This is a genomic window from Niallia sp. FSL K6-0212 (assembly GCF_038007605.1).
In the GTDB taxonomy this organism is placed as follows: domain Bacteria; phylum Bacillota; class Bacilli; order Bacillales; family Cytobacillaceae; genus Niallia; species Niallia circulans.
On the sequence record NZ_JBBOXL010000001.1, the window covers coordinates 2,059,901 to 2,117,571 of the forward strand.

Below are 57,671 nucleotides of genomic sequence, written 5' to 3' on the forward strand. Positions count from 1 at the left end.
CGATTGTGATGTTCGCAGTATTTGCTATTTATATTTTTCCATCCTTTAAATTAGGGAAGACCATGCGGAAGATGAGTGCCGTACAAAGAGACATGAGTGCAGATATGTATCAGCATCTCCAGGAAAGCATTGAGAGTGTTCGACTAGTAAGAACCTATCAAACACAAAAAGACGAAATAGCAACTCAAGAGCAGAAACTAACAAATTGGAAAAATTATTCTATCCGGGCAGCTTTAATCGGAAAAGTCAATTGGCGTCTTGGAAATTTATTTAATATTGCTACACCTGGTGTGGTGATGCTTATTGGCGGATTGGCAATTTGGCAAGGGAATATTACGGTTGGAACACTTATTTCCTGCTTGAATTTTATTCCGATTATGTTTCAGCCAGTTCGTTCCTTAGCGGAAAATGCTTTAACGATTCAGCAGGCGATTCCTGCTTTACAACGAATCTACGAATATTTTGATCTGCCAGAAGAGCATGAACAAAATCTTCCGAATTTTGGTTCAGTCCAAGGGGAAATTGATTTACATAATATTTGGTTCTCCTATCCAGGAAGTGAGAAGCAAGTATTAAAAGGTGTGTCGGTATCGGTAGAGAAAGGAAAGCATATCGGTATTGTTGGAACGAGTGGGGGCGGAAAGAGTACACTTATTCAAATACTGCTGGGATTATATGAACCGGAGAAAGGTTCTGTCACCATCGATGGAAAAGATCTCTTTGCTTATAATCGCAATAGTTTTCGCAGACAGGTAGGTGTGGTCTCACAAGAAACCTTTCTATTAAATAGTACGCTTCGCAACAATCTTTTATATGGTAAACCAGATGCAACGATGGAAGAGCTGGAACAGGCTGTGGAAGCGGCAGGGTTAAAAGAGCTGATTGATTCTTTAGAGGATAAATATGAAACGATTGTCGGAGAACGCGGTTTAAAACTATCTGGAGGTCAAAGACAGAGGGTTGCCCTTGCACGAGCGATATTGCGCCAGCCGCCAGTATTGATTTTTGACGAAGCGACGTCATCCCTAGATGGGGAAACAGAAGAGAAGGTTCAAGAATCGCTGGAACAGTTAATTCCAGGGAGAACAACCATTACGATTGCCCATCGCTTGATAACCGTTAGAAAGGCAGATACTATCCTTTTGCTTGATCAAGGAATGGTTGCCGAACAAGGAACTCATGAAGAGCTGCTAGCGTTAAAAGGGCAGTATTACCAATTATATCGAGCACAATATAGCGAGCTAGAAAAGGAGATGATTGGATGAGTAAGCAGAAAATCTCCAACCAAAAGCAAATGGGCGACGGCAAACGTGTTATTCGATTTTTAATGCCTTATAAGAAATGGGTAATTGGCGATTCTATCGTTATTGCGATTAGCCAAGTTTTTTCTGCATTAATACCAACTTTAGCATTGAGCTGGCTCATTGATACCATCCTGCCAAGTGAGAATCATACATGGTTATGGGGATTAATGTGGTTATTGGTATTATCTGCTGTATTAGATTTAGGAATGATGATAATTGATGAGTATTTTTGCCATATTACAGCAAAGTCTGTTACAAATAGGCAAAAACTACGATTATTTGGACATCTGCAAGTACTGCCTTTTTCGTTTTATCAAAACAATTCATCTGGAGAATTGCTAGCACGAACTTCGGATGATCCAGATACCCTTCATAATTTTTTAGCATGGGAAGGGTCAACTTTTATGGCGAGTGCACAAGGGGTAGTGATTTATAGTATCGTTCTACTTTTCATTCACCCGTATTTAATGATCACAAGTGTTGTGCTTGGAATCCTTTTTTATTGGGCATCGAACTATGTTGGCGCAAGAACGAGAGCAGCATCAGCGGACGCTCGGGCAGAAGCCTCTAGATATTTAGAGAGATTAAGAGAATCTGTAACAGGTATTCATCTTTCCCGAGTAATGGGTGTTTCCGATAGTGAAGTGGAAAGTGTTATTTCCATTAGGGATTCTTTTGTGAAACATTCTCTAAAAGAATTAAAAGCAAGAATGCAATCGGTTGTAGTGATTGCAAGTTATAATGGTTTTGCATTAGGTCTAGTATATTTTATTAGTACATTACTTATTTGGAATAACGATTTAACAAGTGGTCAAATGCTTACGGCAGGTGGCTTAGTAACTATTGCAGCAAATGAAATGCAGCGACTTCTTCGGAATTGGCTTTCGGTCAGAAGAACAGGACCAGCGTTGGATCGCTCGGATATTTTGCTGTCACAACCAGTATCGGAAGCAGAAACGAAGCAAGGGTTGAAGGGAACAAGAGCAAAGGGTGACGTTCGTTTGAAAGATGTTTCCTTTGTTTACCCTGATAAAGAGGAGAATGTCTTAAAGGGTGTTTCATTTACCATTAAGGCAGGAGAAAAAATAGCGTTAGTTGGACCAAGTGGTTCAGGGAAATCAACGATTATTGACTTGCTGTTTCGATTATATGATACGACAGAAGGATCGATTGAAGTAGATGGTCGAGAAATTAAAGAATGGGATACAGATTGGCTTCGCTCCCAAATGGCCATTGTCACCCAAGATGTATTAATGCGAAGTGGGACATTAGCAGATAATTTACGAATCGGCAAAAAAGAGGCAACAGAGGAAGAATTGGATGAGGTTCTCCGTGCGAGCGGTTTAGGTGAATTAGTAGACTCCCTTCCAGATGGACTAAATACAAAAGTTGGCGAAAGAGGAAGCCTTCTCTCTGGCGGTCAAAAACAGCGTCTGTCCTTAGCAAGGGCCATTCTAAAGGATGCGCCGATTCTTGTTTTGGATGAAGCAAGTTCGGCACTAGATCCAATTACAGAGGCGAAAATTAATGAAGCGGTTTTGAAAACAACGAAGAAACAAACGATATTCATTATTTCTCACCGGTTATCAACCGTATTAGCCGCAGATCGTATTATCGTATTAGATAATGGAGTAATTGTCGAAGAAGGCACCCATACAGAACTGTTACAGAATAATAATGGAGTATACACGCGTTTATTCAAGCGGGAAACAGATATAGGAGAAGCAACCGTCAATCATACAAATGCACAGTTGCTATAATTAAAGGCAAGGAACAGTAATTTCTTATGAGAGAGATTACTGTTCTTTTTGTGGTTGGAGGAGGAGAAAAGGGAACAGAGAAATGTCGAAATACTCATTTATGAAATAGAAGTGGGCTCGTTCGCTTTTTGTAGGGAAACAAAAGAATAAACGGATAAAAAATACATCGCAGAATATAAAAGTGCTATAGTTATTCTATAGTCGAAATATTCTGAGTGGGAGTAGGGGAAAGAATGACAAATATAATAAGGGAATCCTATAACAAAACAACCTATAAACTAGGCAATCATGGCAAAAGAAATGTCCAAGTATTAAAAGAAGCGTTACAAGAAATAGATGAAAATGCAGAAAGTGATATTTACGGACAAGGAAAAATAATAGAAGACTTTCAGCAAAAAATGGCTGATCTATTAGGAAAAGAAACGGCTGTATTTTTTCCCAGTGGGACAATGGCACAGCAAATCGCACTCCGTATATGGTGTGATGAAAAAGACTTAGGAAAAGTCGCTTATCACCCATTAAGTCATTTAGAAATACATGAACAAGATGGATTAAAGAAGCTTCATAAAATAGAAACGATTCTTTTGGCCGATGAGACTAGAGTAATAGGGTTAGATGATATTAAAGAGATGGAGCGCGGAGTTGCCTGTGTGCTGTTAGAATTGCCGCAGCGAGAAATTGGGGGACAACTACCAAGCTTTGAAACATTAGAACAAATTTCATTCTATTGTAAAGAACAAGGCATTAAACTCCATCTTGATGGTGCAAGATTATTAGAGGTGCTCCCTTACTATCAAAAAACTGCTGCAGAAGTATGTGCATTGTTTGATAGTGTCTATCTGTCTTTTTATAAAGGAATTGGGGGAATTGCTGGGGCCATACTTGCGGGGAATGCTGATTTTACTAGTCAATCCAAGGTTTGGAAGCGAAGATATGGCGGTGATTTAATCAGTTTGTATCCGTATATTTTGTCTGCTGACTATTATTATGAAAAACGCGCTTCGAAAATGGCTGAATACTATGAATCTGCTAAAGAGCTGGCCGCACTATTTAATGGGTGCGAAGGAGTTCGCACTCTTCCGGTTGTACCAGTGTCTAATATGTTCCACGTTCATTTTGAGTTGGGAAAAGAAGAAGTAGAACAAATTTTAACTGTTGTTCATGAGATAGCAGGAATTGGAATAAGCGGCTATGTGAAGGAGATTGACGAGAAAAACTCATCCTTTGAAATCAGCTTAGGGGATGCTTATCAAGAAGTTCCGAAAGAGGCTGTCAGGGAAATGTTTAGTTTATTTGCTGAAAAAATAAAGAAGAGAAGAGGATGACATAATGGAAATTATCCAGCAATGGGTTCAGGAAGATAGTGATTATATTCGAAGAAAACTGGTTGCTTATAATATGGAGCAACTACCAGAAAAATTAAAAAGCCCCTATGAAAATATTAGTTTTGTTGTAAAAGATGATGAGGGCATAATCAAGGCAGGTATTACTGGTCATATGTTTTGGCAGCATATGCATATTGATTTCTTATGGGTGGACACGAGTGTCAGAAAAAAAGGATATGGAAGCGAACTGCTGGCAAAAATGGAACAAGCTGCATTAGAAAAAGGATGTACATTTATTTACCTTGATACGTTCAGCTTTCAAGCTCCGGCCTTTTATGAGAAGCATGGCTATGAAGTATTTGGGACATTAGATAACTTTTCGGAAGGTGTTAAACAATATTTCTTGCAGAAAAGGCTGGTTGATGAGAAGAAGTAGAAGATCTGTTTGGCTGAAAAGAGCAAAGATAGGATTGAAATTCCCTCGGTTATCCAAATAAATATATAGACTTCACTTCTATTAATTAAATTAGAAGCCCCATTTTTTTATCCTATGGTTTGGAAAAAATAGGTTGATAATTGATTAATATATCCATATAATTTGAATAGTATAAATATTTAGATAGGAGAAAAGGGGATCAATGAGAAAATTCGCGAAAATTATTATCTATTATTTACTAGGAACTATTGCGATACTAGCATTAAGTGTTTTTCCAAAATACTTTCAAATGAGAGATTTTCCTGAGGGAGAGGGATATTTCTCCACTCTATTCTCCTTTTTGTCGAAGGAATTTTTTCAAAAAGAAGGCTGGGTATACACATTAAATGGTGTAGATCAAAAACCAATATTAGATGTACTCTGGCCAGCTTTTATTTATTCGATGGAAATTTTGCTTTGCGCTATTCTCCTCGGATGCTTCGTTGCTTTTATTTTATCCTTATCATTCTTTTTTCTGCCGAAGTTTCTGTTACAGCCATTAAAAAGATTTCTGGATTTAATAGAATCAATTCCAGATATTATTATTGCTACACTTTTGCAAACAATAGTAGTTGTTATCTATATGAAAACGGGTGTAGAGATATTTGCGGTGGCAAGCTACTCCAATGAAGCCTACTTAGCCCCAATTATTACGTTAGCTATTATACCTGCTGTTTCGCTATTTAAAATATTGCTTTTAATGATGGAAGAAGAATATTTAAAGGTCTACGTTACTTTTGCCAGAAGCAAAGGGATTGCCAATATTGCCATTTTACTTAAGCATATACTGCGTAATATTATTCCGATTTCCTATCACCATTTAAAGATTATTATCTGGGGGATGCTTTCTAGTCAATTTATAATGGAACGTTTGTTTAATGTTCATGGAATTACCTATTTTCTTGTAGAGAATTTTACTCCTATCACCATCGCTGTTTCGCTCTTATTAATCTTTACTCCTTTCTTTGTATTCTTTCAATTAATGGAGGAGGTTGTAAGGGAAGAAAAAGAAACAGTGAAAGATGTGAAGAAAAACGCTTGGAAGTATCATTGGAGAATAAATAATCTGGTTGCATCAGTGAAAATTTATTTTAAAAATATTAGGGATTCAATAAGCCTTATAAAATGGCATACATTTTCCGTGGGTAGGCCCTTTATAAAGTTTCTTCAAGTATTTGGTTCATACATGAAAAATTGGAAGTTTGCTTTAGGTAGTTTATTTTTTATTGGTGTAATCGGCTATAGTGTAGCGTATTCTCTTATAACAGATAATCATATTGACCAAATCAGATTGTATTATGCGGATGATGGATCTACGCTAATTTCTGCTATGCCGCATGCACCAACTGAACCTTTCTTTTTTGGATCGGATAAATTAGGATACAGCTTATTTGATCAACTTGTGGTGGGTGCAAAGTATACATTGTTTTTTGCTCTCTTGATTGCTTTTTTACGCGTGATAGGAGGATTAATATTGGCTATATTTTATTCCTTCTATTTTACTAAGGGCTTGCAAAGTATTTTCGCAAAATTATCTGATTCTATACACTTTATGCCGTTGAGTCTTGTTGCTTATATACTATTAAGGCCTATACTTGTACCAACTATAGAAGGATACACAAACACTTTTACAGAGCGTATTTTATTAGAAACACTGATATTAACAATACTGGTGCTCCCGCTAACTACAGTTCTTATCGGAAAAGAAATGAACCATGTCTTGGAAAATGAATTTATAATCAGTGCAAAAGTATTAGGCGGAAATAAGCTTAAGCTTTTTACAAGACATGTTTTACCACATATAAGCGCTCGTTTGACGATTCTATTTGGGCAGCAGTTTATTCAAGTGTTGCTAATATTTATGCATCTAGGTCTTTTTAATTACTTCTTTGGCGGTACTAAAGTATCTTTTGATCCATTGTTTCCTGATCCGCCAATGTCTAGTACCTATGAGTGGTCTGGATTAATTGGACAAGTAGGAAGAAGTACAATATCCTCAGGACGCTTTTGGTATTTCTATATTTTAGTTGCTTTTATGTTATCGATTTTTGCGATGCAACTAATTATTCAAGGAGTAAAAGAAATGCAGCAGGTTAAAGTGGGAGTAACATATAAACTTCCAAAACTTCGAGGTGAGAAAAAAGCGAATGCTAGCAAATTAGAAACTTATCCGATTTCAAAATCCAGCTTTAATCAAATCAGATAGGGAGAGATCCAAATGGAAATCAGGCAATTACGCCCCGATGATGCAGAGGCTTATTTCGCCCTCAGATTAGAAGCATTGCAAATTAATCCCGAAGCATTTGGTTCTAGCTATGAGGAAGAAAAGGATTATCCGCTAAGTCGAACACAAAGCAGGCTAAGTGATCCATCGTCTTATGTATATGGGGCATTTGTGGAAAAGGATTTAGTAGGCGTTGTAACATTAATGAGAGAAACCAAGATAAAAATGAGCCATCGTGCGAATATTTACGCTGTCTATGTGACCCCTAAACGTAGAGGGAAAGGTGTGGCGAAGCAATTGCTCAAAGCCACAATAGAAAAATCACGTGATTTACAGGGAATAGAACAAGTATACTTAGCAGTTGTTGCAGAAAATACAGCTGCAAAAAAAGTATATCGAGCATTTGGATTTGAAACGTATGGAATCGATCGAAAGGCGATAAAAATAAACGGAAAATATTATGACGAAGAGTTAATGGTTCTCTATTTATAAAAAATGTAAAACAGTGATAGCTTTATGAGATAAAGCTATCACTGTTTTTATTTTGGACAGAATCACTAATTAAAGAGTTGAAAATAAAGGGAAATAATATAATAAAAAATTATTTAAATATAAACAAAAGGGTAAAAAGTCCGATAAATTATTTGTAAATAAAATTGAATTATTCTGTAAATTACATTAGTATTATACATACAAAGTAATAAAGTACCTTGCTTTATAAAGGGTCTGATTCTATTTTACTAATTACAATCATACATAGCCACAATAAAAATAGAGGCAGATAAGCAGAAAGATCGATATTTAATGAGAAGGAGGAATAAACAAAAAAACAAAAATTGCTATTTTGGAATAGAAGAGAAAAATCTCTTTAGTAGTGGAGGTTTGAAATCATCAAAGGGGAGAACTTGTGATGGCGAAAATGAAATTTAAAAAACAAAAAATAACCAGTTTAAAGAAAGAAAAAAAATCGCAGAAATCTATTTTTAGCAAACTAAATATCAGAAAGATATCAGGGAATAGAACTTTAAGAGGAGTTAATAGCCGGTTCACTAAATTTAATAATATTACAATTGGCTGGAAATATGGAATAACATTATTATTTGTTTTTGCTCTTTTAACCATTACTACAGTATTAGTAACGACGCGTTTAATCCATATTAATAATAGTATTGAGCAATTAAATAAAACAGATGAAAAAGCACTTATTATTACGGAAATGGGATCACTTACCCGAGAGAAAAGTCTTAGTATTTTAAATTATCTGGACTATCAAAACCCTACATATGTGGATGAATTTCAGGTGATTAATACTAAATTTAATGAATATGAGGAACAAATAAAAAAAGATCTTCGAAATAAAGATGAAAAAGCGTTATTCGATGAAGTGGTAGATCGCAATAAACAAATGAATGACTTATTCTTAGAGCAGATTATTCCTGCGATTGAAGCAAACGATCGATCGGCGGTTAATTCCTTAAGTTTAACCAATACAACTATTCGCAATAGAACAATTACTGCTTTAAATAAAATGCAAGAACAGGTACAAGTTAGTCGGACAGAGGCAGCGGTAGACGCAATCGCTAGTGGAAGTGTTGCAACCAAGACTTTAATTATCTCTATGATTACAGCATTGCTAATTGGTACGGTGCTAATTATTATTATCAGCAGCAGAATTACACGTAACTTAAAGAAAGTAGTAGAGGTTAGTGATACGATTGCACAAGGAGATTTAACGGTAGAAGAGGTTAACTACAAAGGTAAAGATGAAATTGGCCAATTAGCTCAGTCCATGAATAAAATGAGCAATAATTTACGAATGGTCATTCAAAAAATATCAGAAGTATCGATTACAGTAAACAAGCAGAGTGAGAACCTATCCCAATCTACTAATGAAGTAACTGCTGGAAGTCAGCAAGTTGCAACGACCATGCAAGAGCTATCGTCAGGAGCAGAAAGTCAAGCAAATACAGCTACTGATTTAGCATCATCAATGGAATCTTTTTCTGGCACAATCGGTGATGCCTATAATCAAGGGGAACTAATTTATCAATCATCAAATAAGGTATTAGGCATGACAAATGATGGCAGTCGCTTAATGGGATCTTCTATTGAACAAATGAATGTAATTAATCAAATTATGAAGGAAGCTGTGGATAAAGTGCGTGGCTTGGATACCCAATCGCACGAAATTTCTAAGTTAGTTTCTGTTATTAAGGGGATTGCAGATCAAACAAACTTACTTGCTTTAAATGCAGCTATTGAAGCAGCACGTGCTGGAGAGCATGGAAAAGGATTTGCGGTAGTTGCAGATGAAGTGAGGAAGCTGGCAGAGCAAGTTGCTTTCTCCGTCACAGATATTACCGATATTGTCGGAAGCATTCAAAAAGAATCAAGTGTGGTAACAGAATCCTTGCAAGGTGGTTATGAAGAAGTAATGAAGGGGGCGGAACAGATTAAGATGACTGGGGAAACATTCGAAGGTATTAAAGATGCTGTTAATGATATGGTAAATAGCATTGAAGTTGTTTCCGAAAATCTAGCATCTATCTTAGAAACAAGTAAAGAGATGAATCGTTCGATTGAAGATATCGCTGCAATTTCCGAAGAAGCAGCTGCAGGGATTGAACAAACATCCGCTTCCGTTCAACAAACAAGCAGCTCTATGCAAGAGCTCTCAGATAGCTCACATGAATTATCTAACTTAGCAGTAGAGTTAAATGGATTAGTAAAAGAATTTAAAATCAATTAAGCATTAAAAAGGTTGGGACATAAGTATTCCAATTAAATTTAATCCCGAACAATTATACGTACACACTAAAAAAATTCGTATAATTGTTTGGGTTTTTTATTTATTTTAAGAAAGAAGGTTTGTGGTAATCGCCCGCAGCCTAAATTGATATGCTCCCCTATAGGTAGACAGATTAAAAAATAAAAATCTGGTTACTTGTAGGGGAGTATTTTTATGCCTAGAAAATCTTATTCTGTAGAAGAGAAATATCAAATAGTGAAAGCTTTAGGGGAAGTAAATTCGTCACTCCAAGTTTCATCGATTTATAAGGTGCACTTTTCTACCGTTTTGGAATGGAAATATAAATTTGATACATTCGGTTTAGAAGGACTAAAAGAGACTTCTTCCTGGAAAAAGTATTCTAAAGAACTAAAGTTATCCGCTATTCAAGATTATGCCTCTGGAAATTACTCGATTCGTGAAATTACGAGAATGTATGAAATATCAGATCCATCTGTCCTTAGAAGGTGGATTAAGAAGTATAATAGTCATAGTGAAATAAAAGATACGTCACAAGGAAGGACGAGCTCTATGACTAAGGGAAGAAAAACGACTTGGGAAGAACGAATACAAATTGTGCTAGATTGTTTAGGGAACAAAAAAGACTATCAAGAAGCAGCTAATACTCATCAGGTTTCTTATCAACAAATCTATCAATGGGTTAAGAAGTATGAAGATGGCGGAGTAGATGCATTGAAAGATAGGCGTGGTTCTACGAAAGAGGAATCCGAGCTAACTCAAGAGGAGAAAATAACTCTTCAAATGAAGAAGTTAGAAAGAGAAAATGAGCGATTACGTGCAGAAAACTTATTTTTAAAAAAGTTAGAGGAGATCGAAAGGAGGCAAAAATAAGTCAAATCCAATCGGAGGATAAGTATATCGCTATTCAAGAGATCCATCAGGAAGAGAATATAAGCATTCAATTACTGAGTGAAATAGCGGGAATTGCACGATCCGCCTATTATAAGTGGCTTCATCGCGTTCCTTCTTCTCAAGAGCTATTGAATGAGAAAATCATGAAAGAGATGAAAATTCTCCATGAAAAAGTGGAGGGCATCTTCGGTTATCGCCAAATGACCCTTCACATGAATAGACAGTTTAAAGAAAGATTGAATCATAAAAGAATTTATCGACTAATGAAAGTGGTTGGCTTACGCTCGATCATTCGTATCAAGAAAAAACGTTATAAACGCTCCGTTCCCCAACAAGTGGCAGAGAATATCTTAAATCGGGAATTTACCGCAACAAAACCAAATGAAAAGTGGGTGACGGATGTGACAGAATTTAAGTATGGTTCATCAAAGAAGGCATATTTAAGTGCCATTCGGGATCTTTATGATGGATCCATTGTTAGCTATGTTTTAGGACATTCGAATAATAATGAACTTGTATTCCAAACGCTTGATCAAGCAACCGTACTTTTATTGGAGGAAGAACATCCAATTATCCATAGTGATCGAGGGTATCAGTATACTTCAAAAGGTTTTAAGCTTAAAGTAGACGAGGCAGAGATAACACACAGTATGTCACGAGTTGGAAAGTGTATTGATAATGGTCCAATGGAGTCTTTTTGGGGGACACTGAAATGCGAAAAGTATTATTTACACAAATATAAGACCTTTGAGGAACTTTCTCTTGCGATAGATGACTATATCCAATTTTATAATAACAATAGATATCAAAAACGATTAAACGGCCTTAGCCCTATGGAATATAGAGTTAAAGCCGCTTAGATCTTTTTTATTATTTCCACTGTCTACTTGACAGGGGGCAGTTCAAATTATTCGGGAAATGGAAATTTCGGGTATAAAAATAAATGGTTGTATGCTATGATGGAGGAAATAAATCTCATTGGCTTAGTTGTTGATTGCTGATGTTTTAGGAGAGCGATACTAAATGGAAATTTGGAAGCGGAATTTGCTTGTTTTATGGATAGGGGTTTTCTTTACCTCTGCATCCTTTAACATGGTAATTCCCTTTTTACCAATTTTTCTTATTGAATTAAATGTTCATGAAAACACAGAGATTTGGGCTGGAGTACTATTTAGTGCAGCGTTTTTTGCCGGTGCGTTTGCTTCACCGTTTTGGGGAAGGCTTGCCGATAAATATGGAAGAAAACCGATGATTATTCGCGCGGGGTTTGTGCTATTTGTTGTTTATACGTTAGCTGCATTTGTTACCAATCCCTATCAGCTATTAGTACTTCGTATTCTGCAAGGATTGTTGTCTGGATTTATTCCTGGGGCGATAGCTTTAATTGGGACGAATACTCCTTCAGATAAAACTGGTTATGCATTATCAATGATTTCTACGGCATCCGCATCGGGTGGGATTATGGGTCCGTTGATTGGAGGCGTAATCTCCCAATTAGTTGGAAACCGACTTTCCTTTGCGAGTGCTGGGCTCCTTGTTTTTATTGCAACGTTTTTAATTATTTTCTGGGTAAAAGAGGATAATTTTTCGCCAAGTAAAGAAAAAGGATCTGTCAGAAATGACTTGCGGATTGCTTTTTCCAATAAACCGTTGATGCTTGTACTCTTGTTAACAATTGTTACCTCATGCTCGATCATGACGATTGAGCCAATATTGCCTCTCTATATATTAGAGGTCGGAGGTTCCATGGACAAAGCCTCCTTATTAGCAGGTATAATCTTTTCACTCCCTGGTATTGCTAGTGTCATAATGGCACCATATTGGGGTAAGTGGGCGGATAAGGTTGGATTTAACCGCGTCTTATTTATCGGATTACTGGGCGGCGGGCTTGGTACTTTTGCCCAAATCATTTTCAGTAATATTTGGGGCTTTTCAATTACTCGTTTCATTTTTGGACTCTTCTTCTGTGCAGTATTCCCAGCATTAAATGGGTTAGTTGTGAAATCAACAGCAGAGGATTTCCGTGGCAGAGCCTTTAGTTTAAATCAAACAGCCAATCAATTAGGAGGAATGTTTGGACCGATGATTGGTGGTTTCCTTGGAGGAGTTCTCCCTGCTCAGTCTGTGTTTATTGTAACAGGTATTCTGCTGATCGTAGCTACAGGGATTGCTTATAAAAAAGGGAATATATTTAGTCCAACCATGAAACAAAAAGTTAAAATAGTTACACATGGGAAATAAATTTTAAGAGACTTCCAATGCCAAATGGGGGTCTCTGTTTTATTATAAAATACACCTAAGTTCTTACATATTTCAAAAAGGAGCAAGAGAGAATAATGGGTGGAGGTGATAATCATGACAAAAAATAAAAATAAAAATGCGAAGCAAGCAGTACAAAATGATACAGCTCGTCAATATGATCATGAATTTGCCAATGAACCATTAACAGCAGCGGAGAAATTAAATAATAAAAAGACGAAAAAAAGACAATAAAGTGTTCCGAAAAGTATCCTTCAAATGAGGATACTTTTTTTCGAGCAGGAAAAAGTCAAAAGAATAAATAGAAGGAGTACGTAACAAAAAATATCAAGCTGTTGGTATCATAGAAGAAATTTTTAGAGAGTGTGAAGAGAAGTGGAATATTTACTGAATAGCGAAGAAATGAAAAGATGTGATTTAGCGAACATAGGATGCCCAAGGGTTAAAGGAAGAAGAAGATGTTCACCTAAGGGGCTATATTCATGGATTGGCAGGTGATACTGCAATAGCCAAAAAGGCTGGATGGATATTGCTGGAAGATGATATATGGGATGTGATAGATTAGAAAGTGATATAAAGGAGGAGTTAAGAATGGATACAAGAATGGAAAAATTAATTAATTTAACAAGGAGACAATGGGGGTTAGAAGATTATTATTTAGGCAGACATCATTTATTTAGACAGCTTACATTGGATGGCGAGACAGTGTATTTCTTAAATATGGAATGGTTTCCGAATAAATACGCCGATTGGACAGATGAGGAGGAGAATCCGGAAGGGACTGCTTCGATTGATATAAATATACATACGGAGGAATTCGAATCTGTTATTTTTGTCCAAGGAGTAACCTATGCGAAAAATGGGGTAGTATTTCCACATAAAGATGTAAAAGAGGTAAAAAAATGGCTTGCCGAATTCACAGGCTTAAATATAGAGAAGGATTTTATTTGCAAGCAAAGAGACGAAAGAGAGTATTACTTTGAGGAACAGTGGAATGGTATTCGATTATCTCCATCCTCTTCAATAACTGTAGAGTTTAACGAAGACGGAGAGCTAACATTTTATTCGAAACATATAAGTGTGTTAATGAATAAGAAAGAGTTAGAAGAAAAATATACTTTATCGCTAGCAGATATCGAGGATATAGCGAGAGATCAAGTAGTTTTAGCTGAATTTCCTAATGAGGACGGCAAGTTAATCGTATATGGAGTGGAAGAAACGTATATAAGAAATGATCGGAAAGGAAGCCTTCCATTTATGGAGGAGAAGTTTGGTTTTCGAAAAAACATCAACAAAGAGATAAAATGGCAGGAAGGAAAAGAGGATGATTTTGATAGGAAGCCCTTAGATTGGGCGAATGAAGTAAGTGTGGAAGATGCATATTTAAAGATTCCACATCCAGATTCGCTGCCAATCACGGATGAAGACACAGAAAAATGTATCCAAGAAGTAACCGATTTTTTGCGCATGAAGTATCCGAATGATTCAGGTAAATGGATGCTTAAATATTTATATAGAGAAAATTTTAATTTGCTTGCACGGATTGAGGAAAGTGTCCCTAAAAGTATATTTGCAGGAAGAATCCTTACTTTTCATGATCAAGAGGGAAAGATAGTGAATTATATGGATAAAAAAGAACTTTGGGATGAAATTCTCGATGCAAAGGAAAAGGAAGTAATTAAGAAAGGGAAGGAGATAAAAATTACTAAAGACGAAGCTTACAAAAAGCTGAAGCCATATTTCACCTTAACCCCTTATTATGTGTTTGATCCCGCTGATAAGAAATGGGTGCTATGCGGGAAGTTGGACTGTAACTACTGCGTCGATGTCGAAAGTGGAGAAATCAGTAATCTCGAGGATTCTTTTTCTTAAATTAATGATACATTACTAGTATTAAAATACACCAAAGACTGCTGAACACAAGGAGGAAGAAAAATGAACTCTTCCCTAGAATTGCAAATGCTCATTCAATTATTTGAACGAGCTGCCCTTTTACTCATTACTTTATTTTTTATGACAAGAGTACCGAAGTTTAAAGAGACCTTGCAAAAGGATCATCACTCGCCAACAGAGCTGACGTTAATTACACTAATATTTTGTGCCTTCGCTCTATTTGGAACCTATTCGGGAATTCAAGTAGAAGGTTCGATTGTCAACATCCGCACAATTGCCATTATGTCAGGTGGTATCTTGTTTGGCCCATGGGTTGGAATTGTGACCGGAATTGTTTCCGGCGTACATCGTTATTTAATTGACATTGGTGGCGTAACCTCTATTCCTTGTTTAATTACAAGTATTTTAGCAGGGATTGTATCTGGTTATATTCACCTTCGTGTGAAAAAGAGTAGTCGCTGGATTTATGGAATAGTTGCTGGAATGCTATGTGAAATGCTAACAATGATTTTGATATTATTTATGGCAGATCCTTTCGACTTAGGAATAGATATTGTTTCGATTATTGCTTTACCGATGATTTTAGGACAAGGGAGCATTGGGCTAATTGTCTTGATGATTGCCAGCGTAGAAGGAGAAAAGGAAAGAATCGCGGCACAGCAGGCACAGCTGGCCCTTAATATTGCGAATAAGACCTTGCCTTATTTTCGTTCTATTAATGGGAATTCTTTGCGAACTATTTGTACCATTATAAAAGAAGATATTCAAGCAGACGCAGTAGCTATTACGGATACTAAAGATGTTCTTGCATATGTAGGGTTTGGGGAGGAAAAATATAAGATCGGCCAAGAGATTATCAGTGATTTAACGAAAGAGACCATTCGAAGTGGCAAGATTACGATTCGGAATAATATTGCCGATCATCATACTCCGCAAATTCATTGTTTATTAATTATTCCGTTAGAGGAAAGAGGGATTGTAACCGGTACTCTAAAAATTTACTACCGAAAAGCTTATACAATTACCAATACATTGCAAACAATGGCAATTGGATTGGCGCAAATTATCTCAACCCTTATGGAAGTATCGCGAGTGGAGCAAATGAAAGAGGAAGCAAATAAGGCCGAACTGAAAGCACTACAAACAAAAATTAATCCCCATTTCTTATTTAATGCGCTAAACGCAATTGCATCCACAACCCGTCGCGATCCTGAAAAAGCACGAGAATTAATTATTAATTTATCGGGGTATATGCGCTATAACTTAGAGGTTGGAGAAGAACTTATTGATATCCAGCTCGCACTTAAGCAAGTAAGAGACTATATTCAAATTGAAAAGGCTCGTTTCGGGAACCGCCTGCAAGTGAACTATGAGATAGATGATATACATATTAAACTTCCGAGTCTTCTCATCCAGCCATTGGTCGAAAATGCGGTTGTACATGGAATTTTAAAGCGAAAAGGTCCTGGAGTTGTAACGATATCAGTCAAAGATTTAGGAGAGACAGTAAGGGTTAGTGTGCGAGATACTGGAGAAGGGATTGCTCAGGAGGTAATTGATCGTTTAGCGAAAGAAGAGGTATCCTCCAAACAAATCGGTTTAACAAATGTCCATCAACGAGTAAAATTAATGTATGGAACCGGTTTAAACATTCGTAGATTAGAGCCAGGTACGGAAGTTTATTTTGACATAACGAAGGAGATAGCATGAAGGCAATAATAGTAGAGGATGAAATTCCAGCAAAAGAAGAGTTAGAATATTTAATACAAACCCATAGCAAAATTGATATTGTCGCCACTTTTGAAGATGGCTTAGATGTGCTTAAATTTTTGCAAGCAGAAGAAGTGGATGCCATTTTCCTGGATATTAATATACCTTCTTTAGATGGGATGCTTTTGGCAAGCAATATTAGTAAATTTGCGAAAAAGCCTTATATCATTTTTACAACTGCTTATAAAGAGCATGCAGCACAAGCATTTGAATTAGAGGCATTTGATTATATTCTTAAGCCGTATGAAGAAAAGCGGATTGCCGCAATGCTGGCAAAATTAGAAGCAGCTTTCCAAAAAGCAAGCGGTGGAGAAGAAGAAATTACGACAGAAATAAATCGTCGGATAAACTTGCGTAAAAATGAAAATATCATTGTGACAGATGTCAATGATATTTATTATGCAGAAGCGAGCGAAAAAGTAACATTAGTTTATACGAAGACAGATGAATATATGATGCCAATGAGTATCTCTGATTTTCATGATAAATTGCCGCAGGATACCTTTTTCCGCTGTCATCGCTCCTACACCGTGAATCTTTCAAAAATCCATGAAATTGTCCCATGGTTTAACCATACGTATCTGGTGAGATTAAAGGATATTAAGGCGGAAATTCCTGTTAGCAGAAGCAAAGCCAAAGCATTTCGACAAATTATGCATCTATAAATACCATTCATTCCGAATAAAGGGCATTTCATTCTGATACCGGTTTCAAAAATGTTTCAGGCGGTATAATTTAACTATCAAAAGAAAGCATAAACAACCTTTTATAGTAAAAAATACTGTTTATAAACCGAGTAGAAAGAGGAGATCGGAATGAAAGAACGAAATGGCAATCGCTTGCTGATAGTTATTGGTACCATTATTGTGCAAATGGGATTAGGAACAATATACACATGGAGCTTGTTCAATCAACCTCTTGTTGATAAATTTGGATGGGATTTGAGCGCAACGGCTATCACTTTTTCCATTACTAGTTTTGCGCTTGCCTTCGCAACCCTTTTTGCCGGGAAAATTCAAGATAAATGGGGACTCCGCCGCTTAATTGCCTGTGCTGGAATCATGCTAGGTGGAGGATTAATGGTTACTTCACAAGTATCTTCTTTATGGATGCTTTATCTTGTAGCAGGTGTTTTTGTAGGTTTTGCAGACGGAACTGCGTACATCACGTCTTTATCTAATTTAATTAAATGGTTCCCTGAGAAAAAAGGATTAATTTCTGGTATCTCTGTAGGAGCATATGGAACCGGCAGCTTAGTTTTTAAATATATTAATACAAGCTTAATCGCAGCTTATGGTGTTTCAACAGCCTTCTTAATTTGGGGAATTATTGCTTTAGCAATGGTTGTCGGCGGATCATTCCTTTTAAAAGAAGCACAGGAAGTAGAAACAACTACAACTTCTTTAGCACCAGAGCAAAAGAATTATACAGTGAAAGAAATGCTAAAAACAAAGCAAGCATATTTACTCTTTGTTATTTTCTTTACCGCATGTATGAGTGGATTATACTTAATCGGTATTGTAAAAGATATTGGTGTCAGTCTAGCGAATCTAGATGTGGCGACAGCTGCCAATGCCGTTGCTTTAGTAGCGATATTCAATACAATCGGTCGTATTATTCTTGGAGCATTGTCTGACAAAGTAGGTCGTATAAAAGTAGTATCTGGAACATTAGTCGTAACAGCGGCAGCGGTCACTGTATTAAATGTAGTTCCATTAAGCTATCCATTATTCTTTACTTGTGTAGCCGCAATTGCATTTTGTTTCGGAGGCGTTATCACCGTATATCCGGCTATTATCGCTGATTTCTTTGGACTGAAAAATCAAAGTAAAAACTATGGTGTAATCTATCAAGGCTTTGGATTTGGAGCTTTGGCTGGATCGATGATTGCAGCAGTACTCGGAGGATTCCATGCGACCTTTACAGTCATATCTGTTTTATGTGTCGTTTCCTTTATCATTACTTTAATCATAAAGCCGCCACATATGAAGCTGCAGCCAAAAGAACCAAAACAGCCGCAGCCTAGACTTGCAAATCGCCTTGGATAAGATAGCAAGAAAAGGACCCCGTAAATGGTAAATTCCATTTACGGGTTTTTTGCTGTAAAATAGTTGTTTCCACATCTATCCAATAAAAGAGAAAACATGAAACATGAGCCTAGATTTGATAGAATAAAAGCATCAAATCATTTTTTTATGCTTTTCCACATACACATAATGTAAGGACACATAACAAAATACGTCTTTAGTCGTAGAAAAGATTCCATTTAAGGTCTATAGCAAGAAAGAACTTGGTTACGTTAAAATAGAAGTAAATAAATCATCGATTTTTGAAACAAAAGCTGAAATGAAACGTATAAAAAATAAAGGAATACGAAGGCAGGAGTCGATTATAGTGAACTCATTTTTAATGTTTTTAGTACGAACAGGCATTTCTTTTCCTGTAGGTGCTTTAACATGGCTAATCAGTTATGTGGCATTTGACCAATATTTTATCCTATCTGTTCTATATGGAGCTGCGGCAACGGGAGTTTCTTATTTCATCACAGATGGAGTAATTAAACATCAATTAATGGTAAGGCAAGGTTTATCAAGAAAAGAATATAAATTTATTCAAACACAGCTAAAGGAAGCGAATGAGAAAATTAGTCGATTAAATCGACATGTTTTTGCTATCCGTCACTTTCCTTCTTTTAAGCAAAGAATCGATTTAATGAGAGTAACAAAGAAAATCTACCGATTAACGAAGGAAGAGCCACGCCGTTTCTATAAAGCAGAGAAATTCTATTATTCGCATTTAGATTCATTAGTGGAAATCGCAGAAAAGTATGCACTTTTATCTGCCCAGCCGAAGAAAAACAGAGCACTGCAGGCAACTTTAAATGATACAAGAAGAACATTAGAGCAGCTTTCTAGAACGCTGGAAGACGATCTTCATGGCATCCTATCAGATGATATTGATGATCTGCATTTTGAATTAGATGTAGTAAAGCATATTTCTAATAAGGAGAAGGACACTGATTTGTTAGATGAAAGCAGGCGGACTAAATGACAGATGAACGACAAATGAAAAACATTACAGATGATTATTTCTCCGATCCTTTAGGAGAAAGCAATAATTTGTTCATGCAAAAAGGCGAAACAGCTGAAACTGTTCGCCTTATTGATGTTTTATCTCCAGAAAATCAAAAACGAGCATATGAACTAGCCAATAAACTAGATCCAACCAATCACCGTACGATGATTGCTTACGGGGCAGCAGCGCAGAAAAAATTACTTTCTTTTTCCCATACAATGATTGAGCATGTGCAGCGCAAAGATGTTGGGGAAGTCGGGGATATCGTTAGTGATTTAATGGAAAAATTAAATGAAATCAATCCTGATGAATTACGAGTAGAAAAGAAGGGCTTTTTCCGTCGATTATTTAGCAAGCCTTCCAAAAGTGTCCATGAAGTTCTATCAAATTATCAAAAGGCAAGTGCCCAAATAGATCGGATGAGTGTGCGTCTCGAACGCAGTAAAAACGTATTGACTGCAGATATTCATTTATTAGAACAGCTTTATGAACATAATAAAACTTATTTTGAAGATTTAAATGTATATATTGCTGCAGCGGAAATGAAATACGAAGAAATGACGAAAAAGCTTATTCCGGAGCAAAAAAAACTTGCAGAAGAGTCCGGTGATCGAATGAAACTGCAAGAGGTAAATGATTTAATTCATTTTGCGGAATTACTAGAAAAACGTATTTATGATTTAAAAGTCAGTAGAGAAATTACCATACAAACAGCTCCACAAATCCGTTTGATTCAACATACGAACCGTACAGTTATTGATAAAATCCAGTCGTCGATCATGACATCAATCCCATTATGGAGAAACCAAGTTTCCATTGCTTTAACGCTTTTAAGGCAGCGTCATGCGATTGAAACACAAGCAAAACTGAATACAAGCAGAATGGATGCCAACGTAAAAGAGATGGCACAAATTGCCCAGGAAAACCGTCCCGCAATGGTCGAAATCGATTCGCTAAAAGAAACACAGCATAAACTGATGAGCTCATTAGAAGAGACACTACATATCCAAGAAGAAGGAAAACAGAAACGTAATCAAGCAGAACAAGAGATTACGGAAAGAGAAGGTAATTTAAAACAAGTGTTAGATACGGTTGACAGTAGGTATTAAAAAAAGGCTGAAAGAATTCAGCCTTTTTTTAATACCATTTTTTAATCCATTAACTTCCCAAAGGAAATACGTTTATTTAAGAAATGCATAATAGGTATACCGATTGCCATGACAACAAATTCACCAATAGCTGTTGTTCCCCAAGTGATTAAGAAAGGGAACCCAAGTGCAAGATGCAATTGATAGGCAATAATAAACATATTAAAGGTAAATACAAGAGTATTAATAATCATTCGTAGAAGATGACTTTTAACAAACTTGCTTATACCAATTGTGATTAACAAGCAAATAATAGAATGAGCAACTCCGAAAGTTAAATCATATAACTTAATAGTTGAAAGGAATAAGTTTGCTAAAAATACTCCTACTACAATTCCATAAATATATTTTTTGTTAAATACAACAAGATGATTAAATAATTCCGAAACACGATATTGAATGCTGCCAAAAGCAATCGGCGCAATCGCAATCGTAACAGCGACATACAATGCAGCCACTAAACCGTTCATCGCAAGTGTTTTTGTTTTCATTTTTTCTCTCCCTTAGTTTTTTTACGTGGGATGGTCTCGAACCACGTTATCCAATAACTTTCACACAATAAGTTATCATATAATAGGAGGTCTATGTTCGTCAATGGAATTTTATCCCGTGATGAGATAAGGTCAGGTGTTAAAGAAGAAGTAAAGAAGAAATTGTAAGTTATTGTATAATTAAGATTAAGTTACCTTTTATTAGACTGATATAGTTATATAAATGGTACGTAAGAATAGCGGATGGTAGCCCGCTAAATGTAGCAATTTTAATTTTGGAGATAAGATGCGATATGCTCTTTTTTAATGACCAAAGGTGGGATAAAGATTGCATAACAAACAGTGGAGTAAAGTAAAGAAGAAATTAGAAAGTTATATTTGCCATTGTCTAAAAAATAGAGTTGATTTTTATTTAACAAATTACCGTCGAACTCATGATCAAACAGGAAGAGCTTTTATAATTGTCGATAATAAAGAGGTTTTAAACATGTGCAGTATCATAGCAGAAAAGGCAGTTGTTAAAAAAGAAGATGAAATTAGAAATACCCAAAATATTAGATATGATGTTGATAACTATGAGCAAAATAGAGATATTCAAAGACAAGCAGCGGAACTAGTTATGGCGGAAGGGATTTTTGCTCAATATGATTTCTTCGATGCTGTTGAGGAATTTCTCCGATTGCCAATAGAACTAGCTTTAAAGTCAGATAATATGGTAATTAAAATTCTTTCCTTAATAGATAGAAGAGTCGGAAAAAGAACACTGCAAAAAATAAAAGATTCGATACATGAGGAAAAAGACATTGTACAATATTTCTTTCAACTAAGATATGAAGCAGAGGGGCTGAAGAAAAAATATTTATATGCAAGAGACTAATAGGAACAGAGAATCCGCCTCTATTCCCACAAACAAGCAGAAAAGCAACAGAGCCGAATCCCCTGCCCCCCAAAAACAAAATTGTAAAATCTATAAAAAAATTTCTCCCTGACTTCTTCCTGACACATAACTCTTTTATTCTATTACTTGTAAACAGCAAGACAATGAATCAAGTAAATTCATTAAAATAGAATAGAAAGAGGTTGAAGCAAAAAATGAAGAAAAGTATAAAGAAGTGGATTATTAGTGGAGTAACAGTTTTGGTAATAGGGACGGGGATTGGCTCTTATTATTATTTTAGCAATGATAATCAAACCGAAGTAAGAGCACAGGCTAGAACGCAGACAGCAACAGCAGAAGCTGGTGATGTTGAAATAGAGGTCAGTGGTACTGGAAGCATTGCAGCTATCAATAAAGAGACTTTCACTGCTGAAGGGAATGCAACGGTAGACGAGGTATTAGTCGAAGCAGGGGATAAGGTGGAAAAAGGCGATGAGCTAGTAACGTTCGAGAATGATACACTCGACCCAATTGTTGCAACTTTTTCTGGTGAAATCACAGCCCTAAATGTAGAGGAAGATGGCAATGTATCAATGGGAACAGAAATCGTTACCGTTACAGATTATGACAATCTAGAAATGGTAGTAAACGTAGATGAATTAGATATTTCGAAAGTAAAGGCTGGACAAGCTGTTAATGTAAAAGTGAGTGCACTGGAAGATAAAGAGTTTACTGGAAAAGTTACGAGTGTAGCAAAAGAAGCAAACAGTGACAGTACTAGTGTCGCAAAATATGCGGTTGCGGTGAAAATAACTAAGCCAAGTGGATTGCTGGTTGGGATGACAGCAGAAGCTACTATCACAACGGATAAAGCGGAAGATGTCGTGACGGTTCCTGTAGAAGCTGTACAAAAGGAAAATGATGAATATTATGTTCTAGTAGCAAATGGCACAAACACGAATGAGGATGACACAAAGGAAACTGCCTCAACAAAACAAACGGTGGAAGTAGGATTACAAAATACTGAAGTTGCGGAGATTAAAAGTGGTTTAGAGGAAGGCACAACGGTAGTACTGCCAACATTTGAGTCATCAAGTGATAGTGAAGCACAAGGAATGTTCCCAGGTGGAGGCCAAATGCCAAATGGCGAAGGTAGAGGGCAAATGCCTGGAGGAGGCCAAGGCGGAGGAATGCCTGCCGGTGGGTTTGGAGGTAGAAATGAATGATAGAACAGCATGCAATTGTCGAAATAAAGAATGTCAAAAAGGAATATACACTTGGAGGAGAGACCGTTACGGCATTGGATAATGTAAGCTTTACTGTCAATAAAGGGGATTTTATTGCTATCATTGGGCCGTCTGGTTCAGGTAAATCAACGTTAATGAATATGATCGGTTGCTTGGATACCCCTGATTCTGGTGAATATTATTTGGACGGTCAAAATGTTTTTTCGTTAAAAAGCAAACAGTTAGCAGAAGTGAGAAATCATAAGATTGGCTTTATTTTTCAATCCTTTAACCTGCTAACAAAACAGTCTGCCTTTGAAAATGTGGAGCTGCCCTTGGTTTATCGAGGAATCGGAAGTAAGGAAAGAAAAGAAATTGCCATGCAGGCATTGAAAAAAGTAGGATTACTGGAAAGAGCGGGACATAAACCAACAGAATTATCTGGTGGACAGCAACAGCGCGTGGCCATTGCCCGAGCTCTTGCGGGGAATCCGCCAATCCTGCTTGCTGATGAGCCGACTGGAGCGTTAGACAGTAAGACAGGAGTCGAGGTAATGAATTTAATGAAAGACCTAAATAGACAAGGACATACCATAATTTTAATCACCCATGATTTACAAATCGCTAAACAGGCTAAGCGAGTTATTCGCATTCAAGATGGTCGCCTAGCAGAGACAAAGGAGGTAGTTGTCTCTTGAAATTAGGACAAGCAATCAAGATAGCTTTTAAAAATATAGCAATGAATAAATTAAGAGCAGTGCTTACCATGCTGGGTATTATCATTGGTGTGGCAGCGGTTATTGCTTTAACCTCATTAGGAATGGGAGCCTCCAATTCTGTTTCCGATGACATTGCCAGCTTAGGAACGACAACAGTTTCTGTGAATTTATCGGGAAACTCTAGTGAGGAAGAGGTTATTGATTATGATGAATTAATGGCATTTGCGGAATATGACGAAGTAAAGGCTGTTTCACCAACAGTGACAACATCCAGTACGCTTAAAAATGGAACGACATCAAGCTCTGGAGTTACTGTTACAGGTGTTACTACTTCTTATGAAGAGGTACAGGATATTACTTTACAGTCCGGAAGAAATGTCATGGACATTGACTTGGATAATCGCAATAAAGTAGTGGTGCTGGGGGATAATGTAGCATCCGAGTTATTTGGATTTACAAATCCAGTCGATAAAACCGTTCAAATTGATGGAACAACATTTAAAGTAATCGGAGTACTTGCTGAAAAAGGGGAAGAGTTAACTGGATCTGTAGATGATTCTGTTCTCATTCCATTTACAACAGCACAACGCTTTATCGGTCAAACCTATGTAACTTCAGCAACAGTGCTTATGACGGATGAGGATTCAGTTGAAATGGGAATGGCAAAAATGAAGCAAGAATTATACAATCAGTTTGATGGTGAGGAAACTTCTTATTCTGTGCGAAATCAATCATCTGTATCGGAGGCTCTCGATTCTGTTTCCAATACGATGACATTGTTATTAGCCGGCATAGCCAGCATTTCCTTAATCGTTGGTGGAATCGGAATTATGAATATCATGCTTGTTTCGGTTACAGAAAGAACAAGGGAAATTGGGATTAGAAAAGCGATAGGTGCTCGGAAAAAAGATATCATGCTCCAATTTTTAATTGAAGCCATTGTACTTAGTGCATTAGGCGGAATTTTAGGAGCCGCTATTGGAATCGCTAGTGCAGACATATTGTCGAGCACATTAGAGATGACTTCCCAGATTACGTGGTGGATCGTCGGTGGTTCCGTTAGTTTCTCTGTATTAATTGGCATTATCTTTGGGATTTTTCCAGCGAACAAAGCATCTAACTTAAGTCCCCTTGAAGCATTAAGATATCAATAAGAGGAGTAGATCAGCTGGATAGAAGGCTGATCTATTTTTTCTCCTGATAATTATCGGTATAATGGATTTCATTAGTAAAAAATAAAGCATAAGGAAAAGATGATGAAAAAGATTCTAATTGTGGAAGATGAACTAGCAATTTCTATGGTTTTAGGAGCATATTTAGAAAATGCAGGCTATGATGTAGATTATGCTTATAATGGAGAAGAGGCTTTACAGAAGCTAGAGGAAGAAACTCCTGCCCTTATTCTATTAGATATTATGATGCCATATGTAGATGGCTGGAGCGTTCTTTCGTTTATTCGTAAGAAATCGGCATGTCCTGTTATTATGCTTACAGCTTTATCAGATACAGAGCAAAAACTAAAAGGGTTTGAAAATGGAGCGGATGATTATATTACCAAGCCGTTTGTAGGGGAGGAAGTCATCGCCCGTGTCCAAGCGGTACTAAGAAGATCCTCCCATTATCAAGAAGATGAGCGAGTGAAATACTATGGCGATTTAAAAATAAATTATGTCTCCCATCAAGTTTTTCTTAATGGAATTGAGGTTCCCTTCACTCCGCGAGATCTTTCTGTCTTTCTCTTTTTAGCAAGCAATCCAAATCAAACATTTACAAGGGATCAGCTTCTGGATCATGTATGGGGAAATGACTATGATGGAAGTGATCGGGCGGTTGATCTAGCGATTAAAAGAATAAGGAAATTATTAAATGGGTGGGATCCAAAAGATGGCGAAATTAAAACATTACGCGGATTGGGCTATCAATTTTATATTCAGGAAAAACAATAAAGAAAAAACGCCTCTTCTATATTATTGGACAAAAAGATATTTGCTGACATTATGTGGAGGTCTTTTGATTATCGGGATTATTTCAATTTTGTGGATTCGCCATAATGCTTTGGAAAATCGCTTAGAATTAACAAAATTAGTTGCCCAGGAAATAGCGGAGCATGCTAATGAAATGGGAGAAGGCAGATTGAAGGATATTCGTCTGCCATTTTTGCAGGATAGACAGAAGTTTATCAATGAAGGGCAGCCACTAGATGTTTTTCTAAAAGATGCTGCCGGTAATATACGCTCTATGAATCAGAACTTCCCACCAGACTCTCGCGAAAAACAGCAGCTAATTGAGTCTTTGCCCTTAGTCAGTGAATTAACGATTAAAAAGGTCACACTCTGGAATAATCAAAAAGCATCCGTTGTCATAGCACCTATTATTAAGGATGGGACGCCAACAGGTTCAGTCTATATTATTCAGCCGCATAATCAGCTGCAGCATTTAAATAAGGAAGAATATCAATTACTGGGATTGTTGCTTCTTAGTTTGGCGCTGCTAGGCTGGTTCGTTATTTATTCTTTATCTAAAAAGATGGCAAAGCCGGTTGAAGAGGTTGCCAACGCTGCTCAACAATTAATGAATGGTAACTATCATATTACATTAAATGAAGAAGTGCAGGAAAAAGAGTTACACCAATTGATGCTGTCTTTTAACGAAATGACTAAGCGACTCTATGCATTGGAAAGTTTACGGACACAATTGCTCGCAGGAGTTACCCATGAATTAAAAACACCGATCACCTCTATCAGTGCTTTAATTCAAGCTGTCAATGACAATGTCATTCCAGAAAAGAAGAAAAGCCAATTTTTATCGATGAGTTTAAAGGAAGCTGGCAGACTGCAAAGCATGGTAGAGGATTTACTAGATTTTAATAGCTTTAGTGCTGGTTCAATTAAAGTGAATAAGGAAAAGCTGAATGTACAGGCGACTTTAAAAGAAATTATTTATCAATGGGAAATTGTCCATACGGACTCTTTGTCCTTTGCGAAACTTACCTTTATAAATCCAGAAAAGCCGATTTTTACCATGCTTGATAGTGTTCGTTTTCAACAAATTATCGTAAATTTATTAAATAATAGCATACATGCAATCAAGGGGAAGCAGGGTGGAAAAATAACAATCCGTTTAACCCATGATAATCAGAACATCAAAATTTTAGTAGAAGATAATGGCTATGGCATACCAGAAGAAGAACAGGCTTATATTTTTGAACGATTTTATCGAGGGAAAAATAAGAAAGATATCGAGCGTGGGCTCGGCTTAGGATTGCCATATAGTCTTCTCCTCGCAAAAGCACAGGGAGGACATTTATCTTTACAAAATTCAGATGGTAGATCTACAATATTTCTATTACAATTTCCAATACTTACTTAAAAAAAGGGGGCTGTTCGGAATGACAGTTCAAGAAGAAAAATATTGCAAGGAATCATTAGTAGTAAAAACAAGCCGAATATTCCCAATTGATACAAATAATCATAATTCCTTATTTGGTGGGAAACTGATGAGTTATATAGATGACGTGGCCTCTATTTCTGCATCGAGACATTCAAGAAGCGATGTAGTCACAGCCTCAACGGACTCCGTTGATTTCCTGTTTCCTATTCGCCCGACAGATTCCGTATGTCTAGAATCCTATGTTACACATACAGGAAAATCATCGATGGAAGTTTTTGTGAAGGTAATAGCAGAAAATTTAAAAACAGGGGAAAGAAAGCTTGCTGCTACGTCTTTTTTAACCTTTGTTGCATTAGATGAGAACGGCAAGCCAAGACGGGTTCCTAAAGTAATCCCCCAGTCCGAGGAAGAAACTATGCTTTATAACACAGCAGAACAACGCGTAAAAATCCGTAAAGATAGAAGAGAGCATAGTAAAGCATTTGCAAGTGTTATTAGTACAGATATGCCTTGGGGATAAGTTGACCCTATTTTGGCTGATAACGATGTGAGTTTGGCTGATAAATGGTAAGTTTGGCTGATAAGTAATAGAGTTTGGCTGATAAATCGTAAGTTTGGCTGATAAATGGTAAGTTTGGCTGATAAGTAGTAAAGTTTGGCTGATAAGTAGTAGAGTATGGCTGATAAATGGTAAGTTTGGCTGATAAATGGCAAGTTTGGCTGATAAATGGCAAGTTTGGCTGATAAGTAGTAGAGTTTGGCTGATAAGTAGTAGAGTATGGCTGATAAGTAGTAGAGTTTGGCTGATAAGTAGTAGAGTTTGGCTGATAAGTAGTAGAGTTTGGCTGATAAGTAGTAGGGTTTGGCTGATAAGTAGTAGAGTTTGGCTGATAAGTAGTAGAGTTTGGCTGATAAGTAGTAGAGTTTGGCTGATAAATGGTAAGTTTAGCTGATAAATGGTAAGTTTGGCTGATAAATGGTAAGTTTGGCTGATAAGTAGTAGAGTTTGGCTGATAAATGGTAAGTTTGGCTGATAAGTAGTAAAGTTTGGCTGATAAGCCGTAGAGTTTGGCTGATAAGTCGAAAAGTTTGGCTGATATCAGCCAAACTCAGACCCTCTACATTCAATTTGAGTGTAGAATTCTATTAATCTCAGAAAAAATGCTAAAAAATCACTAAAAAATCACTAAAACAACGATAAAATAGACAATTTGACAACGAAACTACCCCGTTTCCACCACACCCACAAAGCGAATGAGCTCCACTCAACCTCCCCATATTAGAAAGTAATGCCCAATCAATTGCTATCTTTTCTTTCATCCAATCCTCAAACTAAATTAAATTTCCCCCCAACAAATGTCCAATATGCTGAACAACCAATCATTCCTAATCATTTCGAAGTACGAAGAAAAGCGTCAGAATATATTAACTTTTTAGAAAATATACTGTTAAATTTTCTGACAATATAAAAGACACTTGTCTAGAAGAAGATTATAATCCAAACATGGAACAGGAGCAATTGGGAAAATATCCTGTAGTTTCATAGATAAAAAGACAATGATAGGGGGCATATTATGTTATCCAAAAAAGTACTTTCTTTCGCGATGACTGCAACATTAGCTTTAGGATTTATGAGTGGTTGTGCTTCAAACGCAAACTCGGATTCAGGGGATTCAGGAGACAAAAAAGTAATTAAAATTGTTACACAATCACCACTATCTGGAGGCAGCGCTACATTAGGGGAAGCAATTAAATTAGGAGCGCAGCTGGCTATTGATCAACAAAAGGATAAGTTTGCTGAATTAGGATTCGAACTTAAATTAGATGCACAGGATGATCAGGGAGATCCGAAGAAAGGGGTTGCGAATGCTAACTTAGTGGTTGCGGATAAATCTGTATTAGGGGTAGTCGGTCACTTAAACTCAGGTGTTTCCATTCCAGCATCTGAAGTTTATGAAAAAAATAATCTTGTAAGTGTATCTCCGGCAAGTACAGCCACTGACTATACGGATCGCGGTTTAAAAACAGTGAGCCGTGTTGTTGCTCGCGATGATTTCCAAGGTCCTGCTGGGGCACAATATGCTGTGGAAACTTTAGGGGCAAAGAAAATTTTTGTTGTTCAAGATAAAACAGCTTATGGTTCAGGTCTAGCAGATGCCTTTAAAGAAGCAGCGGAAGATTTAGGAGCTGAAGTTGTTGGTTATGAGGGAATTACCGTTGGTGAAAAAGACTTTAACGGTGTTTTAAACCAAGTAGCCTCTAAAAAACCTGATCTAATCTATTACGGTGGCCTTTATGCAGAAGGGGGAATTTTGGTAAAGCAAGCACGTGAAAAAGGATTAGATATCCCATTCATGGGTGGAGACGGTTTAGACTCATCTACTTTTGTTGAAATCGCAGGAGATGCTGTGAAAAATACCTTCATTACTTCCGTTGCCGGTGATACAACCCAATCAGAAGAAGGAACGAAATTTGCTGAAGATTATAAAGCAGCATTCAGCAAAAACATAGAGTCCTATTCTGCCTATGCATACGACTCTGCAGCAGTTTTATTAGCAGGCATTGAAAAAGCAATTAAAGAGAATGATAACAAATTACCAACTCGTGAAGAGGTTACCAAAGCTGTGCGTGCTACACAAGATTACAAAGGGGTAGTGACAGAAGTTGGATTTGATGAGAAAGGAGATAATAAATTCGCAAAAATCTTTATTTATAAATTTGATGAAGCCAAATATCCAGCTACATTAGATGGAGAAATTAGCCAATAAACGAGTAAATAAAAAGGACATGGATATCAACCGTCCTTTTTATTTGCAAAGAACTAAATGCCGGAAATTAATCTTAGCTATTTAGTAGATAGAAATCAGCATATATGGTGATTTCGTCAATAGAAAGAATCTGTTGAGTAACCGTAGCGGGAAATCTTTCATCTTATGCCGTTAAACTCTATCTACTAAAACCATTAAATCAAAAGTGTGGGGAAGAGAATGCTAACTGAAATTTTACAAACATTACCGCAAGTTTTAATTGATGGATTAACATTAGGAGCAGTGTATGCCGTTATTGCATTGGGGTACACAATGGTTTATGGAATATTAGAATTGATAAATTTTGCTCATGGGGAAATATTTATGTCAGGAGCATTCATTGGCACGGCCATCTTAATTACTTTAACAAGTCTAGGATGGACTTCGATGCTGCCTGCTGTACTTTCCTTAATTGTCATGCTCCTAATTACTAGTCTCATCACAGGTTTTTTAGGAATGGGAATTGAAAGAGTGGCTTATCGTCCACTCCGAAAAGCACCAAAGCTAATTGCTCTTATCTCAGCCATTGGTATCTCCTTTTTACTACAGGATATCGTTCGTTTCATCACAGAATTATTCAAAGGGAATTACATAATTACTTCGCCTAATCTATTTTCTGACAAAATAAATATCGGATCTGTTTTCGGTTCTCATGCTGCAAGTTTTAAAAGCTCGTTTTTAGTTGTTATTATAGTAGCCGTTATTTTGATGGTAGGATTAGATTTTTTTGTTAACAAAACAAAGTGGGGCATGGCGATGAGAGCCGTGGCGCAAGATAGAGACACAGCATCTTTAATGTCTATTAATGTGAACAAGGTTATCTCAGTTACTTTCTTCGTAGGATCTGCTTTAGGCGGCGCCACTGGTGTATTATTTGCTGTTCAATATGGAACAATCGATCCGTACATTGGATTTATACTAGGACTTAAAGCTTTTACTGCCGCAGTTTTAGGCGGAATTGGCAATATACGCGGAGCAATGCTCGGCGGTATGTTAATTGGACTGATTGAAATGTTCACAGCAGCGAATCTGTCGGTTATCACAGGCGGGATTATGGGAGCAGAATATAAAGATGTTGTTGCATTTGCCATATTGATTATCGTCCTTATTTTTAAACCAGAAGGCTTATTTGGCAAAGCCGTAGCAGAGAAAGTGTAGGTGGAAAAGATGGCTAACATGATTAAAACCATCCAAACAAATAAAGTTGCCCAAATTATTCTTTTCTTTGCGTATGTATTGGTGACTACTGCTGCATTGGCTTTCTCGCAAAAATCAGTGATTGCTTTTTTACTATTATTGTTATCGCTATTACTCCTATATTATATGAATCTCGGAAATAAAATGAAGTGGGGAATTGCTTTACTTATCTTAGTGATTGTTCTCCCGGTTTCAGCTAGTCAAGGACCATCCTATCAAGCATATATGGAAGTAGCAACTATGGTAGGGATTTATGTTTGTATGGCTTTAGGGCTGAATATCGTTGTTGGTCTTGCAGGGTTGCTTGATTTAGGATTTGTTGCTTTCTTTGCTGTTGGCGCCTACACATATGGCGTGTTTGCGACAGCACAAGCGAATAACTTCATGCCCTTTGGAACATATCCATTGTCCGGAAATAGCTTTTGGTTTTTTATTATCATTGGTTTATTTGTAGCGGCTCTATTTGGGGTTTTATTAGGGATTCCAGTATTAAGAGTAAAAGGAGATTATTTGGCTATTGTTACATTAGGTTTTGGGGAAATAATCCGGATTGTGTTTAATAACTTAGATAAGCCAGTAAATATCACGAATGGAGCGATGGGGCTGCCAAGTATTCAACAGCCTGAACTATTTGGTATTACTTTGTCACAGCCGAACCAATTCTATTATATTGTGCTAGTTATGTTTATTATTGTAATTTATGCTGTGACTAGAATGGAACATACAAAATTAGGCCGTTCTTGGAAGGCGGTCAGAGAAAATGAGATTGCTGCACAAGCGATGGGAATTCCCCTTGTAAAAACAAAGTTGACGGCATTTGCTATTGGGGCATCGTTTTCCGGAATGATGGGAGTTGTGTTTGCCGCAAAGCAAATGTTTGTGGATCCAACAAGTTTCACTTACTTAGAATCTACGACCATTCTTGTTATGGTCATCCTTGGAGGAATGGGAAGTGTGCCAGGTGTTATTCTGGGAGCGGCAGTTGTAACGATATTAAACTTACAGGTGCTAACCGAATTAACGGGGTGGCTAAGCCAAGTAACCACTATTCCTGATGCCTTATCTCCAGCAAAAATGCAAAGATTTATCTTCGGTGCCCTTTTAATTATTATGACCTTATATCGTCCACAAGGATTAATACCGGCAAAAAATAAAAAGGTTAATGTCAAGAAATTAAAAGAGAGCATAACAGAAAAGCAGGAGTCTACTATATTGCTTAAGGAGGGGCACAAGTGAATATACTCGAAGTGAAAGGATTGACGAAAAAGTTTGGTGGACTTGTTGCGAATTCCAATATTGATATGTCTGTCGAGAGGAATTCTATCACAGCGGTAATAGGACCGAATGGAGCGGGAAAAACGACTTTTTTCAATATGATAACAGGGGTGTATAAACCGACATCTGGGGAAATTCTCCTTGACGGAAAAACAATTGCCGGGCTTAAGCCGCATGTCGTAGCGAAACAAGGAATTTCCAGAACCTTTCAGAATATCCGCCTTTTCAGTGATATTACCGTATTGGAAAATGTCATGGTCGGAATGCATAACCATATCAAAGGCAGCTTGGTTGGGACATTGCTTCAATTGCCAAAGGCTAAACAGGAAGAAGAGAAAGCAATGAAAGAGGCATATCGCCTATTAGAATATGTTGGGCTTGCTGATCTATTAAATGAAGCAGCGGCAAATTTATCATATGGAGCACAACGGAGATTAGAAATTGCTCGGGCTCTAGCTACAAAGCCTAGCGTTTTATTATTAGATGAGCCTGCTGCTGGTATGAACCCGAAGGAAACAAGTCTATTAACCGGTTTAATTCAAGATATGTGTAAGAAATATGATTTGACCATTATTTTAATTGAACATGATATGAAGCTGGTGATGGAAATTTCAAACCATATCATTGTATTGGATCATGGAGAAAAAATTGCAGAAGGTGGTCCGGAAGAGATACGTTCCAATCCGAAAGTAATTGAAGCCTATTTAGGAAAAGGAGCAGTATCACTTGCTTAAAGGGGGAATCAGCATGGAAAAGATACTTGAATTAACGGATATAGAAGCTTGGTATGGAGGAATTCAGGCATTAAAAGGAATTAGTTTACATGTTGATAAAGGAGAGATCGTTACCCTCATTGGAAGTAATGGTGCTGGCAAATCGACAACCCTTAAATCTATTAGCGGCCAGGTTCCAATCAAAAAAGGCAGTATTCTTTTTAATGGAAAAGATATTGCTAATATAGCAGCACATAAGACAGCCGTTTTAGGGATTTCCCAAGTGCCAGAAGGAAGGCGGATTTTTCCTAAGCTATCTGTACGAGAAAATCTATTAATTGGCGCTTTTGCTGTAAAGGATAAACAATTAACGGAAGCAAGAATGCAAAAAGTATTTGAGTATTTTCCGAGATTGAAAGAACGAGTCGAGCAAAAAGGAGGAACAATGAGTGGTGGCGAGCAGCAAATGCTGGCAATAGGGCGAGCGCTTATGATGCAGCCAGAAGTCCTAATGTTGGATGAACCATCCATGGGCCTTGCGCCAATTATTGTCGAACAAATCTTTGAAATTATTAAAGAGCTCAATAACCAAGGAATGACAATTTTATTAGTAGAACAGAATGCCTTCCAAGCATTGCAAATTGCCAGTAGAGGGTATGTCATTCAAACAGGAGAAATTGTATTAGAAGGAACAGGAGCAGAGTTGATTACCAATAAACAAGTGCAGGAAGCTTACTTAGCTTAAGGACAGAGAAAAAGGAGAAGGCTTTTTACGAGACCATTCTCCTTTTTTATGATTGAATTAATTATTTAAGAATTTTACACATACTGGTTCTGGTGCTTCTATCTCTGATTGCAATAAAGTTAGTTTTCCAGTAACTGTATCTCTTTCAAATAAAGTAAGGGTATCCGATTGTTCATTGGATGCAAGCAAAAATTGTTCTGTTGGATCTAGAACGAAATCTCTTGGCCAGTTTCCTTCTGTTGAAGTTCTGTCAATAAAGGTTAATTGACCAGTTTCCCCATTTACTTGGAAAATCGCAATTGAATTATGGCCGCGATTTCCTGCATAAACATAGTTTCCGTCTGAAGAAAGATGGATAGCACTTCCTTGGCTATTTTCCGTAAAATCAATCGGTAGTGTAGAAATGTATTGTAATTCCTCAAATGCTCCAGTTTCAGCGTTAAAAGATAATGCAATGACTTCATTGCTTAATTCTGTCATGACATAAGCAAATTTGCCATTAGGATGGAAGGCGATATGTCTTGGACCACTTCCAGGTTTAACGGATAAACTGCTAACTTCTTCTAGCTTTCCATCAACAAGCTTGTACGTATCTACTCGGTCTGTTCCTAAATCAACAGAAACAGCATATTGATCATTAGGACTGAATCCAGCAAAATGCATATGAGGTTTTTCTTGGCGAGCTGGATTTGGGCCTGTCCCTGTATGCTCGATGATAGATGCAGCACTGTTTAATGAGCCATCTGTATGTACCGGATAGGATTCGGCAGTTCCTTTATGATAGTTTGCAGAAAGAACAAGCGTTTTGTCTGCATTTACACTTACATGGCAAGGAGATGCTCCTTCCGAATATTCGCTGTTAATAAGGGCAAGACTGCCATCTGAATGAATAGAGTAAGCAGAAACACCACCTAAAGAGCCTTCTTTACCGACAGCGAATAAATGCTGATTATCGTTTGTAACCGTTAAATAGGTAGGGTTTTCAATTTCAGCCACTAGAGAAACATCTGTGATTTTTTTCGCTTCTGTGTCTAATACAAATGAATAAATACCTTTACTAGTCTTTTTTGTATATGTGCCAATGTAGCCAGTGAATTTTGTCATAAACAGATCTCCTTTAACATTTTTACAAAATTAATACTATTTATTAATTATAGCACGAGCCTAATCAAAACGTACAAATTAGAGTCTGTCTATTTAAATAAAAGTATTAGTTAGTTCTATTTTCCCGAAATTGCTAACTTGAAACAAGAGGGAATTTTCAGCTGTTTGAAAGGGAGCGCTTGTAAGAATGGATGCGTTTTTTGAATCTTTCATGGGATGATAGGAATAAAACAACCTTGTTTTTCCAAATGGCAGAGGAAATATAGTACTGCTACCGGTGAGGGTGTTATCTACATAAAATCAAACGAATATATAATTAATGAATATATTAATTAAATAAAGATAAAAAACATTTATTGTTTATTTTTGTAATCTAAAATAGTATTTATTAAGGGACATAAACATAGGATAGTAAGTAGATTAGTTTTGATAATTATATGAATATTACCATGAAATATGGTTTTTTTATTGTTTAAGGATTGGGAATATAGTAAGCTAATGGGGAGTAGGGTAAGATAGAAGTTAAGAAAGGGGTGGAAATATAGTTAATGTAAAAGTTAATCTTAATTAATTGATTAAATATTAGTATCATCGAAAGGCATCCATATTGTACCCCATTTTACATAAAAAATCTGAACGTTCACTTTGGTTCTGTACATCACAAGACTTCCTATCAAAAAATGTAGATAAGATGGGATTTATTATGGATAGAAATGTATGCGTTTACAAACGAAAGCAGTGAAGGGGAGAATGAAACGGTGAAGTGTGTTATAAAAAAAGGGTTATTTTTTTTGTTGGTCATAATCGTACTATTTCCATGGCCTTATGAAAAGGAGAAACAGGTAAAGGCAGAAGGCTCTCAAACTGATTCAATCGAATTTCAGCATGTTTCCGTTCACGACCCGTCCATCATTAAAGGGAATAATGGCTCTTATTATGTTTTTGGATCACATATAGCAGCAGCCAAATCAACGGACTTAATGAATTGGACTTCTCTGGTGACAAGTGAATATCAAACGCCAGAAAATAATCCAATCTATGGGAATTTGTCTGAAAATCTTGCAGAGTCTTTTAAATGGGCAGGGGAAAATGATGCAGATAGCACTGGGGGTTATTCTGTATGGGCTCCTGATATTTTTTGGAATAAAGATTATGCTTGGGATGATGGTTCAAAGGGAGCTTATATGTTGTATTATAGTGTATCTTCTACCTATATTCGTTCAGCGATAGGCATTGCTGTATCGAAGAATATAGAGGGGCCTTATGATTATAGGGATACTATTATATATTCTGGTTTTACCAATTTTGAAACGACTGATAATAAGAGTGTGATTAATAAACATTGGGAAAATACGAATATCGCAGATTTGATTGCAGACGGTACTTTAGATAATGTAAATCCAGATTGGTTTACAAGTGAGGGAAATTATAATAACGCCCTTTATACGAATGCGATTGATGCAAATATTCTCTATGATGAGAATGGAGATTTATGGATGACATATGGTTCCTGGTCAGGTGGAACGTTTATTTTGCCGCTAGATAAGAAAACTGGTGTACCCATTTATCCTGGAAAGGATGGAAAAACCTCGGATGGCAGAATAGTTGATCGATATTTCGGTACGAAGATTGCTGGGGGATATGGAAGATCTGGGGAAGGAACATATGCTGTTTACGATAAGGAAACAGGGTATTACTATCTTTACATTACGTACGGTGGATTAGCTTCTGACGGTGGTTATCAAATGAGGCAGTTTAGATCAAAAAAGATTGATGGCCCGTATGAAGACGCCGCTGGTAATGCTGCTGTTTTTCCAGAAAGCTTTAATTTAGGGACAGGGAATTTCCCGAGCAATGATGATCATAAAGAAATTGGGAATAAAATGATGGGGAATTTCTTGTTTAAAAGAGATCTTGGAGAAGAGGGCAGTGGGATAGGAACAGGATATATGTCACCAGGACATAATTCTTATTTGATAGACGAAGAACTTGGTAAAGAGTTTATTGTGACACATGCTCGATTCCCTCAGCAAGGAGAACTGCATCAAGTGCGTGTCCATCAAACCTTTAAAAACAAGGAGAAATGGCCAGTGCCAACTCCATTTCAATATGCGGGTGAAACAATAGAGACTGTGTCTGAGAAAGATATTGTTGGTGATTATAAGTATATCAATCACGGCAAAGAGATTACGGGGAAATTAACAGAATCGCAATGGATTAAATTAAATGCAGATAAGACAGTTTCCGGTGCTGTAAGTGGGACATGGAAGCTATACGATGATTACAGAGTCGAAGTTGAGATAGAAGGACAAATATATGATGGCGTATTTATTCGTCAATATGATCCTGCAGCCGCGAAATGGGTGATGACCTTTAGTGCTATGTCTGGTGAGGGAGTCGTAATTTGGGGAAGTCGTGTGGATAGTAAATCAAACCAAGAAGTGGTTGCAAGTGTGAAAGCGGAACTAATTAAGGCCATTCCGACCGAGGCAATCAAGGATATCTCCTTGCCAACTCAAGCAGCGCAAGGTACAGCCATTGTCTGGGAATCTTCACAGCCAGAAATCATTTCCAATGATGGGATTGTAACAAGACCGCCATTTGGTTCTGAAAATGCTGATGTAAAATTAACAGCAACTATTACTTTAGGGGATGCGAAAGAAACATTGTCTGTAATGGTTCATGTATTAGCAGAAGAGGAAGGGAGATTAACTGCCTATTATGACTTTAATGATGGGTTTGCAGATCGATCTGGTAATCAAGCCGATGCAATAGTAACAGGTGATCGCATTCACAATACAGGCGGGGAAGTTACGTTTGCAAAGGGTATTGCAGGGAATGCTGCTAAATTTAACGGAGAATCTGGACTTAAATTGGCAGATGGTTTAATTGCAAGTAATAAGTATTCCATATCACTTTGGATGAAACCGGAAGAAATCACGGAATTTACAACGACTTTCTTCGGTGCGAGAACAGAGAATAATTGGATTAGTCTTGTGCCGAATGCACAGAATGTGACAAAGGTATGGTCCCATAATAGTGACCAATGGTATGATGCGGTATCTGACTCTATAATCCCAAAAAATGAATGGACACATTTCGGATTTACGGTAAATGAAGGAGAAGCAAAGGTTTACATTAATGGAGAGGAAAAATTTTCTGATGGGAATTTTCCAGATGTCTTTACAACCGTTAATGCCCAATTTAGTTTAGGTGTAAACTATTGGGACATGCCCTTTAAAGGTTTAATGGATGAAGTACGCGTATATGATGGAATTGTTCTTACAGAAACCGAAATGCAATCACTTTTTGAAAATCCAGGAGCAGAAGAGCCAGGAGCAGAAGAGCCGGGAGCAGAAGAGCCGGGAGCAGAAGAGCCAGGAGCAGAAGAACCGGGAGCAGAAGAACCGGGAGCAGAAGAGCCAGGAGCAGAAGAACCGGGAGCAGAAGAGCCAGGAGCAGAAGAACCGGGAACAGATAAGCCAAGTGCAGAAAATCCGAAGACTGACAACACAGGGAAAACATTACCGAACACTGCAACAAACGAATATAATTGGATAATCGGAGGATTATTCCTGTTGGTAGCGGGCTTAAGTATATCCTTGGTTATACGAAAACGGGCCATAAAAGCGGAATAAATCATGATGGACCACTTAATTTCTGCAGTGATTAAGTGGTTCTTCGTTTTTAGAATGGTAGATGGGGAAATAAAATACTCTTTCAGCATTATTTCTAGTGAAAAAGTTAAACAAATTAGCCACAAGAGATGGAAGCTTGTTGATGGTTTTTTCAGAAAATAATCACAATAGTGATTGTGGAAAAATGGAGAGGTTATCAACTTAATTACTAACAAGGTAAATGGCGGAAATTAAAGTATTCCACAGGGTTATCCACATTATCAACAGAATTAGGTTTTGGTTATCCACAAAAATGTAAGGGTTTTAAAAAGGGGGAGGAAGAGAATGATGTAAGCCATCTCTTCCTCTAAACGTTTATTTAGTATCTTTTCTATTAGCTGCTCGATCAGCCATTTTAAATTCATGTTGATAGGTTACGGCTTGCATACTAGATAGTGTGTGCTTTGGTTTTTGCTTTTTCTTCCCTTCCATATCACAACAATCCTTTCCATTTTTTCTACTATGTTCTTTATTCTTCCCTAGTTATATAAATTAGATTCAAAATGCGAAGGTAAATTAGTTGAGAGGCAAAAGTATGCCTTTCCACCTTTTATGTGCTACATTTGAAATAGATAAAGTTCGCATGGGATGATTTAGAGAAGGCGAAAAATAGATAACGTGGTGATTGGAATGATTATAAGCAAAATAACAAGACAGAAGGAATTGAATGACCGTTATAATATTTTTACCCTGAAGCAGGGAAAAGATGTGTATGCATTTAGCGTAGATGAAACAGTTCTAATTAAATATAAGCTGCGAAAAGGGATGGAGCTGGATTCGCTCTTATTAAATGAAATCCAATATACAGACGAAATAAGAAAAGGATATCATATGGCCGTTCGGTATTTGTCTAAGGTAAAAAGAACGGAAATGGAAGTAAGGAAGCATCTCTCCGCTAAAATGGAAAATGATGCATTGGTTGCAGAGGTAATGACAAAGTTAAAGGAAATGAAATTCATCGATGATGAGGATTACGCTTTTTCCTATGTTCGCACTCAACGGAATACGACAACCAAAGGAGCAGAAACGATTAAACGAGAATTAAGGGAAAAAGGGATCCAGCGGGAATTAATCGAACGTTCAATGGAGGAGCTTTCCTATGAGGATCAAATGCAAGCAGCGAAGAAAATTGTTGCAAAATTTTTGGCTGGCAAGAAAAAGGATTCTAAGAAGATTATCATCCAGAAATTAGAGCAGACTCTTGTTAGAAAGGGATATACCTCTGATATTATCCAACAAGTAAAAAGGATGCCGGAGATTGTGGAAATGGATACAGATGAATTAGAAACCGTTCGTATCCATGGGGAGAAGGCAAGAAGAAAATTTGCCAAGTTCACTGGATATGAATTCAAGCAAAAAATGAAGCAGTTCTTATACCGTAAAGGATTCTCTATGGATCTTATCGAACAGTATTTAGACGAAATAGAAAATGAAGACTAATTAGTTATCGGCGTAGTGTTAACAACAAACTTCAGTAGAAATGAAAGCTGATTTTTTGCCGATTCTGAGGATTTTTATTAAACTAGTTGGTAGTGGAGGGGAATATAAATGCTGACAAAAAGATATAGCATGATGACAGAACACGAGCTCCGTATGGAAATATCCACTTTAAATGATCAAGCAAAAAAAGCAGAGCAGCTTGGTATGGTTAATGAATATGCTGTTTTAGAAAGAAAAGCAGTTCTTGCCAAATCGTATTTATTAAATCCTAAAGATTATAAAGCTAATGAAATATATGAAATAGAAGGCGATCCAGGAGTTCTTTTTCAAATCGATTATATGAATGGCGTTTTTGCGTGGGGAAAGCGACAAGTAGATGGAAGCCAAGAAGAGGGGATTCCAATCGCATTATTAAAGAAGAAAGCATAAGGAAAAGAGTGGAGGGACCAAAAGTGGTCTCTCCCTCTTTCCTGCAGAATAAAAATCTGCTTATTTTTTTGGTTTGCGATGTGAGGAAGCATGCATTCTCTCTTGAGGATGTGTATTGATTGTGCCATTGGCTCTTTTCGAAGCGTATTCTGTTTTTGCTCTCGGTTCTCCCTCAAGCTTAACATCATTTGTATTATCTACATTTCCCATCGTCATACCTCCAAAGAATCAACTAAGTCAAAGGTAATAAACTTCAACTTTGTTTATTACAATGGATAGTATTTGTTAATTACCAGCAATCTATTAGTAAAAACAAAAAAGAAAGAAGGAATGAAATAATGCATGAAGCACAGAAGAAATTAGTGGAGCGGCTATTGGAGCTTAATTCGTTTATTTCAGTTGGCCAAGCACAAACATGGGTGGAATTATTATGGGAGGATTTTGAGGCAACCTATGCTAAAGCGGGTCGTAAATATCAGGGAGAAGAAGTAACGGAACGAGTTGTTAGTCAGTGGATTGAGAACTACGGGGGAAAGCTTCATGAATTTGTAGCTGAAAACCCAAAATATAAAGAATTCCTTGCAGATGATAAAAAGAAATTGCATTAAAAAGAGGTCGACTTTAAAAGTCGACCATTTTTCATGCTAATTGGTTAAGATATCGAGTTTCTTTTTCAGCTTATCTTCACTAAAGATCCAGCCTGTGTAGGAAGTGATGATATTCAAGTTTAGATCGAGATGAACAACGGCGACAAATGGATAGTGCCCGTTGCTTCGGTAGCGTAAATCAATGAAGCGGACTTGGTATTGGTCATCCAGCTCGATAACTTCCCACCTAAATACAGGAGAGAAGGATAGGAAAGCAGATAGGTTCTTATCTTTTTGAGCTGCGGTTAGGACTGGTGTATCTGGAACAGGAATACGATGGAACTTATCATAGATTTCAATTTCGTGCTGATGGGACCTGCCGACATAGAAGGAGTCGTCGGTCATCACAGCGATACGCCAATGGTTATATCTCATGGTTGGCGATAAAATGATTTCCTTTGCATCTGGAATTCTTTTTTTCACATTTATTTTTACCTGCCGTTGTGTAAATACCCGCAGAAGGTAATAGCCAATCAGTACGATATATAAAGTTAAAAAGGTATATCCAGGATCTGATCCAAATACCCAAAATAAGATTGCTACAATATGCATGGAGAAAATGATGGGATCAAATGTATTAATAATCCCCAATGCGACCCATTTATTTGTAAAAGGACGTAGAGCCTGTGTTCCATAGGCATTAAATATATCGACAAATACATGCAGGAAAACAGCTATAAACGTCCAAAGCCATAAATGAAACAAATTTGCTTCTGGGAAAAGCGGGTACATGACAGCAAGTATAAGTAGGGGCCACAAAAGTACTGCTGGGATGGAGTGTGTCACTCCACGATGGTTGCGTATATAAACAGCATTATTTCTTAATTTTAATACTGTATCGATATCTGGTATTTGTGAGCCGATGATAGTGGCGATTATTACACCAGTTGTTGTTGCAGGATCAGAAGCAACAACTGGGTCTAACGTGGCTAACCCGCCAAGCGCAATCCCCATAACAATATGTGTTCCTGTATCCAAAATACCAAACCTCCCTGATTTTCTCTCCGAATTATTTGGATGAAAACACCATAATTACAATAAAAATATCCTTTTCTTTTTTCTTAACAAAAGATACACTACAAACAGTTAACATATTCGCATAATGAAAAATACGGATAATGTTATTAAATAATAAATAAAGTTGGCAAACAATCGGACAAACGCGTAATTTTATCAAAAAATAGCTCTTCTATTTAAAATGAGGCAAATTTACATATTTATACTTATTATTGTTATCAAACTTGGCTATTGGTAAGAACGTGAATCATTTTGTGCTACTTTCATTCTATCCCATTCCATCCTATGATGTACACCATGTCCAATAGTAGTAAAAGAAATCTATATATTGTTATTCCCAAAAAAAATTAATAATTAACATCTGGAGGTTAATCGTGACAGATAGGCAAGAAATAATCAAAAATCAAGTAGATGTCGAGCGGTTTAGAGAAGATTTATTAAATTGGTTTACAGAGGAACAAAGGGAACTGCCATGGAGACAAGATCAAGATCCCTACAAAGTATGGGTATCTGAAATCATGCTTCAGCAAACAAAGGTAGATACGGTTATCCCTTATTTTAATCGATTCATTTCTCAATTTCCAACCATTGAGGCGTTGTCAGAGGCAGAAGAAGAAAAAGTACTGAAGGCCTGGGAAGGATTAGGTTATTATTCAAGAGCGCGTAATTTACATGCTGCTGTTAAGGAAGTGCATGAAAAGTACGGGGGCAAAGTGCCAGATACTCCGAAAGAAATTGCGTCCTTAAAAGGAGTAGGACCTTATACAGCCGGTGCAATTTTAAGTATAGCATATGGAGTTCCAGAACCTGCTGTTGATGGAAATGTAATGAGAGTTTTATCGAGGATTCTCTCGATTTGGGAAGATATTGCAAAACCCAAAACAAGAAAGACATTTGAAGAAGCAGTACGTGTGCTGATCTCGCATGAGAATCCGTCCTTTTTCAATCAAGCGCTTATGGAGCTCGGTGCCTTAATTTGTACACCAACTTCTCCTTCGTGCCTGCTTTGTCCAGTAAGAGAGCATTGTCATGCCTTTGAGGATGGGACTGTTACAGAGCTTCCTGTAAAGACAAAAACGAAGAAACAAAAGTCAATCCAGCTTGCGGCAGTCGTTTTAACAGATGAAGAGGGACGAACATTGATCCATAAACGGCCAAATACAGGATTGCTGGCAAATTTATGGGAATTTCCTAATATGGAAATTGTTCAAGTGTTAAAGAGCGAGAAAGCACAGCTTGAGGAGAAACTGTTAGAAGACTATCAGGCTAAAGTAGAAGTTGGCGAAATGATTACTAGGATTGAACATGTTTTTTCACATTTAATCTGGAACATCAATGTATATAGCGGAAAGTTAATAGCATTAAAAGAGGAAAAGGAAGATATCAGAAGAGTAAATGCGGATGAAATTGCACCATTCCCATTCCCAGTATCTCATCAGAAGATGCTGAAATTTTTACCAGAGCAAGTGAAGAAAGGGTGACCATTTGTGGTCATCCCCTATTACTCATAGCTTACTTCTGTCCCATGTGTATAATCAGCTTCGTTTCTTTTTAACCCGCCTCTGTTTTCCATTTCCTCTATGATGCTGCGGTGAATACTGACACCTTCGCTATTGAGATAAGGCGTCATTTGCTGCAGGGAGTGATGAAAGTAGGCAAGTTCATTATCTTTCCAATCTGATTTAGCGATAAGGGCTAATTCGGTCATATCTCTGCCAACATACATGTGTTATACCTTCCTTTACTTTTCCCGTATTCTCCTCTATTGTGTGGATGTTGATTGCGAAGTATGCATGAATAGAGGTAAAATGAGAAGTAAATGGATGGGAAAGGAATTAATAAGAATGACAAACAAAGTAGCATTAATTACAGGAAGCAGTAGAGGAATCGGAAAGGCAACAGCCATTCGCTTAGCCAAAGAAGGCTATGATATTGTTATCAACTATGCAAGAAGCAAAAAAGCAGCACAAGAAACTGCTGACGAGATTACGGCGCTTGGCAGAAAAGTGCTTCTAGTAAAAGCGAATGTTGGAGATGTAGACAAAATAAAGGCGATGTTTGCAGAAGTAAAAGCAGAGTTTGGGCGCTTAGATGTATTTATTAACAACGCAGCATCTGGGGTATTACGACCAATTATGGAGTTAGAAGAATCTCACTGGAATTGGACAATGAATATTAATAGTAAAGCCTTATTATTCTGTGCGCAAGAAGCAGCGAAGCTAATGGATAAAGGCGGAAAAATCGTTAGCATCAGCTCGCTGGGAGCGATTCGCTATTTAGAAAACTATACAACAGTTGGAGTGAGTAAAGCTGCTGTAGAGGCCTTAACTAGATATTTAGCGGTAGAATTAGCACCGAAAAATATTGTAGTAAATGCTGTTTCCGGTGGAGCAGTTGATACCGAGGCATTAACACATTTTCCAAATAGAGAAGAATTGCTTCAAGCGGCAGCGGAAAAAACACCGGCTGGCAGAATGGTCGAAATGGAAGATCTCGTCAATACCGTCATGTTCTTAGTAAGCGATGATGCAAGCATGATAAGAGGACAAACGATTATTGTGGATGGCGGTATTTCGTTGCTAGTATAAGCGGGCCGGGCGGTTTGGTTTGTGGAAAAAAGGAGATTTCCTATAAAGGAGAACTCCTTTTTTTTCTATCGATATGGATTTTATTGGTAATAAAAAACTTTGGATAGAAACGAAGTGTCTGGGACAAATTAATAGGCGTGGAGGTGATATTCATGGCTAAAAAAGCTGGTGCTACACAAAGTGGAACTAACATTCAAGAAGTAAAACAACAAAACGCTCAAGCAGGCCAAGGTCAACAATTTGGTACTGAATTTGCAAGCGAAACAAACGCTTCAGAAGTAAGAAAGCAAAATCAACAAGCTGAATCTAGAAAATCTCAAAACACAAGCAAATAATGCAAACAAAGGGCACTTCACTTACGGGAGAGTGCCCTTTGCTTTTGTTATCGAAACTTTTTATGTTCGACAAAACTTCTTCTTTGTCTACAGAAGTAGTCAAAGGAATTAACATACATACGAAGAAATAGTAAAAGGTAGAGTTAATAGAAAAAGGGCCGTTCCCTTTTTATAAGTTGAAACATATAAATCAATACAGTACCTAAAAATGAAGAGTAGGATGTGTTTTTTCATGGATGTATTTAATGGTTTAGTTGGAGAGCAAATGCGAATTATGGAAAAACTGCTATATTTACAAGGAGAATTAGAAAGGTGTGAAGAGATAGAAGCACAACTACTAATTCTCCAAAAAGAAACGGAACTAAAAGAAGTGCAAATAGAAATCAGCAATATGAAGGAAGAGCTAAAGAAAATACAAAAAATCTTTGAATTACAAACAGAAAAAGTTATTAAAGTCTACCAAGAAAATGAACTAAAACTATCATCTAGTTCATAAAAATATGGAATATTTAAAACCATTGTGTAATTTCAATGGTTCTTTTGTTTTAAATTTACTAGAGAACCGTTATAATAAGAAAAAAGAGGAATCGTACTTTGTTGCCTTAAAGGAAATAATGAATCGCTTTTAGTATGTAACAGGTTACAAAGCGTCCGTAAATAGAAAGTAGGGGAGAAATAAAAATGGGCGTACCTATCGAGGGTGAACCAATACAAATTCACAGTTATAAGCATAATGGGCACATCCATCGAATCTGGGACGAAACAACAATACTTAAAGGGACGCAGAACTTAATTATAGGTGGCAATGATCGTACAATTGTTACGGAATCAGATGGAAGAACGTGGGTAACACGTGAACCGGCAATCTGTTATTTTCATTCCCAACAATGGTTTAATGTCATTGGCATGCTTAGAGAAGATGGCATTCATTATTATTGCAACCTAAGCTCACCGTTTATTTACGATGGAGAGGCACTTAAGTATATTGATTATGATTTGGACATCAAAATCTTTCCGGATATGACATTCAATTTACTAGATGAAGATGAGTATGAACGTCACCGCCAAGAAATGAAATATCCAGAGGTCATTGATCGTATTTTGAAGACGCAAGTAACGCAATTAATACATTGGATAAGACAAAGAAAAGGTCCCTTTGCACCAGATTTTGTTGATTTGTGGTATGAAAGATACTTAACGTACAGAAGTTAATATGGATGACTGAAAAAAGCATGTTGAATTTCAGCAGGCTTTTTTCTTATGCATTCGCTGCGAATAGTGATAAAATGGTTCATTGTTATTAAAACGATTAAGAGTTTGAAGATTGATGGCTCGTGGGCCGTTTTGGTTTGGGGAATGAGTGATGTTTAGAGGGGATCGATTCTGTGCCCGATTTGGTTTTGAAAGTGAGTTGAAGAAAATAGAGAGGGGCTCTCTGTGTCCGAAGCGAAAAGAAAATGCGCGAACCGAGAAGAAAGAGAGGAAAAAGGTAAAAGAGACCCATCCCTTTGTGCCCGTTTCAAAAGAGCACAGAGCAGATCAGCCATGCTCACCAGTTTACGCGCTATCTTTCACAGTGTTTTTAACAGAATGAGCTAAAATGAAGTTTTCCAAACACAAAAAAAGGAAAAAGAACAAATGCAACATAGAGAGGGGAGTATATGTGGACAGTATTAAAAGGTATATGACCTTTGTAAAGCCATACCGATGGCAAATCATTGGGACGATCATTATCGGCATTGTGAAATTTGCCATTCCGCTATTAATACCATTGTTATTAAAATATGTAATTGATGATATTATCAATAATCCAGCCTTAGATCAGGCCACTAAAATGAGCAATCTGTGGACAATCATGATTATTATGACCATTGTCTTTATCGTGGTGAGACCACCGATTGAATACTATCGTCAATATTTCGCTCAATGGACTTCTAATAAAATTCTGTATGATATTAGAGATCAGCTTTTTATGCATCTGCAAAAATTGAGCCTGAAATATTATTCCAATACCCGTGCAGGGGAAGTTATTTCCCGTGTCATAAATGATGTGGAACAAACGAAAAACTTTATTTTAACCGGCCTAATGAATTTATGGTTAGATGCCGTAACGATTTTGATTACAATCGGAATCATGTTCACGATGGACGTAAAGCTAACATTTGTCTCTATTATTTTACTGCCGTTTTACGCGCTTTCCGTTAGCTACTTTTTTGGGAATTTACGCAAATTAACAAGAGAAAGATCCCAAGCTTTAGCAGGCGTACAAAGCTTTCTCCATGAAAGAGTCCAAGGAATTTCGGTTATTAAAAGCTTTGCGACAGAAAATCATGAACAAAAGCATTTCCAAAAGTATAATAATACCTTCTTAGAAAAAGCGGTCAATCATACGAAATGGAATGCGAAAGCGTTCGCTGTCGTCAATACGATTACCGATATTTCGCCATTGATTGTAATTGCCTATTCAGGCTACCAAGTATTGAATGGCGATATATCACTTGGAGCGATGATGGCATTTTTTGCGTATATTGAAAGATTATATAATCCATTGAGAAGATTAGTGAATTCCTCTACGACCTTAACACAGTCTATCGCATCAATGGACAGGGTGTTTGATTTAATTGATGAAAAATACGATATTCAAGATAAACCAAATGCAGTTCCTTGTACAAATGTAAAAGGAGATATTACTTTTGAAGAAGTGGACTTTGCTTACGATACAAACGATCCGAAAGTATTAGATAATATTTCCTTACATATTAAACAAGGAGAGACAGTAGCGTTTGTTGGTATGAGTGGTGGCGGTAAGTCTTCCTTGATAAGTCTTATTCCAAGATTCTTTGATGTAACAGGAGGAAGAATTCTCTTAGACGGAATAGATATCAGAGATGTGCAAGCACGTTCCTTGCGTGATCAAATTGGAATGGTTCTGCAAGAAAATATTCTCTTCAGTGAATCGATTAGGGAAAATATTATGATAGGAAAGCCTAATGCGACTGAAGAGGAAGTAATTGCAGCTGCTAAAGCTGCCAATGCTCATGACTTTATCACTCAGCTTCCAGAAGGGTATGAAACAAAAGTGGGCGAAAGAGGCGTGAAATTAAGCGGCGGTCAGAAGCAAAGAGTAGCAATTGCACGTGTATTCTTGAAAAACCCGCCAATCTTAATTTTGGACGAGGCTACTTCTGCCTTAGACTTGGAAAGTGAACAGTCCATTCAAGAATCACTAGAAGAACTGGCCAAAGACAGAACGACCCTAATTGTAGCCCATCGTTTATCTACGATTACTCATGCCGATCGCATCATTTTGATTGAACATGGAAAAATTATGGAAGATGGTACACATGAGGAACTAATGAAATTGCAAGGTCATTATCACGATCTATTTCAAATTCAGCAATTAGGAAATTAGAGATAAAAAAGGATCCAGAAGCAAGTATCTGGATCCTTTTTTATTTTACTCTTCAATCGTTACATCAGCTTCATGCTGATGATGAACTTGAATGGAAGTGATTAATGTATCTAGATGCTCTACATTCTCGTCATATTCAATAATGGCAGAAACAATTTGCATCATATGATATTGCTTTAATTCTTCTTCATTTTCAAGTACGGATGGTTCTGTCTCTTTATAGTAAAGCATTAACTCTTGGAAAAGCATATTTCGGTCAAGAGAAATGCTGCCTTCTTCAAAAACAACATTTGGCTTTACTTTTCCAATAAATTTAAGCATGACATGTTCATGATGGTGAATAAGGCAGTCAAGCTGCTGTTGAATAATATTTTGAAAATCCTCCGGCAAACTTAATAACTCATTTTCATATCGATGAATCTTTTTCAAGGTTTGAAAAGATTTCTTTAATGTGGCAATCATTTGCCGGTAAATGACTAATTTTCTCGTTTTTAATAAAGTCGTTCTTTTAAAATAATTCCGCTCTTCTTTGTACAGGATATATAACTGATCAATGCGCATTAAACGTTCCGACATTTTATCGATATCATTCTTTAACAGACTATGTTCCGATGCATGTCTAATGTTTAGGCGGATCCATTTTGTTATTTCCTCACTTAAATCGGAAAGTTGATTGTACAATTTATTTTCATACTTAGGTGGTATAAAAATCAGATTGACAGTCGAAGCAGAAAGAATTCCGAGCATTACCGTCGAGAAGCGAATAATCGCAAAGGTAATGAAATCATCTGTAGGTGATTCCATAATGGCAATCAAGGTAACTACAGATAAAGTAATTGTCTTTTCTAAGTGTAATTTTAAGTTGATTGTAATAACAATGATGGCGGCAAGTCCAATAATAAAAACGTTGTTACCAAAGCTTAATACAAAGATGACTGCGATAATAGCACCAATGATATTGCCTTGTACTTGTTCAATGATCGATAAATAAGAACGATAGACAGTTGGCTGTATAGCAAAAATGGCAGAAATTCCTGCGAAAACAGGAGTTGGTGCATTTAAAAGTTGCGCTAGAAATAAAGCTAACACGATGGCGATTCCTGTTTTCAGAACGCGCGCTCCTAATGTCATAAATAAGTGTTCCTTTCATTTAATCTTTCTAACTATTTTCTTATACCCCTTACTTTTTGCGAAAAACACGAAAAGTAAACACAATAATGTACTATACATTGATTAGATGTGAACTTCAATAGACTGATGACTGATTTTTTCTTTTTTCGAAGGATTTTAAAAAAATGGACATATTGTTGTTAAAATTGAAATGGTTTTACATAATAGTAGAGGGTGTAAAACGTTCTAATGGGGGACAGATTTGGGGCAGGCGGGGAGTCTTCTCGTCGTTCATTCCGCTTTAATCATCTGTTATGGAATTTTAGAGAGAGCTTATATCTATTTGATTTAAAAGAGGAAGAGATAGTAGATCACTTTTGTGAAAATAAAAAAGGTCCAGAATTCCTCTGAACCTTTTTCTAAACTTAAAACTTATATTCTTCTTTTAATGCAGCGAACGCTTGGTCAACCGCGTGCAGGGTTGCTTCGATATCTTCTTCTGTATGCGCGATAGTGATGAACCATGCTTCGTATTTGGATGGTGCCAGCATGATTCCTTGTTCTACTAATAGCTTGAAGAAGCGGCCAAACATTTCACTGTCAGTGCTTTCTGCTTGTTTGTAGTTGTAGACCTTCTCGGTAGTAAAGAAGACAGTAAGTGCTCCTTTTAGGCGGTTAATAGTAATTGGAACATTGTATTTGGCAGCTGCTTCTAAAATGCCATTTTCTAATAATGCGCCTAATTTATCGAGATGATCGTATACGCCTTCTTGCTTTAATACTTCTAGACAAGCGATTCCGGCTTGGATGGAGGCTGGGTTTCCAGCATGAGTTCCTGCTTGGTATGCTGGTCCAACTGGTGCCACTTGATCCATGATTTCTTTTCTTCCGCCATAAGCGCCGATTGGAAGACCGCCGCCGATTACTTTTCCTAAGGCAGTCAGGTCAGGGTAAACACCTAATAAATCCTGTGCTCCACCGTAAGTAAAGCGGAAAGCAGTAATTACCTCATCATAAATAACAAGTGCGCCTGCTGCGTGTGTTAAATCATTAATTCCCTGTAAAAATCCTTCCACTGGTTCAACAATTCCGAAGTTCCCAACGATTGGCTCGACAAGAACAGCGGCCACTTGATCGCCCCATTTATCCAATGCATCTTTATAGGCATCTAAATCATTGAAAGGAACCGTGATAACGTCTGCAGCAATTACTGCAGGAACACCGGCAGAATCTGGTGTGCCAAGTGTAGAAGGACCTGAACCAGCTGCAACAAGCATTGGATCAGAGTGACCATGATAGCATCCAGCGAATTTGATGACTTTATTTCTGCCAGTATACGCGCGAGCAACACGAATGGTAGTCATTACTGCTTCTGTTCCAGAATTCATAAAACGGATTTTTTCCATGGAAGGAATTGCTTCCTGCAGCATTTTCGCGAATTTCACTTCATGCGGAGTTGGCGTTCCGAATAATAGGCCAGTTTCTGCAGCGCGTGTTACTGCCTTTGTAATATGTGGATGAGCATGTCCTGTAACAATCGGACCGTATGCAGCTAAATAATCGATATATTGATTTCCGTCTACATCAAAGAAGTAAGCACCTTGTCCTCTTTCCATTACAATCGGTGATCCGCCGCCAACCGCCTTATAAGAGCGCGAAGGACTATTGACTCCTCCAACAATAATCTCTAAAGCTTCTTCATGCAATCGTTCTGAATTTGTATGTAACATATAAACCTCCTATAAATCGTATCATTCTATAAAAAATACCTTCCCCCATTTTAGCACTTTTTAAAAGAAGTTAAAGGGAAACAGCTTTTTAACCTAAGAGTACCTTTCCTACGTTTTCAATAGGAGAAATGGATAAACGAATAAATAAACAAGACAAGCATAGATATTAATGATAGAGGAATCACATTTATGCAAGGAAGTAAGGAGGTAAGGAAATGTTTTATGTCTTATTAGCACTCATTCTATTTTTTATTGCAATGAGCTTAAAAACACTATTTGTTCCTTACCGCAGAAAAGAAAAATGGGTCTCATTCGAGAATTTTATGTACTTAATCTTTGTCTATATCACCATTATGATTGGCTTTGGTCTAATCTATACATTATTCCAGATGAATGGCATCCCGGTTTATAATGATGGACAGGCGCCTTCTTTAAACTATGATTTCTTTCATACACTCCATACGAGTATTTATTTTAGCGGGGTGACCTTATTTTCCGTAGGGTTTGGTGATTTAATGCCAATTGGTATGGGACGAATGGTTGTCCTTATTGAAGCATTGATCGGATACACGATTCCTGCTGCTTTTGTAGCACGAGCAGTATTTGATCTGAACAACTAGCAAACTGCTTTTCTTGATTCATGGAAGCATTTTAGGTAGGCTTGAATAAAAAAGCAAAGGCGGGATACAATGTCTGTTCATATTGGAGAAGTAGTGCCAGATTTTGAATTAGAAGCAAATGATGGAGAGAAAATAAAATTATCCGATTATCGAGGGAGGAATGTTGTCTTATATTTTTATCCCAAAGATATGACACCAGGATGTACAACAGAAGCATGTGATTTTCGCGATAATCATGAAGATTTCCAAGGATACAACGCAGTAGTACTAGGAGTCAGCCCTGATCCGATTTCAAGACATCAGAAATTTATTGAAAAGCACGAGCTGCCATTTCCATTATTATCAGATGAAAATCATGAAGTAGCGGAAAGCTTTGATGTCTGGAAACTAAAAAGGAATTTCGGAAAAGAGTATATGGGAATTGAAAGATCAACCTTCTTGATCGATAAAGAAGGGAAGCTTGTGAAGGAATGGCGCAAAGTAAAAGTCGCTGGTCATGTAGAAGAAATCAAACAAGCTTTAGAAAAAATCGAAGCCTAATTTTTAAGGTAGGGACTTTTGTCCATTCATTAAAAGCCGAAGAGCATATTGTATAGTGAGCATATACCTCCTCATATATATGTCGGTGGCCAACGAAAGCGTTCGTTGGTCTTTTTTTATGGAGAAAAGGGGAAATGGATAAAACTTCTGGTGAAAAAAGTAAGGTCTCATGCATATAATGTAAGTGTATTATCAATAACATCTTAGCATCGACTATTATGTAATAGTATCTATTGTTAAATAATCATTATTGTCTATTCAGATTGTTCATACATCTAGAAAACCGCGCTCTTACAGTAACTGTGTTGACAAAACCCTCCTATTATTAGTACACTATTTATAAACATTATAAAATAAGAATATCTTTTAGAAATGGGGTGCATGTCCGTGGAACATAATGAGTTGCAAGAAGCTCTTGATAAGCTGAAAGAAACAGGAGTGCGCATTACCCCGCAGCGTCATGCGATACTTGAATATTTAATAAGCTCAATGTCACATCCGACTGCCGATGAAATTTATAAAGCACTTGAAGGCAAATTTCCAAATATGAGTGTAGCCACTGTTTATAATAATTTAAGAGTTTTTCGTGAAGTGAATTTAGTAAAGGAACTGACATACGGAGATTCCTCCAGCCGGTTTGATTTTATAACTTCTCACCATTATCATATTATCTGTAAAGAGTGTGGCAAAATAGTTGATTTCCATTATCCAGGACTTGATGAGGTAGAGCAATTTGCCAGCCATGTTTCAGGATTCAAAATCAGCCACCACCGTCTGGAAATTTACGGTACTTGTCCTGATTGTGCTCAAAAAGAAGCGCACTAATGTAGAGAATAGAAGAGGCTGTCTTTTTAAGAGTTACTTTCGTATAAACGTTGCGAAGGGAAATCTTAAAAAGATATCCTCTTTTTTCTGTTTAATCGTTGAAACGAGACTGAAATATTATATGGCAGAAATGATAGCAAAAAGTAATTCTATTTTTAAACAAGTTATAGTAAGATTTCATGTATGCCCTGGAAATAGGGCAGGATTTTAAGAGAAAATGTCGAAATAATACGAAACGAATAAAATTTATTCATGGAGATGGAGGAATAACGATGGAAGATATTCTTCGTCCTATATATCAAGAAAGAGCTAGCCAGACAAATACATTGGGCGTATTAATCATTGATAAGAAACAAAACGAAATGACCGTGACCGATACTTTTGATACAGTCATGCTAATTATTGTGAAAGAAGCAGAACAGCCTGTTTTTATCAAGCACTATACATATGCAGATAAGAAAGCGGCTCTACATATTGTTACAGAAAAACAATTAAGAAGCTGGATTTTATTAGGGAATAACAAAAGAATTTTTGAATGGATATACAATGGGAGAGTTGTTTTTGATCGCAATGAATTTATTTATCGACTCAAAAATGAGTTAAAAGAATTTCCCGTTAACGAAAGAAAACAAAAAATGGCGCTAGAATTCGCCAAGCTTATTAAACGATATATGGATGGGAAAGCGTTCTTTGAAAATAAACATTATCTGGACGCCTATAATGATATTGTTCATTCCTTACACCATTTAGCTCGATTAGCAGTGATCGAAAATGGATTTCACCCAGAAGTAACGGTATGGAGCCAAGTAAAACAAATGGAGCCAGAAATCTATAAACTATATGTAGAATTAGTAAATAGTGATGAGCCTATTGAAAAGAGACTCGAGCTATTATTCTTAGCAAGTGAATTTTTAATTCATTCAAGAATGAGAACAAGCACAAGCTATATACTCGATATATTAAAAGAAAAAGACGCTTGGACATTTAACGAACTGTTAGAAAAAGAAGAGCTGCTTATCTACGCAGTTGATTTAGGAATGTTGATCGAATACTTAATCGATAAGCATTTAATAGAAGTAGTCAACATTTCTACGAAAAGCCCAGGTGTTTATCATCGATGCTATCGTGTTTTAGAAAAAAAATAAAAAAGTTTTAGAAAAAGTGTTGACCATTATCGTAGAATAATGTTATATTAATATCCGTCGCTGAAACAACACGAACTGTTGAAGTAAACGACGGAATAGAATTTCTAAAAAACACTATTGACAATAAAGGTTGATAGATGTTATATTAGGAAAGTCGCTTCCTAAGTGACTAACTAAATTGCTCTTTGAAAACTGAACACACAAACGTCAACAATAATCGTTTTATAACTAACGTTATAGAATGACAACAAGTAACAAAAAGCTAGAGTTTAGCAATGAGCTAATCAACTCTTTATTGGAGAGTTTGATCCTGGCTCAGGACGAACGCTGGCGGCGTGCCTAATACATGCAAGTCGAGCGGACTTTAAAAGCTTGCTTTTAAAGTTAGCGGCGGACGGGTGAGTAACACGTGGGCAACCTGCCTGTAAGACTGGGATAACTTCGGGAAACCGGAGCTAATACCGGATAATCCTTTTCCTCTCATGAGGAAAAGCTGAAAGACGGTTTACGCTGTCACTTACAGATGGGCCCGCGGCGCATTAGCTAGTTGGTGAGGTAACGGCTCACCAAGGCGACGATGCGTAGCCGACCTGAGAGGGTGATCGGCCACACTGGGACTGAGACACGGCCCAGACTCCTACGGGAGGCAGCAGTAGGGAATCTTCCGCAATGGACGAAAGTCTGACGGAGCAACGCCGCGTGAGTGATGAAGGTTTTCGGATCGTAAAACTCTGTTGTTAGGGAAGAACAAGTACAAGAGTAACTGCTTGTACCTTGACGGTACCTAACCAGAAAGCCACGGCTAACTACGTGCCAGCAGCCGCGGTAATACGTAGGTGGCAAGCGTTGTCCGGAATTATTGGGCGTAAAGCGCGCGCAGGCGGTCCTTTAAGTCTGATGTGAAAGCCCACGGCTCAACCGTGGAGGGTCATTGGAAACTGGGGGACTTGAGTGCAGAAGAGAAGAGTGGAATTCCACGTGTAGCGGTGAAATGCGTAGAGATGTGGAGGAACACCAGTGGCGAAGGCGACTCTTTGGTCTGTAACTGACGCTGAGGCGCGAAAGCGTGGGGAGCAAACAGGATTAGATACCCTGGTAGTCCACGCCGTAAACGATGAGTGCTAAGTGTTAGAGGGTTTCCGCCCTTTAGTGCTGCAGCAAACGCATTAAGCACTCCGCCTGGGGAGTACGGCCGCAAGGCTGAAACTCAAAGGAATTGACGGGGGCCCGCACAAGCGGTGGAGCATGTGGTTTAATTCGAAGCAACGCGAAGAACCTTACCAGGTCTTGACATCCTCTGACACTCCTAGAGATAGGACGTTCCCCTTCGGGGGACAGAGTGACAGGTGGTGCATGGTTGTCGTCAGCTCGTGTCGTGAGATGTTGGGTTAAGTCCCGCAACGAGCGCAACCCTTGATCTTAGTTGCCAGCATTCAGTTGGGCACTCTAAGGTGACTGCCGGTGACAAACCGGAGGAAGGTGGGGATGACGTCAAATCATCATGCCCCTTATGACCTGGGCTACACACGTGCTACAATGGATGGTACAAAGGGCAGCAAAACCGCGAGGTCGAGCAAATCCCATAAAACCATTCTCAGTTCGGATTGTAGGCTGCAACTCGCCTACATGAAGCTGGAATCGCTAGTAATCGCGGATCAGCATGCCGCGGTGAATACGTTCCCGGGCCTTGTACACACCGCCCGTCACACCACGAGAGTTTGTAACACCCGAAGTCGGTGGGGTAACCTTTTGGAGCCAGCCGCCTAAGGTGGGATAGATGATTGGGGTGAAGTCGTAACAAGGTAGCCGTATCGGAAGGTGCGGCTGGATCACCTCCTTTCTAAGGAAAATGGAATTTACATTCCATCAAAGATTGTTGACGATTGGTTGTTCAGTTTTGAGGGAGCAATTCCTCAAAATGATAGGCTGAATAAGCCTGATTGTTCCTTGAAAACTAGATTATGAAAAGTAAGAACCAAGAAAGAAACCGAGTAATCGCCATCTTAGATTCTCTATTTTAGAGAATTACTTCTTTGGAAAGTAATCGTATTAAACGAATACTCATTCAAAGATTGGAGAGCAAAGAGAAGCAAGTAGGTCAAGGAAGCGACCGAACGAGCACCGGAGCGTACGAAAGTACGTGAGGAGCAGAGTGAAGAAGCTGACGAAGAGATACGCCGCTTATCTTTGGTCGAAACTAAGTTAAGTTAGAAAGGGCGCACGGTGGATGCCTTGGCACTAGGAGCCGATGAAGGACGGGATTAACACCGATATGCTTTGGGGAGCTGTAAGTAAGCTTTGATCCAGAGATTTCCGAATGGGGAAACCCTCTATCCGTAATGGGATAGAATCTTTACCTGAATACATAGGGTACTGAAGGCAGACCCGGGGAACTGAAACATCTAAGTACCCGGAGGAAGAGAAAGCAAACGCGATTCCCTGAGTAGCGGCGAGCGAAACGGGATTAGCCCAAACCAAGAGGCTTGCCTCTTGGGGTTGTAGGACACTCTATATGGAGTTACAAAGGAACGGGGTAGACGAATCGATCTGGAAAGGTCAGTCGTAGAAGGTAAAAACCCTGTAGTCGAAACTTCGTTCCCTCTTGAGTGTATCCTGAGTACGGCGGGACACGAGAAATCCCGTCGGAAGCAGGGAGGACCATCTCCCAAGGCTAAATACTCCCTAGTGACCGATAGTGAACCAGTACCGTGAGGGAAA

Annotated in this window: 52 protein-coding genes, 2 rRNA genes and 1 riboswitch (2 of these 55 running past the window's edge); of the genes, 44 read left to right on the top strand and 10 right to left on the bottom strand. The window is 37.6% G+C overall.

The window, feature by feature from the left end; genetic code table 11:
• The 16 genes from MHH96_RS09695 to MHH96_RS09770 form a co-directional block, all read left to right on the top strand.
• On the top strand, positions 1-1,265 hold the 3' portion of the coding sequence (locus MHH96_RS09695) for an ABC transporter ATP-binding protein (protein ID WP_047945026.1). 475 nt of this gene lie to the left of the window's left edge; the window shows 1,265 of its 1,740 coding nt (coding positions 476-1,740); the start codon falls outside the window, past its left edge; the stop codon is at positions 1,263-1,265.
• Positions 1,262-3,064, top strand: a complete 1,803-nt coding sequence (locus MHH96_RS09700; protein WP_061800626.1) for an ABC transporter ATP-binding protein — start codon at positions 1,262-1,264, stop codon at positions 3,062-3,064. The genes MHH96_RS09695 and MHH96_RS09700 overlap by 4 nt, the downstream gene beginning before the upstream one ends.
• Positions 3,065-3,297: 233 nt before the next feature.
• Positions 3,298-4,389, top strand: a complete 1,092-nt coding sequence (locus MHH96_RS09705) for a threonine aldolase family protein (protein WP_047944669.1) — start codon at positions 3,298-3,300, stop codon at positions 4,387-4,389.
• Positions 4,390-4,393: 4 nt separating this feature from the next.
• Positions 4,394-4,825 (top strand): GNAT family N-acetyltransferase, encoded by a 432-nt coding sequence (locus MHH96_RS09710; protein WP_047944668.1) that lies wholly within the window; start codon positions 4,394-4,396, stop codon positions 4,823-4,825.
• A 202-nt stretch (positions 4,826-5,027) separates the two neighbouring features.
• Complete coding sequence (locus tag MHH96_RS09715) at positions 5,028-7,070, top strand: ABC transporter permease (protein ID WP_047944667.1); 2,043 nt, start codon at positions 5,028-5,030, stop codon at positions 7,068-7,070.
• 12 nt (positions 7,071-7,082) lie between these two features.
• Positions 7,083-7,580: a GNAT family N-acetyltransferase gene (locus MHH96_RS09720; RefSeq protein ID WP_047944666.1), complete on the top strand. Its 498-nt coding sequence runs from the start codon at positions 7,083-7,085 to the stop codon at positions 7,578-7,580.
• A gap of 418 nt (positions 7,581-7,998) precedes the next feature.
• The gene (locus tag MHH96_RS09725; protein ID WP_061800630.1) at positions 7,999-9,837 is read left to right on the top strand and encodes a methyl-accepting chemotaxis protein; all 1,839 of its coding nucleotides are present in this window, start codon (positions 7,999-8,001) and stop codon (positions 9,835-9,837) included.
• 213 nt (positions 9,838-10,050) lie between these two features.
• Positions 10,051-11,609, top strand: a protein-coding gene (locus tag MHH96_RS09730) for an IS3 family transposase (protein WP_152680057.1) whose coding sequence is annotated in 2 segments (ribosomal slippage) — positions 10,051-10,690 and positions 10,690-11,609 — 1,560 coding nt in all. Because the reading frame shifts where the segments join, the coding sequence is not laid out codon by codon here.
• Positions 11,610-11,772: 163 nt separating this feature from the next.
• Positions 11,773-12,990 carry an MFS transporter gene (locus tag MHH96_RS09735; RefSeq protein WP_047944665.1) on the top strand — a complete coding sequence of 406 codons (1,218 nt, stop codon included), beginning with the start codon at positions 11,773-11,775 and terminating at the stop codon, positions 12,988-12,990.
• Positions 12,991-13,104: 114 nt separating this feature from the next.
• Entirely contained in the window at positions 13,105-13,242 is a 138-nt protein-coding gene (sspO, locus tag MHH96_RS09740; RefSeq protein ID WP_047944664.1) for a small acid-soluble spore protein O, read from the top strand.
• Between the two features lie 357 nt (positions 13,243-13,599).
• Complete coding sequence (locus MHH96_RS09745) at positions 13,600-14,880, top strand: hypothetical protein (RefSeq protein WP_328283331.1); 1,281 nt, start codon at positions 13,600-13,602, stop codon at positions 14,878-14,880.
• A 63-nt stretch (positions 14,881-14,943) separates the two neighbouring features.
• The gene (locus MHH96_RS09750; protein WP_082138449.1) at positions 14,944-16,611 is read left to right on the top strand and encodes a sensor histidine kinase; all 1,668 of its coding nucleotides are present in this window, start codon (positions 14,944-14,946) and stop codon (positions 16,609-16,611) included.
• A complete protein-coding gene (locus MHH96_RS09755; RefSeq protein ID WP_047944662.1) occupies positions 16,608-17,336 on the top strand; it encodes a LytR/AlgR family response regulator transcription factor in 729 nt (242 codons plus the stop codon). The genes MHH96_RS09750 and MHH96_RS09755 overlap by 4 nt, the downstream gene beginning before the upstream one ends.
• Positions 17,337-17,486: 150 nt before the next feature.
• Positions 17,487-18,719: an L-lactate MFS transporter gene (locus tag MHH96_RS09760; RefSeq protein ID WP_047944661.1), complete on the top strand. Its 1,233-nt coding sequence runs from the start codon at positions 17,487-17,489 to the stop codon at positions 18,717-18,719.
• 346 nt (positions 18,720-19,065) lie between these two features.
• The gene (locus tag MHH96_RS09765; protein ID WP_047944660.1) at positions 19,066-19,722 is read left to right on the top strand and encodes a 5-bromo-4-chloroindolyl phosphate hydrolysis family protein; all 657 of its coding nucleotides are present in this window, start codon (positions 19,066-19,068) and stop codon (positions 19,720-19,722) included.
• Positions 19,719-20,855, top strand: coding sequence for a toxic anion resistance protein (locus MHH96_RS09770; protein ID WP_047944659.1), 1,137 nt, complete (start codon positions 19,719-19,721; stop codon positions 20,853-20,855). Before MHH96_RS09765 ends, MHH96_RS09770 begins: the two co-directional genes overlap by 4 nt.
• A gap of 41 nt (positions 20,856-20,896) precedes the next feature.
• On the opposite strand, the gene MHH96_RS09775 is transcribed toward MHH96_RS09770, so the two are convergent.
• Positions 20,897-21,385 (bottom strand): QueT transporter family protein, encoded by a 489-nt coding sequence (locus MHH96_RS09775; RefSeq protein ID WP_047944658.1) that lies wholly within the window; start codon positions 21,383-21,385, stop codon positions 20,897-20,899.
• Positions 21,386-21,391: 6 nt separating this feature from the next.
• A riboswitch (PreQ1 riboswitch) is annotated at positions 21,392-21,436 on the bottom strand.
• A 277-nt stretch (positions 21,437-21,713) separates the two neighbouring features.
• On the opposite strand from MHH96_RS09775, the gene MHH96_RS09780 reads away from it, so the two are divergent.
• The 7 genes from MHH96_RS09780 to MHH96_RS09810 all read left to right on the top strand — a co-directional run bounded on the left by MHH96_RS09780 (position 21,714) and on the right by MHH96_RS09810 (position 28,117).
• Positions 21,714-22,262, top strand: coding sequence for an SF0329 family protein (locus tag MHH96_RS09780; protein WP_047944657.1), 549 nt, complete (start codon positions 21,714-21,716; stop codon positions 22,260-22,262).
• A gap of 215 nt (positions 22,263-22,477) precedes the next feature.
• Positions 22,478-23,488: an efflux RND transporter periplasmic adaptor subunit gene (locus MHH96_RS09785; RefSeq protein WP_053215809.1), complete on the top strand. Its 1,011-nt coding sequence runs from the start codon at positions 22,478-22,480 to the stop codon at positions 23,486-23,488.
• Positions 23,485-24,186 carry an ABC transporter ATP-binding protein gene (locus MHH96_RS09790; RefSeq protein ID WP_047944656.1) on the top strand — a complete coding sequence of 234 codons (702 nt, stop codon included), beginning with the start codon at positions 23,485-23,487 and terminating at the stop codon, positions 24,184-24,186. The genes MHH96_RS09785 and MHH96_RS09790 overlap by 4 nt, the downstream gene beginning before the upstream one ends.
• On the top strand, positions 24,183-25,361 hold the full coding sequence (locus MHH96_RS09795; protein ID WP_328283330.1) for an ABC transporter permease: 1,179 nt from the start codon (positions 24,183-24,185) through the stop codon (positions 25,359-25,361). The genes MHH96_RS09790 and MHH96_RS09795 overlap by 4 nt, the downstream gene beginning before the upstream one ends.
• A 102-nt stretch (positions 25,362-25,463) precedes the next feature.
• Entirely contained in the window at positions 25,464-26,153 is a 690-nt protein-coding gene (locus MHH96_RS09800) for a response regulator transcription factor (protein WP_047944654.1), read from the top strand.
• On the top strand, positions 26,092-27,576 hold the full coding sequence (locus MHH96_RS09805) for a HAMP domain-containing sensor histidine kinase (protein WP_341117181.1): 1,485 nt from the start codon (positions 26,092-26,094) through the stop codon (positions 27,574-27,576). The genes MHH96_RS09800 and MHH96_RS09805 overlap by 62 nt, the downstream gene beginning before the upstream one ends.
• 19 nt (positions 27,577-27,595) lie before the next feature.
• The gene (locus tag MHH96_RS09810; protein WP_047944652.1) at positions 27,596-28,117 is read left to right on the top strand and encodes an acyl-CoA thioesterase; all 522 of its coding nucleotides are present in this window, start codon (positions 27,596-27,598) and stop codon (positions 28,115-28,117) included.
• A 7-nt stretch (positions 28,118-28,124) separates the two neighbouring features.
• Here the strand turns inward: MHH96_RS09810 and MHH96_RS09815 are convergent, their stop codons facing one another.
• Positions 28,125-28,331 (bottom strand): hypothetical protein, encoded by a 207-nt coding sequence (locus MHH96_RS09815; RefSeq protein WP_144545377.1) that lies wholly within the window; start codon positions 28,329-28,331, stop codon positions 28,125-28,127.
• Between the two features lie 211 nt (positions 28,332-28,542).
• On the bottom strand, positions 28,543-28,704 hold the full coding sequence (locus tag MHH96_RS09820; protein ID WP_341117189.1) for a hypothetical protein: 162 nt from the start codon (positions 28,702-28,704) through the stop codon (positions 28,543-28,545).
• Positions 28,705-29,171: 467 nt separating this feature from the next.
• On the opposite strand from MHH96_RS09820, the gene MHH96_RS09825 reads away from it, so the two are divergent.
• From MHH96_RS09825 to MHH96_RS09845, 5 genes are all read left to right on the top strand, one after another.
• A complete protein-coding gene (locus MHH96_RS09825; protein WP_047944650.1) occupies positions 29,172-30,365 on the top strand; it encodes a branched-chain amino acid ABC transporter substrate-binding protein in 1,194 nt (397 codons plus the stop codon).
• A gap of 219 nt (positions 30,366-30,584) precedes the next feature.
• A complete protein-coding gene (locus tag MHH96_RS09830; RefSeq protein ID WP_047944649.1) occupies positions 30,585-31,562 on the top strand; it encodes a branched-chain amino acid ABC transporter permease in 978 nt (325 codons plus the stop codon).
• Between the two features lie 9 nt (positions 31,563-31,571).
• Positions 31,572-32,837 carry a branched-chain amino acid ABC transporter permease gene (locus tag MHH96_RS09835; protein ID WP_047944648.1) on the top strand — a complete coding sequence of 422 codons (1,266 nt, stop codon included), beginning with the start codon at positions 31,572-31,574 and terminating at the stop codon, positions 32,835-32,837.
• Positions 32,834-33,610, top strand: coding sequence for an ABC transporter ATP-binding protein (locus MHH96_RS09840; protein ID WP_047944647.1), 777 nt, complete (start codon positions 32,834-32,836; stop codon positions 33,608-33,610). The genes MHH96_RS09835 and MHH96_RS09840 overlap by 4 nt, the downstream gene beginning before the upstream one ends.
• A gap of 13 nt (positions 33,611-33,623) precedes the next feature.
• Positions 33,624-34,334, top strand: coding sequence for an ABC transporter ATP-binding protein (locus MHH96_RS09845; RefSeq protein ID WP_047944670.1), 711 nt, complete (start codon positions 33,624-33,626; stop codon positions 34,332-34,334).
• A 57-nt stretch (positions 34,335-34,391) separates the two neighbouring features.
• Here the strand turns inward: MHH96_RS09845 and MHH96_RS09850 are convergent, their stop codons facing one another.
• Complete coding sequence (locus MHH96_RS09850) at positions 34,392-35,438, bottom strand: lactonase family protein (RefSeq protein ID WP_061800634.1); 1,047 nt, start codon at positions 35,436-35,438, stop codon at positions 34,392-34,394.
• Positions 35,439-36,151: 713 nt separating this feature from the next.
• On the opposite strand from MHH96_RS09850, the gene MHH96_RS09855 reads away from it, so the two are divergent.
• Positions 36,152-39,076, top strand: a complete 2,925-nt coding sequence (locus MHH96_RS09855; RefSeq protein ID WP_445668994.1) for a lipocalin-like domain-containing protein — start codon at positions 36,152-36,154, stop codon at positions 39,074-39,076.
• A 354-nt stretch (positions 39,077-39,430) separates the two neighbouring features.
• Here the strand turns inward: MHH96_RS09855 and MHH96_RS09860 are convergent, their stop codons facing one another.
• Positions 39,431-39,547 (bottom strand): YfhE family protein, encoded by a 117-nt coding sequence (locus tag MHH96_RS09860; protein WP_082138460.1) that lies wholly within the window; start codon positions 39,545-39,547, stop codon positions 39,431-39,433.
• 198 nt (positions 39,548-39,745) lie between these two features.
• Between MHH96_RS09860 and recX the strand changes: the two genes are divergently transcribed.
• Both recX and MHH96_RS09870 read left to right on the top strand, forming a co-directional pair.
• Complete coding sequence (gene recX / locus MHH96_RS09865) at positions 39,746-40,555, top strand: recombination regulator RecX (protein WP_047944928.1); 810 nt, start codon at positions 39,746-39,748, stop codon at positions 40,553-40,555.
• 108 nt (positions 40,556-40,663) lie between these two features.
• Entirely contained in the window at positions 40,664-40,984 is a 321-nt protein-coding gene (locus MHH96_RS09870) for a YfhH family protein (RefSeq protein WP_047944926.1), read from the top strand.
• A gap of 60 nt (positions 40,985-41,044) precedes the next feature.
• Here MHH96_RS09870 and MHH96_RS09875 read toward each other — a convergent pair whose 3' ends face one another.
• Positions 41,045-41,194, bottom strand: coding sequence for a small, acid-soluble spore protein K (locus MHH96_RS09875; protein ID WP_047944925.1), 150 nt, complete (start codon positions 41,192-41,194; stop codon positions 41,045-41,047).
• A gap of 128 nt (positions 41,195-41,322) precedes the next feature.
• On the opposite strand from MHH96_RS09875, the gene MHH96_RS09880 reads away from it, so the two are divergent.
• Entirely contained in the window at positions 41,323-41,592 is a 270-nt protein-coding gene (locus tag MHH96_RS09880; protein ID WP_047944924.1) for a YfhJ family protein, read from the top strand.
• A gap of 36 nt (positions 41,593-41,628) precedes the next feature.
• Here MHH96_RS09880 and MHH96_RS09885 read toward each other — a convergent pair whose 3' ends face one another.
• Positions 41,629-42,609, bottom strand: coding sequence for a metal-dependent hydrolase (locus tag MHH96_RS09885; protein WP_047944922.1), 981 nt, complete (start codon positions 42,607-42,609; stop codon positions 41,629-41,631).
• 413 nt (positions 42,610-43,022) lie between these two features.
• Between MHH96_RS09885 and mutY the strand changes: the two genes are divergently transcribed.
• Positions 43,023-44,129 carry an A/G-specific adenine glycosylase gene (gene mutY, locus MHH96_RS09890; RefSeq protein WP_047944920.1) on the top strand — a complete coding sequence of 369 codons (1,107 nt, stop codon included), beginning with the start codon at positions 43,023-43,025 and terminating at the stop codon, positions 44,127-44,129.
• A gap of 20 nt (positions 44,130-44,149) precedes the next feature.
• Here the strand turns inward: mutY and MHH96_RS09895 are convergent, their stop codons facing one another.
• Positions 44,150-44,374: a hypothetical protein gene (locus tag MHH96_RS09895; RefSeq protein ID WP_047944918.1), complete on the bottom strand. Its 225-nt coding sequence runs from the start codon at positions 44,372-44,374 to the stop codon at positions 44,150-44,152.
• A 118-nt stretch (positions 44,375-44,492) separates the two neighbouring features.
• Between MHH96_RS09895 and fabL the strand changes: the two genes are divergently transcribed.
• The 5 genes from fabL to MHH96_RS09920 all read left to right on the top strand — a co-directional run bounded on the left by fabL (position 44,493) and on the right by MHH96_RS09920 (position 48,983).
• Entirely contained in the window at positions 44,493-45,236 is a 744-nt protein-coding gene (gene fabL, locus MHH96_RS09900) for an enoyl-[acyl-carrier-protein] reductase FabL (RefSeq protein WP_047944930.1), read from the top strand.
• A 152-nt stretch (positions 45,237-45,388) separates the two neighbouring features.
• Positions 45,389-45,571 carry a gamma-type small acid-soluble spore protein gene (locus tag MHH96_RS09905; RefSeq protein ID WP_047944917.1) on the top strand — a complete coding sequence of 61 codons (183 nt, stop codon included), beginning with the start codon at positions 45,389-45,391 and terminating at the stop codon, positions 45,569-45,571.
• A 232-nt stretch (positions 45,572-45,803) separates the two neighbouring features.
• The gene (locus tag MHH96_RS09910) at positions 45,804-46,067 is read left to right on the top strand and encodes a YgaB family protein (protein WP_047944915.1); all 264 of its coding nucleotides are present in this window, start codon (positions 45,804-45,806) and stop codon (positions 46,065-46,067) included.
• A gap of 185 nt (positions 46,068-46,252) precedes the next feature.
• Positions 46,253-46,783 (top strand): nucleoside tri-diphosphate phosphatase, encoded by a 531-nt coding sequence (gene ntdP, locus MHH96_RS09915; protein ID WP_047944913.1) that lies wholly within the window; start codon positions 46,253-46,255, stop codon positions 46,781-46,783.
• A gap of 451 nt (positions 46,784-47,234) precedes the next feature.
• The gene (locus MHH96_RS09920) at positions 47,235-48,983 is read left to right on the top strand and encodes an ABC transporter ATP-binding protein (protein WP_061800636.1); all 1,749 of its coding nucleotides are present in this window, start codon (positions 47,235-47,237) and stop codon (positions 48,981-48,983) included.
• Between the two features lie 45 nt (positions 48,984-49,028).
• Here MHH96_RS09920 and MHH96_RS09925 read toward each other — a convergent pair whose 3' ends face one another.
• Both MHH96_RS09925 and MHH96_RS09930 read right to left on the bottom strand, forming a co-directional pair.
• Positions 49,029-50,114 carry an FUSC family protein gene (locus MHH96_RS09925; protein WP_047944910.1) on the bottom strand — a complete coding sequence of 362 codons (1,086 nt, stop codon included), beginning with the start codon at positions 50,112-50,114 and terminating at the stop codon, positions 49,029-49,031.
• A 404-nt stretch (positions 50,115-50,518) separates the two neighbouring features.
• Positions 50,519-51,823 carry a glutamate-1-semialdehyde 2,1-aminomutase gene (locus tag MHH96_RS09930; protein ID WP_061800640.1) on the bottom strand — a complete coding sequence of 435 codons (1,305 nt, stop codon included), beginning with the start codon at positions 51,821-51,823 and terminating at the stop codon, positions 50,519-50,521.
• 215 nt (positions 51,824-52,038) lie between these two features.
• Between MHH96_RS09930 and MHH96_RS09935 the strand changes: the two genes are divergently transcribed.
• The 6 genes from MHH96_RS09935 to MHH96_RS09960 all read left to right on the top strand — a co-directional run.
• Positions 52,039-52,443: an ion channel gene (locus tag MHH96_RS09935; protein ID WP_047944907.1), complete on the top strand. Its 405-nt coding sequence runs from the start codon at positions 52,039-52,041 to the stop codon at positions 52,441-52,443.
• A 69-nt stretch (positions 52,444-52,512) separates the two neighbouring features.
• Positions 52,513-52,983, top strand: coding sequence for a thioredoxin-dependent thiol peroxidase (bcp, locus tag MHH96_RS09940; protein WP_251688095.1), 471 nt, complete (start codon positions 52,513-52,515; stop codon positions 52,981-52,983).
• 381 nt (positions 52,984-53,364) lie between these two features.
• On the top strand, positions 53,365-53,808 hold the full coding sequence (gene perR, locus MHH96_RS09945) for a peroxide-responsive transcriptional repressor PerR (protein WP_016202777.1): 444 nt from the start codon (positions 53,365-53,367) through the stop codon (positions 53,806-53,808).
• Positions 53,809-54,080: 272 nt separating this feature from the next.
• Complete coding sequence (locus MHH96_RS09950) at positions 54,081-54,953, top strand: nucleotidyltransferase-like protein (protein WP_047944904.1); 873 nt, start codon at positions 54,081-54,083, stop codon at positions 54,951-54,953.
• A 292-nt stretch (positions 54,954-55,245) separates the two neighbouring features.
• Positions 55,246-56,793 (top strand): 16S ribosomal RNA (locus MHH96_RS09955).
• A 360-nt stretch (positions 56,794-57,153) separates the two neighbouring features.
• A 23S ribosomal RNA gene (locus tag MHH96_RS09960) occupies positions 57,154-57,671 on the top strand (it continues 2,416 nt past the right edge of the window).
• The 16S and 23S rRNA genes sit together here, the layout of an rRNA operon.

Excerpts from the sequence above, each read along its gene's own strand:
- MHH96_RS09700 (WP_061800626.1), top strand. The coding sequence starts at position 1,262 with ATGAGTAAGCAGAAAATCTCCAACCAAAAGCAAATGGGCGACGGCAAA.
- MHH96_RS09705 (WP_047944669.1), top strand. The coding sequence starts at position 3,298 with ATGACAAATATAATAAGGGAATCCTATAACAAAACAACCTATAAACTA.
- MHH96_RS09710 (WP_047944668.1), top strand. The coding sequence starts at position 4,394 with ATGGAAATTATCCAGCAATGGGTTCAGGAAGATAGTGATTATATTCGA.
- MHH96_RS09715 (WP_047944667.1), top strand. The coding sequence starts at position 5,028 with ATGAGAAAATTCGCGAAAATTATTATCTATTATTTACTAGGAACTATT.
- MHH96_RS09720 (WP_047944666.1), top strand. The coding sequence starts at position 7,083 with ATGGAAATCAGGCAATTACGCCCCGATGATGCAGAGGCTTATTTCGCC.
- MHH96_RS09725 (WP_061800630.1), top strand. The coding sequence starts at position 7,999 with ATGGCGAAAATGAAATTTAAAAAACAAAAAATAACCAGTTTAAAGAAA.
- MHH96_RS09735 (WP_047944665.1), top strand. The coding sequence starts at position 11,773 with ATGGAAATTTGGAAGCGGAATTTGCTTGTTTTATGGATAGGGGTTTTC.
- sspO (WP_047944664.1), top strand. The coding sequence starts at position 13,105 with ATGACAAAAAATAAAAATAAAAATGCGAAGCAAGCAGTACAAAATGAT.
- MHH96_RS09745 (WP_328283331.1), top strand. The coding sequence starts at position 13,600 with ATGGATACAAGAATGGAAAAATTAATTAATTTAACAAGGAGACAATGG.
- MHH96_RS09750 (WP_082138449.1), top strand. The coding sequence starts at position 14,944 with ATGAACTCTTCCCTAGAATTGCAAATGCTCATTCAATTATTTGAACGA.
- MHH96_RS09755 (WP_047944662.1), top strand. The coding sequence starts at position 16,608 with ATGAAGGCAATAATAGTAGAGGATGAAATTCCAGCAAAAGAAGAGTTA.
- MHH96_RS09760 (WP_047944661.1), top strand. The coding sequence starts at position 17,487 with ATGAAAGAACGAAATGGCAATCGCTTGCTGATAGTTATTGGTACCATT.
- MHH96_RS09770 (WP_047944659.1), top strand. The coding sequence starts at position 19,719 with ATGACAGATGAACGACAAATGAAAAACATTACAGATGATTATTTCTCC.
- MHH96_RS09775 (WP_047944658.1), bottom strand. The coding sequence starts at position 21,385 with ATGAAAACAAAAACACTTGCGATGAACGGTTTAGTGGCTGCATTGTAT.
- MHH96_RS09785 (WP_053215809.1), top strand. The coding sequence starts at position 22,478 with ATGAAGAAAAGTATAAAGAAGTGGATTATTAGTGGAGTAACAGTTTTG.
- MHH96_RS09790 (WP_047944656.1), top strand. The coding sequence starts at position 23,485 with ATGATAGAACAGCATGCAATTGTCGAAATAAAGAATGTCAAAAAGGAA.
- MHH96_RS09800 (WP_047944654.1), top strand. The coding sequence starts at position 25,464 with ATGAAAAAGATTCTAATTGTGGAAGATGAACTAGCAATTTCTATGGTT.
- MHH96_RS09805 (WP_341117181.1), top strand. The coding sequence starts at position 26,092 with ATGGCGAAATTAAAACATTACGCGGATTGGGCTATCAATTTTATATTC.
- MHH96_RS09810 (WP_047944652.1), top strand. The coding sequence starts at position 27,596 with ATGACAGTTCAAGAAGAAAAATATTGCAAGGAATCATTAGTAGTAAAA.
- MHH96_RS09825 (WP_047944650.1), top strand. The coding sequence starts at position 29,172 with ATGTTATCCAAAAAAGTACTTTCTTTCGCGATGACTGCAACATTAGCT.
- MHH96_RS09830 (WP_047944649.1), top strand. The coding sequence starts at position 30,585 with ATGCTAACTGAAATTTTACAAACATTACCGCAAGTTTTAATTGATGGA.
- MHH96_RS09835 (WP_047944648.1), top strand. The coding sequence starts at position 31,572 with ATGGCTAACATGATTAAAACCATCCAAACAAATAAAGTTGCCCAAATT.
- MHH96_RS09845 (WP_047944670.1), top strand. The coding sequence starts at position 33,624 with ATGGAAAAGATACTTGAATTAACGGATATAGAAGCTTGGTATGGAGGA.
- MHH96_RS09850 (WP_061800634.1), bottom strand. The coding sequence starts at position 35,438 with ATGACAAAATTCACTGGCTACATTGGCACATATACAAAAAAGACTAGT.
- MHH96_RS09855 (WP_445668994.1), top strand. The coding sequence starts at position 36,152 with ATGTATGCGTTTACAAACGAAAGCAGTGAAGGGGAGAATGAAACGGTG.
- MHH96_RS09860 (WP_082138460.1), bottom strand. The coding sequence starts at position 39,547 with ATGGAAGGGAAGAAAAAGCAAAAACCAAAGCACACACTATCTAGTATG.
- recX (WP_047944928.1), top strand. The coding sequence starts at position 39,746 with ATGATTATAAGCAAAATAACAAGACAGAAGGAATTGAATGACCGTTAT.
- MHH96_RS09870 (WP_047944926.1), top strand. The coding sequence starts at position 40,664 with ATGCTGACAAAAAGATATAGCATGATGACAGAACACGAGCTCCGTATG.
- MHH96_RS09875 (WP_047944925.1), bottom strand. The coding sequence starts at position 41,194 with ATGGGAAATGTAGATAATACAAATGATGTTAAGCTTGAGGGAGAACCG.
- MHH96_RS09880 (WP_047944924.1), top strand. The coding sequence starts at position 41,323 with ATGCATGAAGCACAGAAGAAATTAGTGGAGCGGCTATTGGAGCTTAAT.
- MHH96_RS09895 (WP_047944918.1), bottom strand. The coding sequence starts at position 44,374 with ATGTATGTTGGCAGAGATATGACCGAATTAGCCCTTATCGCTAAATCA.
- fabL (WP_047944930.1), top strand. The coding sequence starts at position 44,493 with ATGACAAACAAAGTAGCATTAATTACAGGAAGCAGTAGAGGAATCGGA.
- MHH96_RS09905 (WP_047944917.1), top strand. The coding sequence starts at position 45,389 with ATGGCTAAAAAAGCTGGTGCTACACAAAGTGGAACTAACATTCAAGAA.
- MHH96_RS09910 (WP_047944915.1), top strand. The coding sequence starts at position 45,804 with ATGGATGTATTTAATGGTTTAGTTGGAGAGCAAATGCGAATTATGGAA.
- ntdP (WP_047944913.1), top strand. The coding sequence starts at position 46,253 with ATGGGCGTACCTATCGAGGGTGAACCAATACAAATTCACAGTTATAAG.
- MHH96_RS09925 (WP_047944910.1), bottom strand. The coding sequence starts at position 50,114 with ATGACATTAGGAGCGCGCGTTCTGAAAACAGGAATCGCCATCGTGTTA.
- MHH96_RS09930 (WP_061800640.1), bottom strand. The coding sequence starts at position 51,823 with ATGTTACATACAAATTCAGAACGATTGCATGAAGAAGCTTTAGAGATT.
- MHH96_RS09935 (WP_047944907.1), top strand. The coding sequence starts at position 52,039 with ATGTTTTATGTCTTATTAGCACTCATTCTATTTTTTATTGCAATGAGC.
- bcp (WP_251688095.1), top strand. The coding sequence starts at position 52,513 with ATGTCTGTTCATATTGGAGAAGTAGTGCCAGATTTTGAATTAGAAGCA.
- perR (WP_016202777.1), top strand. The coding sequence starts at position 53,365 with ATGTCCGTGGAACATAATGAGTTGCAAGAAGCTCTTGATAAGCTGAAA.
- MHH96_RS09950 (WP_047944904.1), top strand. The coding sequence starts at position 54,081 with ATGGAAGATATTCTTCGTCCTATATATCAAGAAAGAGCTAGCCAGACA.